The sequence below is a fragment of the Flavobacterium sp. WG21 genome (genome assembly GCF_000335775.1).
Lineage (GTDB): Bacteria > Bacteroidota > Bacteroidia > Flavobacteriales > Flavobacteriaceae > Flavobacterium > Flavobacterium tructae.
Window position 1 is genome coordinate 114991 of sequence record NZ_AMYW01000005.1, and the last position, 57671, is coordinate 172661.

The 57671-nt window shown below is 36.4% G+C and carries 40 protein-coding genes (2 of these 40 only partly in view); 21 read left to right on the plus strand and 19 right to left on the minus strand.

The window, feature by feature from the left end:
- The 6 genes from C245_RS0105920 to C245_RS0105945 form a co-directional block, all read right to left on the minus strand.
- A protein-coding gene (locus C245_RS0105920) for an FAD:protein FMN transferase (RefSeq protein WP_017495662.1) crosses the window boundary here: on the minus strand, window positions 1–482 show its 5' end (the start). The gene continues 532 nt to the left of window position 1, outside the view; 482 of the gene's 1014 nt are visible here — the first part of the coding sequence; the start codon lies at window positions 480–482; its stop codon lies beyond the left edge, outside the window.
- Window positions 483–528: 46 nt separating this feature from the next.
- Window positions 529–2721, minus strand: a complete 2193-nt coding sequence (locus C245_RS0105925) for a PepSY domain-containing protein (protein WP_017495663.1) — start codon at window positions 2719–2721, stop codon at window positions 529–531.
- 142 nt (window positions 2722–2863) lie between these two features.
- Complete coding sequence (locus C245_RS0105930) at window positions 2864–3343, minus strand: DUF2271 domain-containing protein (RefSeq protein WP_017495664.1); 480 nt, start codon at window positions 3341–3343, stop codon at window positions 2864–2866.
- 135 nt (window positions 3344–3478) lie between these two features.
- Window positions 3479–4972, minus strand: a complete 1494-nt coding sequence (locus C245_RS0105935; protein WP_017495665.1) for an ankyrin repeat domain-containing protein — start codon at window positions 4970–4972, stop codon at window positions 3479–3481.
- Between the two features lie 318 nt (window positions 4973–5290).
- On the minus strand, window positions 5291–6526 hold the full coding sequence (locus C245_RS0105940; RefSeq protein WP_017495666.1) for an MFS transporter: 1236 nt from the start codon (window positions 6524–6526) through the stop codon (window positions 5291–5293).
- Window positions 6527–6570: 44 nt separating this feature from the next.
- Window positions 6571–7296, minus strand: coding sequence for a FadR/GntR family transcriptional regulator (locus C245_RS0105945; protein WP_198288041.1), 726 nt, complete (start codon window positions 7294–7296; stop codon window positions 6571–6573).
- Between the two features lie 234 nt (window positions 7297–7530).
- Here C245_RS0105945 and C245_RS0105950 point away from each other — a divergent pair, with 234 nt between their 5' ends.
- The 5 genes from C245_RS0105950 (at window position 7531) to C245_RS0105970 (ending at window position 12789) form a co-directional block, all read left to right on the plus strand.
- Window positions 7531–8757, plus strand: a complete 1227-nt coding sequence (locus C245_RS0105950; RefSeq protein ID WP_017495668.1) for a PQQ-dependent sugar dehydrogenase — start codon at window positions 7531–7533, stop codon at window positions 8755–8757.
- A 445-nt stretch (window positions 8758–9202) separates the two neighbouring features.
- The gene (metN, locus tag C245_RS0105955) at window positions 9203–10234 is read left to right on the plus strand and encodes a methionine ABC transporter ATP-binding protein MetN (RefSeq protein WP_017495669.1); all 1032 of its coding nucleotides are present in this window, start codon (window positions 9203–9205) and stop codon (window positions 10232–10234) included.
- Complete coding sequence (metI, locus tag C245_RS0105960) at window positions 10227–10880, plus strand: methionine ABC transporter permease MetI (protein WP_017495670.1); 654 nt, start codon at window positions 10227–10229, stop codon at window positions 10878–10880. The genes metN and metI overlap by 8 nt, the downstream gene beginning before the upstream one ends.
- Before the next feature lie 101 nt (window positions 10881–10981).
- Window positions 10982–11800, plus strand: a complete 819-nt coding sequence (gene metQ, locus C245_RS0105965) for a methionine ABC transporter substrate-binding lipoprotein MetQ (RefSeq protein WP_017495671.1) — start codon at window positions 10982–10984, stop codon at window positions 11798–11800.
- A 272-nt stretch (window positions 11801–12072) separates the two neighbouring features.
- Window positions 12073–12789 carry a DUF3667 domain-containing protein gene (locus C245_RS0105970; protein WP_017495672.1) on the plus strand — a complete coding sequence of 239 codons (717 nt, stop codon included), beginning with the start codon at window positions 12073–12075 and terminating at the stop codon, window positions 12787–12789.
- 91 nt (window positions 12790–12880) lie between these two features.
- Here the strand turns inward: C245_RS0105970 and C245_RS0105975 are convergent, their stop codons facing one another.
- Together C245_RS0105975 and C245_RS0105980 are read right to left on the minus strand one after the other, a co-directional pair.
- Window positions 12881–14212, minus strand: a complete 1332-nt coding sequence (locus tag C245_RS0105975) for a PAS domain-containing sensor histidine kinase (RefSeq protein WP_026109900.1) — start codon at window positions 14210–14212, stop codon at window positions 12881–12883.
- Between the two features lies 1 nt (window position 14213).
- Window positions 14214–15563, minus strand: a complete 1350-nt coding sequence (locus tag C245_RS0105980) for a sigma-54 dependent transcriptional regulator (RefSeq protein ID WP_017495674.1) — start codon at window positions 15561–15563, stop codon at window positions 14214–14216.
- Window positions 15564–15843: 280 nt separating this feature from the next.
- Here C245_RS0105980 and C245_RS0105985 point away from each other — a divergent pair, with 280 nt between their 5' ends.
- From C245_RS0105985 to C245_RS0106045, 12 genes are all read left to right on the plus strand, one after another.
- A complete protein-coding gene (locus C245_RS0105985) occupies window positions 15844–16557 on the plus strand; it encodes an ABC transporter ATP-binding protein (RefSeq protein ID WP_017495675.1) in 714 nt (237 codons plus the stop codon).
- Between the two features lie 3 nt (window positions 16558–16560).
- Window positions 16561–18984 carry an ABC transporter permease gene (locus C245_RS0105990; protein WP_017495676.1) on the plus strand — a complete coding sequence of 808 codons (2424 nt, stop codon included), beginning with the start codon at window positions 16561–16563 and terminating at the stop codon, window positions 18982–18984.
- Window positions 18985–19170: 186 nt separating this feature from the next.
- Window positions 19171–19908: a polysaccharide deacetylase family protein gene (locus tag C245_RS0105995; protein WP_017495677.1), complete on the plus strand. Its 738-nt coding sequence runs from the start codon at window positions 19171–19173 to the stop codon at window positions 19906–19908.
- Window positions 19909–20819: 911 nt separating this feature from the next.
- The gene (locus C245_RS0106000) at window positions 20820–22415 is read left to right on the plus strand and encodes a HAMP domain-containing sensor histidine kinase (RefSeq protein ID WP_081603513.1); all 1596 of its coding nucleotides are present in this window, start codon (window positions 20820–20822) and stop codon (window positions 22413–22415) included.
- Window positions 22416–22505: 90 nt separating this feature from the next.
- The gene (locus tag C245_RS0106005) at window positions 22506–23156 is read left to right on the plus strand and encodes a response regulator transcription factor (RefSeq protein WP_026109902.1); all 651 of its coding nucleotides are present in this window, start codon (window positions 22506–22508) and stop codon (window positions 23154–23156) included.
- 445 nt (window positions 23157–23601) lie between these two features.
- Window positions 23602–25116, plus strand: a complete 1515-nt coding sequence (locus C245_RS0106010; protein ID WP_026109903.1) for a PAS domain-containing protein — start codon at window positions 23602–23604, stop codon at window positions 25114–25116.
- Between the two features lie 59 nt (window positions 25117–25175).
- Entirely contained in the window at window positions 25176–25535 is a 360-nt protein-coding gene (locus C245_RS0106015; RefSeq protein ID WP_017495681.1) for a YegP family protein, read from the plus strand.
- Window positions 25536–26162: 627 nt separating this feature from the next.
- Entirely contained in the window at window positions 26163–29039 is a 2877-nt protein-coding gene (locus C245_RS0106025; protein WP_017495683.1) for a TonB-dependent receptor, read from the plus strand.
- A 147-nt stretch (window positions 29040–29186) separates the two neighbouring features.
- Window positions 29187–30470 (plus strand): DUF5690 family protein, encoded by a 1284-nt coding sequence (locus tag C245_RS0106030; RefSeq protein ID WP_026109904.1) that lies wholly within the window; start codon window positions 29187–29189, stop codon window positions 30468–30470.
- A gap of 151 nt (window positions 30471–30621) precedes the next feature.
- Window positions 30622–31779, plus strand: a complete 1158-nt coding sequence (locus C245_RS0106035; protein WP_026109905.1) for a TIGR03364 family FAD-dependent oxidoreductase — start codon at window positions 30622–30624, stop codon at window positions 31777–31779.
- Window positions 31780–31938: 159 nt separating this feature from the next.
- Entirely contained in the window at window positions 31939–32619 is a 681-nt protein-coding gene (locus C245_RS0106040) for a phosphonatase-like hydrolase (protein WP_017495686.1), read from the plus strand.
- 150 nt (window positions 32620–32769) lie between these two features.
- Window positions 32770–34452 (plus strand): DUF4983 domain-containing protein, encoded by a 1683-nt coding sequence (locus tag C245_RS0106045; protein ID WP_017495687.1) that lies wholly within the window; start codon window positions 32770–32772, stop codon window positions 34450–34452.
- Between the two features lie 272 nt (window positions 34453–34724).
- Here C245_RS0106045 and C245_RS0106050 read toward each other — a convergent pair whose 3' ends face one another.
- From C245_RS0106050 to C245_RS0106060, 3 genes are all read right to left on the minus strand, one after another.
- Window positions 34725–35309: a helix-turn-helix domain-containing protein gene (locus tag C245_RS0106050; RefSeq protein WP_017495688.1), complete on the minus strand. Its 585-nt coding sequence runs from the start codon at window positions 35307–35309 to the stop codon at window positions 34725–34727.
- Window positions 35310–35631: 322 nt separating this feature from the next.
- On the minus strand, window positions 35632–36192 hold the full coding sequence (locus tag C245_RS0106055; RefSeq protein WP_017495689.1) for a hypothetical protein: 561 nt from the start codon (window positions 36190–36192) through the stop codon (window positions 35632–35634).
- 212 nt (window positions 36193–36404) lie between these two features.
- A complete protein-coding gene (locus tag C245_RS0106060) occupies window positions 36405–37511 on the minus strand; it encodes a PepSY domain-containing protein (protein WP_017495690.1) in 1107 nt (368 codons plus the stop codon).
- A gap of 456 nt (window positions 37512–37967) precedes the next feature.
- Between C245_RS0106060 and C245_RS24690 the strand changes: the two genes are divergently transcribed.
- Window positions 37968–40355 carry a TonB-dependent receptor domain-containing protein gene (locus C245_RS24690; protein ID WP_017495691.1) on the plus strand — a complete coding sequence of 796 codons (2388 nt, stop codon included), beginning with the start codon at window positions 37968–37970 and terminating at the stop codon, window positions 40353–40355.
- Between the two features lie 178 nt (window positions 40356–40533).
- On the opposite strand, the gene C245_RS0106070 is transcribed toward C245_RS24690, so the two are convergent.
- The 8 genes from C245_RS0106070 to C245_RS0106105 form a co-directional block, all read right to left on the minus strand.
- Window positions 40534–41922: an AMP-binding protein gene (locus tag C245_RS0106070; RefSeq protein ID WP_017495692.1), complete on the minus strand. Its 1389-nt coding sequence runs from the start codon at window positions 41920–41922 to the stop codon at window positions 40534–40536.
- Window positions 41923–41939: 17 nt separating this feature from the next.
- The gene (locus C245_RS0106075; protein WP_017495693.1) at window positions 41940–42182 is read right to left on the minus strand and encodes an acyl carrier protein; all 243 of its coding nucleotides are present in this window, start codon (window positions 42180–42182) and stop codon (window positions 41940–41942) included.
- 425 nt (window positions 42183–42607) lie between these two features.
- Window positions 42608–44014 (minus strand): MATE family efflux transporter, encoded by a 1407-nt coding sequence (locus C245_RS0106080; protein WP_017495694.1) that lies wholly within the window; start codon window positions 44012–44014, stop codon window positions 42608–42610.
- Entirely contained in the window at window positions 44014–45846 is a 1833-nt protein-coding gene (locus C245_RS0106085) for an IucA/IucC family siderophore biosynthesis protein (protein WP_017495695.1), read from the minus strand. Before C245_RS0106085 ends, C245_RS0106080 begins: the two co-directional genes overlap by 1 nt.
- 22 nt (window positions 45847–45868) lie before the next feature.
- Entirely contained in the window at window positions 45869–47221 is a 1353-nt protein-coding gene (locus C245_RS0106090; RefSeq protein WP_017495696.1) for a lysine N(6)-hydroxylase/L-ornithine N(5)-oxygenase family protein, read from the minus strand.
- 17 nt (window positions 47222–47238) lie between these two features.
- Window positions 47239–49680: a GNAT family N-acetyltransferase gene (locus C245_RS0106095; RefSeq protein WP_017495697.1), complete on the minus strand. Its 2442-nt coding sequence runs from the start codon at window positions 49678–49680 to the stop codon at window positions 47239–47241.
- A complete protein-coding gene (locus tag C245_RS0106100; protein ID WP_017495698.1) occupies window positions 49658–51178 on the minus strand; it encodes a decarboxylase in 1521 nt (506 codons plus the stop codon). The genes C245_RS0106095 and C245_RS0106100 overlap by 23 nt, the downstream gene beginning before the upstream one ends.
- A gap of 33 nt (window positions 51179–51211) precedes the next feature.
- A complete protein-coding gene (locus C245_RS0106105) occupies window positions 51212–51844 on the minus strand; it encodes a nitroreductase (protein WP_017495699.1) in 633 nt (210 codons plus the stop codon).
- A gap of 693 nt (window positions 51845–52537) precedes the next feature.
- Between C245_RS0106105 and C245_RS23610 the strand changes: the two genes are divergently transcribed.
- The 3 genes from C245_RS23610 to C245_RS0106120 form a co-directional block, all read left to right on the plus strand.
- A complete protein-coding gene (locus C245_RS23610) occupies window positions 52538–52915 on the plus strand; it encodes a hypothetical protein (RefSeq protein ID WP_017495700.1) in 378 nt (125 codons plus the stop codon).
- A gap of 83 nt (window positions 52916–52998) precedes the next feature.
- Entirely contained in the window at window positions 52999–57378 is a 4380-nt protein-coding gene (locus C245_RS0106115) for a CusA/CzcA family heavy metal efflux RND transporter (RefSeq protein WP_017495701.1), read from the plus strand.
- A 4-nt stretch (window positions 57379–57382) separates the two neighbouring features.
- Window positions 57383–57671: the beginning of an efflux RND transporter periplasmic adaptor subunit gene (locus C245_RS0106120; RefSeq protein WP_017495702.1), read on the plus strand. It continues 842 nt past the right edge of the window; 289 of the gene's 1131 nt are visible here — the first part of the coding sequence; the start codon lies at window positions 57383–57385; its stop codon lies beyond the right edge, outside the window.

The following is a 57671-nucleotide window of genomic DNA, read 5'->3' on the forward strand; positions in this document are numbered from 1 at the left end:
GTCGATTGAACACTGTCGAGGATAATATTTTTGTAACCTACTTTTTCTACAGATTTTTTGATGGCCTCGGCAGAAGGCATTTCTGTCATCGATCCGTCAAATTTCCAGATTCGATCCATTGCGGCAAAACTGATGTCGAAACCACCTTTGGTAGCTTCAGAAAATTGTAATGCTCTTCGGGTGAGTTCAAAAACTTCACGATCTACCTTTACAGGACGGATTCCCGCATTTTGATTGATCTCAGAGACTTGTGAATCAGATTTCCAGTCGGAGATCAGGTTTTCAATTCGTGTAATTTCAGCAATTACAATATCGATATTTTGTTCTGCGGTAAGGGAATCTTTTGCAACGATCGAAATGTCAAAACGTCCTCCCATGAGCAGTGTAGTTCTTTTTCGTAAAACTTGTGCATTACTGGTCAGACCACCTAGTATTAGCAGTAAAAACAGGTAAAAAGTAAAGACTGATTTTTTGATTGACATTGAAATTTATTTTACATTTTAAACGAAAATCAGGTGTAATAATTCATTAATAACAATCGCTCAAAAGCTGACCGTTTTTCTTGTATTCAGAAAGATTCTTGACATTTCTTTCGAGACACAATTGATCGAGAATTGCTTCGACATCCTGCTGCATGGCAAGTGAACCGCAAATCATAATAACACCGCCTTTTTGCAATAAGTTGATAAAGAAATCAGCATCACGTTTGATGAGATCCATCACATAAAAATGCTCGTTTTCGCGGGACAGAGCCAGATGAAAACTATGCAGTTTTTGTTTCTGAATCATTTCGGTAGTAAACTTTTTATAACCCGAAACCGTTTCCGTTTCCATACGGAATCCTGAATATAAATGTGTTTCTGTCTTGGCTTTATTTTGCTCAATCATTCCAAGAAAAGGAGCAATACCCGTTCCGTTTGAAATAAAGGCAGCCTGAGGTATTTTTTTAGGAAAATGGAACGCTTTATTGTTGATGATTCTGGCTTTTATCACATTTCCGGGTGCCAGAGCGTTTAGAAAACCTGAGCCTAATCCGTGTGGATGTAGTTTTACGACTAATTGTATGCTTCCGGAATGACTTCCGATCGAATAGAGACGTTCCCTGCTGTCGTTAGCCGGATAAATAGCCAATAAGTCACCAGAAGTAAATTTAGCCCTCATGTTGGCGCGCAAGGTGATCAGGAAAGTCTGCTCGGTTTCGGAAATAAGTGTTTTGTCCAAAACCATTAATTTTTGCAATCCTTTCGGAACATGATTGTAAAGCGAAGGAGTTGTCGACAATGGAATTTCCATCTTAGCACTCCACAATCTGATCCAGTTCACAAATTCAACTGCCGATTTATCATTTACTGTCTGAACTTCCAATAAACGTTCCGCCCAATTTTGATTTTCTAACTGTTTGTCGATTTCGAAAGCAAAACCGCAAAAATCAGGATAGGCATTTGAACCGAATCCTACTACAGAATAAGTGATTTTTTGCTGTTGCGGATATTTCTTTAAAAGGGATATAAATTTATTTCCATTCGAAGGCGCATCTCCTAATCCGTGTGTAGAGGAGAAGACAATCAGATGTTCTGCTTTTGGAAAAGCAGTGTAGCTGTTCAATTCGGTAATGAATGCTTTTTTGCCTTGATCGATCAATTGTTTGAGTACAGCATTGGCAAATCGTAAAGAACTTCCATTTTCTGAACCGACAAGCAATATAAATTCACTTTCATTGGCTTTGAATTTATTTTTGATTCGGCTAGATCTTCTTTTTAAAGTAATTGCAAAACCCGAATAGATAAAAAAGAGGATATTAATGCTGGCAATGGCAAGTATAAAAGCCCAAATTCCGTTGGCTCTTCCGGTATGAAGATCAAGGCTTAAGTCTGAAAACTGGGCTGTCATTGGAGAAAGTTTTTTTTCAACAATAGTTCCGGTTACCTGATTGACTTCGATTTCACGGTCCTTTAATTCGATGATGTAGTATTCTTCCGGATCATCTGTAAATGGAAATTCAATATGTTTGACGTCTGCCAAAAGAGTATGTTTGAAAACAGAAGTTTCTTTTTCTTCTTTGGAAACAGCAGCTTTTACCATTTTGACTTTTTCCTGATCTTTTTTATCCATGAAGAAATTGAATTTTTCCAGAGATAAATACGTTCCTGTAAGTGCAATAATTAAAATCGGAATTAGCGCCAGTCTTCCCAGAACTACATGGTAGTATTGTGCGAAATATTCTTTAACTACTTTAGAGAAAAAATTACGAATACCTCTTTGTCGGTTTAAAACCAATGCAAAACCCGATATTGCAATTAAAACGAGTAAAAAGGAAATAATGCCAACAAAAAATCGTCCCGTTTCATGAAGAAACAAAGAACGATGGAATCCGGTAACCCATTGAATAAAATCACTTTTTTTCAGGGGTGTTCCTAATTTTTTACCGGTTTTAGGATCAATATAAGCGTTAACGTCATTACCCTCTTCATCAATAGCCTGCAGGGTTACAAATTGATTGTGATCGACATTTATGGTAGTGATTTCAGAATAATTCTTTTTGAGTACGGTAAGGGCTTCTTCCAATGTGATCTTATCAAAATTCTCAGCCCGGTACGGAAGTGTTTTTTCCTGCATCGCATCAACAGCCAGTATAGTACCTGTTGCCGAAGCGAGGATTAAAAATAGAGAAGAGAATAAAGCAAGAGCCAGGTGCGCGTAACGCCAAAAAGAAAGAGTCATTGAATGTAATCTATAATGTAATCAAATGTAAGCGTTTTTTTGCCACAGATTAAAAGGATCTGATTTTGTTGAATCCTGTAGAATCTGTGGCTATTCTTTTTTTAAAGAAATTAATTGATAGTAAACCGTACGATGACTACAATTAAATTTTGTTTAATCTCACATATCTGATATAACCTTTTCCTTCTGTCTTGTCTGCCAATCCTTGAGTAGTAAGTGGAATTTCTAAATCACTTACGTAATATTTTTGATCTTCTACAGCCGATTCAAATCTTAGTTTATATCCTTTGTTTATTTTAGAATCTTCAATTTCAATGGTGGTAATGCTACGGTCTCCACCTGTAACAGAAGCTCCTGTTTTTGCACTGATGTCAGCAGGTTTTGAAGTTTGGAATTTATTCCATTCTTTCAATGATTTGTACCATTTTTTGTCGTCACCCATTACATAAAGTGTTTTCTCGTATTCTCCTTTTGGATTGATAAGTGAAACAACGATGTAAGCGCCTTCTCCCATATAATTAGCCATTTGAAGCATACATTTGTATTTGCTTTGTGCTGCAGACTGAAAAGAAATTAAGCAGATTAATGCTGCTGTAAGGGCTATTTTAAATATTGATTTCATTTTTTTAGATTGTTAGATCTTTAGATTTTTAGATTGTTGGATTGTCAGGTTTTTGAAACTTGAACTTAAAACTTGAACTTAAAACTTGAACATGAAACATGAAACATGAAACACGAAACATGCAGTTTTTAGCTATTACTTTAAAAAGTCAATAGAAACATTGTTTTTGGTTAACGATTCGTTTTCTTTTGCTAAAGCATAAGCACTTTCGTCAAATTCAGTGTTAATGTCTTTTTTAGCACCAATTGAAAGAAGGTATTTTAAGATAGAGTCGTCTTTGGCAACCATAGCCGCTTTGTGTAAAGCTGTCAAACCATCCTTGTTTTTAGCATTAACGTCAATGTTTAAAGGCGCTAATTTTTTTACCAGATTCAGGTCATTTTTAGCAATAGCAGAATGGTACAGTGAACTTCCGTCTTTTTGTACAGCTGCTAAGTTTAGTCCTTTTTCCTGAAGTAATTTTATTTTTGCTTCGAATGGATCCTGAGCAGCATTGGCCTCACGGCCCATCGGACGGTAAGATTGTACCAAATATACTCCCAGATTGTTTCCGTCTTTGTCTTTTACATTTACATCAGCACCTTTGCTTAATAAAGTTGCAACTGCTTCAGGTGCACCTGATCTTACGGCGAAAGTCAATGCCGATTCAGCTTTGGCGTTTTGCAGATTGATGTTTTTGGTAACCGGTAATAGTTTTTCTAATGCAGCAGTTTCTCTTGCTCCGGCAGCGATCATTAGTGGCGTATTTCCATCTTTGTCGATTTTGTTAGCATCAACACCTTTAGCCAAAAAGTAAGCAATTATCTCTCCCTGGTTGGGTTTGTTTGCCAATAAATGAAGTACATTTTCTCCGGACTTACTGGTCGCAGTAGCTTTTAATTTTACTTCTTCCACTAAATATTTATAAGTTTCAAGAGTATTGGTTTCTCTACGTGAACCTTGTGCTGCGATTAGAAGTGCATTGTCAGTTGGTTTTACTTTTCGGTCTAAAAGTTTTTTTAGAAGAGCAATATTACCTGTTCTTGCTGCATAATCGAAAGCAGTACTTCCATTAGCATCAACATCTTTTAAAGACAATCCTTTAGATACTAAATAATCCGTTAAAACAAGATCTTTGTCAGAGGCTACAGCCATTAGTAACAAATTTGCACCATCGGCATATTTTTTCTTTGGATCAATTCCGGCTTTGAAAAAAGCATCGTACAAAGCGGTATTGGTTTGACCGTTTGAAGCAGCAAAGGCGATTGGAGTAGTAGCGTGGCTGTCTTCAAGATTAATATCAGAACCTTTTGCAATAAGGTAATTTACCAGTTCAAGATTTCCTCTGTAAGCAGCCCAATGCAGGTAAATACGATTGTCGTGAGTTAATTTAGCGATGGTATTACCGGGCTGATCCAATAAGAATTTTATAGAAGCGATAGGAGCGTCATTATTAATCGCAACAACAGTCGCATCAAAAGCGTTAGCATTGGGTACTGTTGGACTGTTTCCTTTTGCAATTTCAGCTTTAACCGCATTTACATCCGGTGCTGTTTTCCAAAAAGACTGTTCTAATAATATGTTTTTTTGCTGAGCACTAACAAAAAAAGAAGCGGCTAATGCAAAAGAGAGAAAGAAATTCTTTTTCATATTGTAAGATTTACTATTTTTTTAAAATGAGTTAGTTTTGGTACACTACTGAAATAGCTTGAGAAGCTCAATCTATTTAGAATAGTTAAAAATAACGCAAATGTAAAAATTAATATTAGTAAATCAATGTATTTGCTGAAGAAACTCCAATTTTAATCTTTTTTTAAGGATTAAAGATTGAAATATTCAGAAAAGTAAAAGCCACAGCTTAAAAATTTTTCAGGATTGCTAAAAATCCATTGAATCATTATAATCTGTGGCTGAAAAGTTAACTGCAAGATCTCAGTTTTTTATTGATTTAATTTGCTGGAATACAAACTATTGTTTTCCTTTTTTTCCTTCGATGTTTGGCAAGAAAGTGGTCAGAACACCAATTAAAGGTAAGAAAGCGCAAATTTTAAAGACATATTCGATGCTGGTAGTGTCGGCTAGTTTTCCCAGTACAGCAGACCCTAATCCTCCCATACCAAAAGCCAAACCAAAGAAAAGACCGGCAATTAGGCCTACTTTTCCGGGAACCAGTTCTGTGGCGTAAACCAAAATTGCTGAGAAGGCAGAGGATATGATCAATCCTATAATTACCGATAAAATTCCGGTCCAGAAAAGCGAAACGTAAGGCAATAATAATGTAAACGGAGCAACGCCTAAAATAGAAATCCAAATGATATACTTTCGTCCAAAACGATCGCCTAATGCGCCACCAAATAATGTTCCGGCAGCTACCGCACCCAGAAAAGCGAAAAGATAAATCTGTGATTCCTGAACTGATAATTGAAACTTATCGATCAGGTAAAAAGTATAATAACTAGTCATACTGGCCATGTAGAAGTATTTTGAAAAGATCAGAACCAGTAAAATTCCCAAAGAAATGATTACTTTTTGCTTCGAAAGGGAGTGGTGCTTTTCTTCAGAAATAGCCGATTTGTTTTTTGCTTTCAGATTCAAATGTTCCTGATACCATTTGGCAATACCTGAAAGTATTACGATGCCAACAATAGCAGCTAAGCAGAACCATATAATGTTAAACTGTCCGTAAGGAACAACAATTATCGCTGCTAATAATGGTCCGATAGCGCTTCCAGCATTTCCTCCCAGTTGAAAAATAGATTGGGCCAGACCTCTTTTTCCTCCTGAAGCCAGATGGGCAACCCTTGACGATTCGGGATGAAATATAGACGAACCAATACCAATTAAACTTACCGCAAGTAAAATATTGATAAAGCTGGAAGCTACCGCAACCGCCGCAAGACCTACGAGGGTAAAACCCATACCTATTGCCAGCGAATACGGACGCGGCTTTTTATCGGTATAAAAGCCAATGAAAGGCTGTAGGATGGAGGCTGTTAGCTGATAGGTCAGGGTAATAAGCCCGACTTCAGTAAAGCTCAAACTAAATTTAGTTTTTAAAATGGGGTAAACGGCAGGAATTACAGCTTGTAACATATCATTAATGAAATGCGTAAAACTGATCGTGAACAAAATGGAGAAAACGGTTTGCTGAGCTAATTGCTTTGACTCTGTTAGGGTATTGGTAAAAGTAGTTTCTGTTTTCATAAGTAATAAAAAGATCAGATCATCTGATGAATATGGGTAAAAAATTAGTAATTGATATGTCCTATAATTTTTGCAACAGTATTCCAGGCTTTTTTAGGATCCTGTGCAATAATATTTTCTAAAAGTTGTTGGTGTACGGCCGATGTTTCCTGGAATATTTTGGTATCACCATAAAGATGAAGGAATCCTTTTTTAAGATGTACGGAAGCAGATTTGTAAAGATCAGCCAGAATTTCATTTTTTGAAGCTTTTGCAATCGCAATATGAAATTGTATATCCGCTTCTACACATTCCTCGAGATTTCCTTCTTTGGCAGCGATCATTCTGTTGAGTAAATGCTCTTTCATGGCAGCGATATCGTCATCAGTTCTGTTGATTGCAGCTTTTTCGGCAATTTTCATTTCGAGTATTTGTCGCACTTCGTCCAGGTCCTGAACATTGGCGCGCATGATACGCTGATCCATTGGTTCGCGTGTACTGGTTAATCGCTCAACAAAAGTACCTACACCTTGCTGAATACGTAAAAAACCGGAATTAGCAAGCAACTTCATCGCCTCACGTATAGAGGAACGACCCACTCCAAAACTTTTCATCAATTCAGCTTCTATGGGTAGTTTTTCATTAATTTTATAATGACCCAAAGTGATTTGCTCCTGTATTTTGGAAGCAACTTCTTCTGCAAGTGATTTTTTTTGGATTAGTGTTTTCATGCGTAGTATCACATCATCTGATGATCGCAAATGTAAAAGAATAATTGTAGTATCGACCATTATTAGGATATTTTTATGATTTTATTGATAAGGAAATTAGGAGGCAAATTGTTAATTTAAATTGTTAGGTTTTGTTTTATAGTAAGTTATGTTTGAATGTTCTTGCTGTTAATTGTTAATGGTATGATGTGAAATTGTATAACTTTTCGGGTGAATTATATAAAATTTTTCAATTTAAAATTTAGAAGTTTGATGTTGATACCCAAATATCATTTTTAACTAAATCTACTGTATATGAAAAATCTAAAACACATTGTGCTTCTTTCGGGCGTATTCTTTACTTTTCTGAGCTGTTCAAATGACAAAGAAACGCCGTCTAATCCCGGTACGATTACAAATCCTGTAGAAGGTAATCCTGCGAATACGACTTATAAACCTGCTTTTACAGGACAAACTCGTACTAATGGTGTGCAGACCAATACGGCATTTGAAGCTAAGGTTATTACGAGTGCGCTTACAAGCCCTTGGGGAGTTAAAAGTCTTCCGGATGGTCGTTTGTTAGTCACACAAAAAGCAGGTACTATGCGTATTGTTACAACTGCGGGAGTGGTAAGTGCTCCTATTACCGGTATTCCTGCTGTAAATGCAGGAGGGCAGGGTGGTTTGTTGGGCTTATGTCTGGACCCTGAGTTTGCATCCAACAGAATGATTTATTGGGTATTTTCAGAAGCTACCGGCGGAGGAAATAACACGGCAGTGGCCAAGGGAAAATTATCGGCTGATGAGAAAACAATAGAACGTGCGACAATTATTTACAGAGCAAAGCCTGCTAATGCGAGCACACTTCATTACGGAGGGCGTATTTTGTTTGATAAGACAGGTAATTTGGTGGTAAGCACCGGAGAACGTTCGGTTTTAGAAACAAGACCTTTGTCACAATCACTTACATCAGGTCTTGGTAAGGTGGTAAGAATTACAAAAGAAGGACAGCCGGCATCAGGAAATCCAACTTTTAGTCAGGCAGGAGCATTGCCTGAATTGTATAGCTACGGACACAGGAATCCTCAGGGATTGGCGCTTCACCCAGTTAGTGGTGAAATCTGGCTTTCGGAACATGGACCACGAGGAGGTGATGAAATCAATCGCTTAAAGGCTGGTGCAAATTACGGATGGCCTACCATTACTTACGGAATTGAATACAGCGGAGAAAAAATAGGGGCGGGAATTCAGCAGCAGGACGGTATGGAGCAGCCGATTTATTACTGGGATCCGGTAGTTTCGCCAAGTGGTATGACGTTTTACAGCGGTAATCGCGTTCCGGAATGGCAGAACAATCTTTTTATTGGGGCTTTAAGCGGAATGCATATTGTGCGTCTTGCTATAGATAATAATAAAGTTGTGGGTGAAGAGAGGCTTCTGGTGTCAGAGAATCAACGATTCAGAGATATTACTCAGGGAAATGACGGGGCTTTGTATGCGGTTACGGATGGTGGCAGGTTGTATAAAATTGATAAAAAGTAACGTTAGAGTTTTGAAAATAGGAATAAAAAATGGTGCTGAGAGGCGCCATTTTTTGTTGATGTAAAAGTTTTCTGTGAGGTTATTTTGAAAACTAAAGCCTAGCCCGGATAGCAGCGGTATCCTTTCCCTGCTTTCTTTAAGCAGGGAAAGATAGAAGCGGATAGCCGGAAATTGCTCCTGATTCTTATAATTAGTCTATTATTTTGATAGGTTAATAAAAGTTTTATTCGTTTTTGTCTTGAAATTAAAAATAACTCATTAAATTTGCCGCATCAATGAGAAAAAAGAACCAGAATAGAAGCTATTTTAACAGCAACATGATGATGTGCTGCGGCCCTGTTATGAGGTTAATTGATCTGGCTTACCTATAAAATAATAGTATTTATTTAAGAAGCCTTTCATGATTTTTTGAGAGGCTTTTTTGTTTTTAAACTTGAATTACGGAATGATTGAATTAAAAAATGTCACTAAGAATTTCCATCAGAAGGACCGAATAGTTTCCGCCTTATCGGATGTTTCGCTTAGGGTTCCGCCCGGGAAAATTTTTGGTGTAATAGGAACATCGGGAGCGGGAAAAAGTACCTTAATTCGATGTGTGAATTTGTTGGAAAGACCCACTTCGGGAGAAATTATTGTAGACGGAAAAGCATTAATGCAATTGTCTAATGCCCAACTGGCAGTAGAGAGAAGACAGATTGGAATGATTTTTCAGCACTTTAATTTGCTTTCGTCACGCACGGTTTTCGAAAATGTTGCTTTTCCACTGGAACTTGTTGGAGCTTCAAAATCAGAAATCAAAAGCCGTGTTTTGGAATTACTAGAACTAGTAGGTCTGAAAGAGAAAGCAAATGATTATCCGGCAAGTCTTTCGGGTGGTCAAAAGCAAAGGGTTGCCATTGCACGTACGTTGGCCAATAATCCGAAAGTACTTTTATGTGATGAAGCTACAAGTGCACTGGATCCTGCAACAACCAGATCGATTTTAAACTTACTGAAAGACATTAACCGTCGTTTGAACATTACCGTTCTTCTAATTACGCACCAAATGGAAGTCGTGAAATCGATCTGTGATGAAGTAGCGGTAATCAGTCACGGAAAATTAATAGAGCAGGGAAGTGTTGGAGAAATTTTTGCTGATCCGAAACATGAACTGACCAAAGAATTTATCGCTTCATCCTTGCATCTTGATGTTCCGCAGGTCTATCAGGAAAGATTGCAAAAGGAAGATGGTGAGGGATTGAATCCATTACTTAGACTTGAAATGACGGGTAAATCGGTTAACGAGCCTGTTATTTCAGAGGTTTCGCGTTTGTTTGATACCAATTTTAAGATTGTAAGCGCGCAAATGGATCAGGCAGGAGAGGTTAATTTTGGTGTGATGCTGATCGAATTGTCAGGTAAACGTGAAAATTATGATGCTGCAATCCAGTACTTTATTTCAAAACATATTAAAACAGAAATCATAGGTTATGTCTGAATCCATTATTGAATTATTATTAAAAGGTACCTGGGAAACCATAGTAATGACTTTTGTCTCTGGTTTTTTTGGTTTTCTGCTTGGACTACCAACGGGTGTTTTACTTTTTCTGACCCGAAAAAATCAAATTTTAGAACAGCCGGTTTTGAATCGGTTTTTATCGGTTTTGGTGAACGTTTTTCGTTCAATTCCGTTTATCATCTTAATTGTGTGGATGATTCCGTTTACACGATCGCTGGTAGGAACTTCCATTGGTGTAAGTGCAGCATTGGTACCGTTAAGTATTGGAGCAGCTCCTTTTATTGCCAGATTGGTAGAGAATAGTCTTTTGGGACTTCCGTCAGGTTTAATCGAAGCAGCACGTGCATTGGGAGCAACTCCTTTGCAAATCGTATTTAAAGTCTTGCTTCCGGAAGCTTTGCCTTCTTTAATCAATGCCGCATCGATTACGTTAATCACACTTGTAGGATATTCTGCGATGGGTGGAGCAGTTGGAGCAGGTGGTTTAGGACAGGTGGGGTACCAGTACGGTTATATAGGTTATGATGCTGTAACGATGAACTCGGTTTTGGCCTTACTGGTTGTTCTGGTATTCCTGATTCAGTTCGCAGGTGATGCATTGTCTAAACGATTTGACCATAGATAACGTTTAATTGAGTGCGGAGAAGAAAGAGTAAAGAATAAAGAGTAAAGAATAAAGAGTAAAGAATAAAGAGTAAAGAGTTAAAATTATAAATACGTAGAAGGATGAATAATAAACTAAATTTTTTAAAAATAGTTGGGATTGTGGCGCTATCAGTTGTGGTGTCCAATTGCGGAAAAAGTAAAAGTAACGACCCACATCATATTAAAGTTGGAGTAGCGGCCGGTCCGGAATATGTGGTGGCTCAGGCGGCTCAAAAAGTAGCCAAAGACAAATATGGTCTTGAGGTAGAATTGGTTTCTTTTAACGATTACGTGATTCCAAACGAAGCGTTGAGTCAGGGTGATATTGATGTTAATGCTTTTCAACACAAACCTTATTTAGACGAGCAATCAAAACAGCGCGGATATAAACTGGCGATTATTGCCAAGACCTTTATTTATCCAATTGCTGCTTATTCTAAAAAGATCAAAAACCTTTCAGAACTGAAAAACGAAAGCACAATCATTATTCCAAATGATCCTACAAATGGAGGGCGTTCTTTATTACTTTTAGAGAAAAACGGTTTGTTAAAACTTCGTCCAAATGTAGGTTTATTGCCTAAAGTAACGGATATCACAGAAAACCCTAAGAATCTTAAAATATTAGAATTAGAAGCGCCGCAATTGCCACGTGCTTTAGACGATCAGAATGTTGCAATTGCAATTATCAATAATACTTTTGCTTCGCAGGCAGGACTGGTTCCGGCTCGTGATGCTCTGTTTGTAGAGGACAAAGATTCACCTTACGTCAACTTAATTGTAAGTCGTGATGACAACAAAAAAGAAGAAAAAATAAAACAGTTTGTAGCAGCTTTTCAATCTGCCGAAGTAGAACAGGCTGCGGTTCGCGAGTTTAAAGGCGGAGCAGTAAAGGGCTGGTAATTTTTTTGGAAATATAGTAAGTTTTGGGTTGGGCTGTTAATCTTTTTTATCAGGTAAAATCTTTAAGTTATATAAAGTGCAATGATTAAAAATCATTGCACTTTTTTTGTATTTTAGCTCCGTTTAAAAAATAAAGACTGACATCAGTTGCTAAAAATCAGCCCTGTTAAGAGGTATTGATCATATTTTATAAGGGGGTATAAACAAGTTAGCGACAATTTTATCAAACTGACTACAAATAAAAAAATTGACCAAAATATTTGACCAAAAAAATGAACTGCCTAAACTGTAACACCGAAGTAAATTCTAATTTTTGTCCCGACTGTGGGCAGCCAAAAGTACTCAAAAGGATTAACGGACATTATATAGTTCACGAAATTGAACACGTTTTGCATTTTGAACGTGGAATATTTTATACAATTAAAGAACTTATAACAAGCCCAGGACAAAATATCAGAAATTATCTTACTGAAAACAGAAGCCGACTCGTTAAACCTATCATTTTTATTATTGTTAGTTCCTTAATTTATTCCATAAGCAATCATTTTTTTCATTTCCAGGATGGTTATATTAATTACCTTGACAGTCAAAAAACGTCAGCAAGTACTATCTCAAAATGGGTTCAGATGAATTTAGGTTATTCCAATATAATGATGGGGATATTTATTGCATTGTGGACAAAACTATTTTTCAGAAAACGAGATTATAACATATTTGAAATATTAATTCTTCTCTGTTTCGTAATGGGAATTGGGATGTTAATTTATGCCATTTTTGGACTTGTTTACGGACTGACACATTTAAATATAATGCAATTTGCCGGAATTGCGGCATTTATGTATGCAACTTGGGCCATTGGACAGTTTTATGACAAAGGAAAAGCATCTTCATATGTTAAAGCCTTTTTGGCCTACATTTTTGGGATGATGACATTTTCATTAGTCATTTTGCTTGTTGGAACATTAATTGACTTAGTAATAAAACATTAAAATTCCATTTGCCTTTGGCTTTCAATGGCAGGTTAGTAATCCATAATTGGTGATGATAGTTATAGACTTTCTGTTTTTAACTATTGAATTTTTATTCAAGCAAACAAATTTCAAAAGTGGTTTTGCCATTTTCATTTCTATGGGTGATATAGCCGCCATGTGCTTCAATGATATTTTTGGAGAGCGTTAAACCAATGCCGGCACCTTCTGTTCGGGTGGTGAAAAAAGGGAGAAATACTTTGTGTTCAATTTCTTTCTCGATTCCGTTTCCGGTGTCTGTGATTTTAATGAAAGCCCTATTTTCTTTAAATTCTGCCGACATCGTTACTATTTTTTCCGGCGCATCTTTTAAAGCATAAATACAATTGGTTAACAGGTTGATAAAAACCTGTTCGATTTGCTGAGAGTCGATATTAATCCAGTGTTTGGAAGTAATAGTGTTGACAACTTCAATACCTTTTTCCCTGAACAGGGGAGCCATAATCTGAAGACAATTGTGCATCAGTAGCTGTAAGTCAGTTTTCTCTTTTTTTGGTGTAGGTAACATGGCCAGTTTTCGATAACCTTCGACAAATTTTTGCAGATGATCGCTTCGTCTGAGCATGGTTTCAATGCTATTTTTGACATCTTCCAAATCTTCAGCCGACATAGTGTCCTGTTCTACCAAATCCTGTAGGTTCTGGCAAATAGAACGAATAGGAGTTATAGAATTTAAGAGTTCATGCGAAATCACTTTCATTAAATTCACCCAGGCATCTTTTTCTTTTTTTTCGACAACATTCTGAATCGAATCCAGTAAAACGATAAAATAATCTTTCCCAAAGATCTCAGTTCGAGAAGCCTGCAATACAAAGGTTTGCATGTTTTGTTCTTGTACCCGAATCTCTAAAGAGGTTTTGACTTCCTGAAAATCATCGGCTTCGATAACTTCACATAATGATGGCAATTGGTCTTTAAGATATTTCCATTTGGAGACCTTTGGAACATTAAAATGAGAAGAAAAATGATCGTTCATTAGGAAAATGTTCCATTCCGTTTCTTCTTTTTGCAGAATGATGATCCCGGATTCTATAGTGTTTAAAATCGAACGATAGACAATGTCCTTGGAGATCTGTTCGTTTTGTTTGCTTTTCAGAGTATCGTAAAGGAGAAATAATTCGTTGTAATTTTTATTGTATTGATGTTGTGAAAAATCGGAACTAAAATCATTTTGTAAGATCGAAGAGATGGTTTTGTTGTAAAGCAAAATAAAATTCCGAGTATAAAAGTACATTTCGCGAACAAGCAGGAATACAACAAAAAGGCCAAAGATTCCGGTAAAGAAAAGGTTTGTTTTAAAAAAATAAAAAGAGATTTCGATCATCAACACAATCAGAATCAATCGTAAAAACAGCAGTTTATAGGTTTGGAAGGTCTGAAACATATTAATTGATATTGATGTTGTATTTTTCTAAACGACGGTATAAAGAGCCTCTGGACAATCCTAGTTCTTCTGCCGTTTTACTGATATTATTGTTGTTTTTCAGCAAGGCTTTCTCAACTGCTGCCTTCTCTACAGAAGAAAGCTGAATGTCGTCCGGATTTTCTTCGTAGGGAGTTATGGTCTCTAAATCTAAATCGGAAGTGGTGATTTTATTGTTTTCGCACAGAATAACAGCACGTTCAATTTTATTTTCCATTTCTCTGATGTTACCATTCCAGGCATGTTTTTCAATTTGTTCCAGTACTTTTTTGTCAAATTGAATTGTATTTCGGTTGTATTTTGCAATCATTTTGTCGAGAAGGTATTCTGCCAGCGGAATTTTATCTTCGTGACGTTCCCGTAAAGGTGGCAGAACGATTTCCATGGTATTGATACGATAATAAAGGTCTTCCCTAAAGTTTTTATCGGTAACTTCTTGTTTAAGATTTAGGTTGGTTGCTGTAATGATGCGGACATTTAGCGGTCTTGGCTTTGTTTCACCTAGTCTGGTTACTGTTTTGGTTTGAATAACCTGCAGCAATTTCGATTGTAAATGCAGCGGTACATTCCCAATTTCATCCAAAAAGATAGTTCCGTTTTGCGCCATTTCGAAACGTCCGGGAGTATCGGTTTTAGCATCTGTAAAAGCACCTTTGGCATAACCGAACAGCTCACTTTCGAAAATATTTGAATTTAAGGCTCCCAAATCGACGGCTACAAATGGATGGTTTTTCCTTTCGGATTGGCTAAAGATATGATGTGCTAAAACAAATTTACCTGTTCCGTTTTCGCCCAAAATCAAAACGTTAGCATCCGTTTTCGCCACTTTATCAGCAAGGGAATAGGATTTTTTGATCATTTCTGAGGTACCAATAAAAAAGTCATTCTCAGGTTCGATATTCTTTATTTTCTTCTGTTCCTTTCGGGATTGATCTACAGCCTGTTTGACAGATTCAAGCAGTTTTTTATTTTCCCAAGGTTTTAAGATATAATCAAAAGCACCGGATTTTAAGCCTTCAACAGCTGTTTCAACTTTACCAAAAGCGGTCATTAAAATCACAACCGTTTTAGGAGATAGTGTTTTTATTTCTTTCAATAAATACAAACCTTCTCTTCCGTCTTCAAAACCTATCCTGTAATTCATGTCGAGCAAAACAACATCAATGCGTTTTTGCGACAATAATTCGACAACATTTTTCGGATTATTGAGCGTATAAATGTCTTCAAAATACTTTTTCAGGAACACTTTCGACGCAAAAAGGATGTCTTCCTGATCGTCTATGATTAATATTGCGGCATTTGTCTTTTTCATTTTTGTTCATTTTTGGACGAAAGCTGTCCATTATTGGACACTTTTAAATTCTTTTAGATACTAAAAAATTTAAAATAAGGTAGTTACGAATTTTAAATTTTTGGCACGAAAATCATATTACTATTAGCAAATCATCAAATAGGAGAATGATTATTGCCGGTAAATGTAACAAAAATAGATATTTATAGATTATGTTATCAATTATCTTAATTTAGGATCTGTTTTTTACTTCGGCAATAAAATTCTCAGAAAGAAAAACAAACATCAAAAACAAAGTAGTATGATCAAAATTAAAAAGCTTTCTAAAATTTTTAGAACCGAAGAAGTAGAAACAAAAGCTTTAAGTGAAATTTCATTAACCGTAAACGAAGGCGATTTTGTATCGATCATGGGGCCATCAGGAAGTGGAAAATCGACTTTATTGAATATTATCGGATTATTAGACAGTGCTTCGGGAGGAAGTTACGAACTGGTAGGACAGGAAATGATTGGTCTGAAGGAAAATTTAAAATCAAAAGCGAGAAAAGAAAATATCGGATTCATTTTTCAGAATTTTAATTTAATTGATGAACTATCGGTTTTTGATAATATTGAGTTACCGCTGATTTATAATAATGTGCCGTCATCTGAAAGAAAGAAAAAAGTACTGGAAATTGCTACGATCTTGGGTATTTCACATCGTTTGAAACATTATCCGCAACAGCTTTCAGGAGGGCAGCAGCAGCGTGTAGCCGTTGCCAGGGCTTTAATCAATGATCCGAAAATTATTCTTGCCGATGAACCTACAGGAAATCTGGACAGTAAAAATGGTAATGAGGTAATGGAATTGTTGACGGATCTTCATGCGGGAGGTGCAACAATTCTAATGGTTACACATTCGGATTATGATGCTTCGTTTTCGAAAAGAACTATTGTGATGAAAGATGGAGCTATTCTTTCGGAGAAAATGAATCATAGAAATGTAGATGTATTAGTAAACCATTCAACAAATTAAATCATGCTAAAGAATTGGATCAACATATTTATTTACCACATTAAAAACAATAAGGTTTTTACAGCTTTAAATGTTTTGGGTTTGAGTATTGGAATTGCAGGATTAATTTTTGCCATTTTGTACTGGAATGAGGAACAATCCTACGATCAATGGAACCCTAATAAAGACAAGATTTTTTTAGTAGCCAATAAAATGAATGCTACAACCTATTGGTCTTCAAGTTCGGCACCTGTAGGGGCAGCGCTAAAAGCTATAAGTCCTGAAGTCGAATCTTTTTGTTATTTGAACGGAGGTTATGATAATGACATTCTATATTTTAAAGACAAAAAAGTACAATCTGACAAGATTACCATTGCCCAGGGAAACTTCTTTGATTATTTTCCGTATGAATTTACTGAGGGCAGTCGAAAGGGGGCTTTACCGGATGTAAACAGTATTTGTTTATCGCAGGATTTGGCGTTTAAGCTTTTTGGAAATGAAACTGCTGTAGGTAAAAAAGTAGTTTTACAGAAGAAAGTTTTGATGGTACGAGGTGTTTATAAGTTAGATAAAAAATCAGCCTATAATCCTTCTTGTGTGGTTAATTTTATGGACCAGCGGATTAATTCAAACATTCAGTTTTGGGGAAACTTTCAGTATGTTTTATTGCTGAAACTGAAAAATCAGGAGGATGAGAAACCAGTAGCAAAGAATCTCCAAAAAGTATACTTTGAAAACTTAACAGTCCGATTTGCACAGGAGCAGGGAATTACTCCTCAAGAGCTAATTCGCAAATATGGTGAAGTAAAACCAATTTTAGAGTCTCTGGCTTCCGTTCGTCTTCATACCAAAACCGGTGGTATGGCAGAATCAAAAGGGAATTTTCAATTTTTACTTATTATGGTGGGGTTATCGGTTTTAATCCTGTTGTTATCGATTGTAAATTATGTTAATTCGGCTACGGCAAATGCGGTAAAAAGAGCTAAGGAGGTTGGAGTTCGGAAAATTATTGGTGCTTCAAAATATGGTATAATCCAACAGTTTGTTTTTGAAACGGCTCTCATTACGTTGTTTGCCATTTTGGTGTCATTGGTTATTGTCGAAATTTCGTTACCGTATTACAATGCTTTTTTAGAAAAATCACTGGTATTACAAAGCAGTCAGTTTTACCTGCAGCTGGTGGCTATATTTTTTATAACGGTTGTACTGGCGGGTATACTACCGGCGGTTTATGTTTCTAATTTTGAACCGCTAAAGGTTTTGAAAGGAAACTTTGGCCGAAGTAAAAACGGTATTTGGCTCCGTAACGGTATGTTGATTTTTCAGTTTAGTGTGGCCGCTTTTTTCATTATCGGATCTTATATTGTGTACCAGCAAATAGAACATATGAACTCTAAAGAGTTAGGTTTTAATGGAAAACAAATTCTGAACATTTCGTATAAGAACATCTATGGAGAAAAAATCAGCAATAAAGAGCGATTGGACCGATATAATAGCATCAGGAATCAGTTGCTTCATATCAAAGGGGTTAAAGAAGTTTCCGGTGGCGGTTTTGTCTTAGGATATGGCCCAAAATCGACCATCACTTATCAATATAAAGACAAAAGTATAGATGGAAATAATATACCAATTGACTTCGGATTATTGGAAATGTTGAAAATTAAAATAGTTAAAGGGCGCTATTTAGATCCCAAATTTGCTCAGGATACTGTTAGTTCAATGTTGATTAATGAGACTGCACTCAAGTTATTGAACGAAAAAGATCCGATAGGAAAAAAGGTAAACTGGAATGGTCAGGATGCCATTATTGTGGGAGTTGTAAAAGATTTTAATCTGATGGATCCGGGTCAGGCTATTCCTCCCATGTCCTTTTTTCATTTTAAGACAGTGCCTTGGTTTACTGAACTTTTGAATAATATTTATATTACTGCGGATGCTAAAAACATGCAGCAGACTTTGACTGATATTGAAAATCTTTGGGTAAAAAAAGTAGATACGGAATATCCATTCTCGTATGATTTTGTCGATAAAGGATACAAAAGATCCTATAGCAATTATGTAAGGCAAAAAAATCTATTTTCGTTATTAAATGTCATTGTCATTGTCATTGCACTTTTTGGATTGTTTGCACTGGCTTCGTACTCTATTGAACGACGCATGAAAGAAATCGCGATTCGAAAAACTCTGGGTGCCGAGACAAATGTTCTATTAAAAGAACTTTGCAAGCAGTATGTAGTATTCAGTATTATAGGCTTTTTAATGGCTTTATTTCCGGCTTATTATTTACTTAACAAATGGTTAGAAAATTTCTCGTATCGCATTACAATATCGGTTTATCCATTTTTAATTGGATTTATCGCCTTATTGCTGCTAACGTTAGCAGTAGTGCTTTCAAGAGCTTATCAGGCCACTAAAATAGATGTTTTGAAATATTTGAAATACGAATAAATCATAAAAAGTAAAGCCTTCAAAGTGAGAACATTTTGGAGGCTTTTTTAATGGCAGAAAACTGAAAAAAGAACTATATTTGAAATAACAAGATTCTATTGATTAAAAAAAGAGTGCGTTTTTAAATTTTTCAGGCTATATTTTATGAAGATGTTTTTCCTTAAATCGATACTGTTTATATTTTGTATGACTTTATTTTCCTGTGAAAGTAAAAAGCAAAATCCGGCCGTCAAAGCTTATGAAGCGGGTGTAATTTTATCTTTTGATGATGCCTATGTAGACGAATGGTCCGAAGCCGATCAGGCTTTGAGAAAATACTGCTGGAAAGCTACTTTTAATGTCTGCCGTATTGATTCGATTGGGAAACCGCAAATCGAAAAACTTCTTGAAATGCAAAAATACGGACATGAAATAGCCGGACATGGCTATCATCATTATAATGCCGTTAAATTTGTCAATAAAAATGGAATGGATGCTTACATTGATCAGGAAATTACCCCTATGATCGCTTCCATGAAAAAACATTCTTTTAAAATGACCAGCTTTGCTTATCCGTACGGATTAAGATCTGATGCATTGGATAAAGCGTTATCTCCCAAATTTAAAATTATAAGAGGAAGAGCCTTTGGAGGAGAACTTCCGGAAAAACAGGACAGCTATTTTAACAATTCTAAAATTGTATTTGCCTTTGATATCGACAATAGCCATATTCATTTCAGTATTCCGTATCTTCTCGAATTATTGCACTATGCAAAAAAAAACAACAAAATCCTGATTTTATGCGGTCATAAACCCGTTAGAAATGTTACCGAAAATTATCAGACGAAAATAGAAACTTTAGAATTTATCTGCAGGTATATGAAGTTAAACGATCTCAAGTTTTATACCTTATCGGACTTAGACGGTTTGCTCGAGCACAAATAAACGATTCTTTAACGTTAAATAACAATAATTTTTACTGAAACGGAAAGATTCGCATCGGATCTTTTTTCAGTAGGAATTACATGTTTTTCACTCAGATCAATCTTTAAAATGAAGAGAAGGTTTTTCACGAGAATTCCTGATTTTTTTTAGAAATGAGAAGGTGAATAATTAGAAATCAGTGCTTTGGTGTACGTGTTTGTGGTGTTCTACAAGCTCCCGATCAAACGATTTCGTAAATAATCCGGCATATTTTTCCAAAAACTGTATCTTTGCATCATGAAAATTGTAGAATTAATTATTAGTAAAAATGTAGAACAAGTTCTACAGGTTGTTATAAAATGTTCTACAGTCGATTTAATTTCAGCATACTATTTTTGCTACTTATTAAGAAAATAGAAACAATTATATATTTAAAAAATAGAATAAAGTAAGTTTTTTGTATGAAACACATTTATTCTAAAAAAAAGATCCCCCAAATCTCTTTTAAATATCTGTTGTGTTATGGTTACTATTGATAGAGAAGTACTCTGGCTTTGTTGTTTTTTAAACAAAGAAAGAGTAACTTAGAGGAATAAGATCTGTTATCAGTAGTAAAATTGAATTAGCGTTTGCTAATTTTAGCTATAGAACAATATTTATTCAAAATGTAGTACATCATTCAGGATGTTCTTTCGATACCTAATTAAAAAAGTGGCATGAGTTATTGATTTGATTCTTTGACTCATTATTTTATTTATCATTTTAAAATATAAATTTTGATTAGAAAACATTCCTTAAATAGTACTTTTAGTTTTTTTAAACTAAAGTTCAAACACAGAAAGATAATTCACTACACTTTAATAGCCTGTGTTATTCTTTTACAAATAATTGCAATAGTTATTTGGTACAACGAATCGTCTAATGAATCAGAAATGTCGAAGACTTTAAACTCGATGGATTCATTGAACAGAATAACGAATTTTACCAGCGGTATTAATAATTCATTTGTCAGTTCTCAAAAGAGTTTTAACAATTATACCTATTATAAAGACAAAGAATCGCTAAATAAGTACACCGCTTCCTTAAATGAGATCAGCCGATTGATTGACAGCTTAACCTTGATTACAAAAGACAATAAGGAGTTCATGAGGATTCTGAAAGAAAAGAATCAGTCTGAGAGTTCTGTCGAATCGATAAAATTAAGTATCGATTCTATTATCGAGTCACAAATCAATCCGGACAAGACTACTTTGTCTAAACCTTTTAAACTGAATAAATTCGCGTATAAGAAGATTTTAGACAGTATCAAAACTGACTCATATATAAAAGTAGATAGCGTGTCTAAAAAAGGGTTGTTTTCAAGATTGGGAGCTGCTTTGGCCGGAAAAGTGGATGTGCAGAAAGAGCAGTTGAAGATTACGGTTACAATGAAATATGATAATAAAGTAGTAACCGGAAGCATTGAAGAACAATTTGCGAACCTGTTTAATACGACTAATAAATTTTACGAAGAACAGTTTAAGAATCTAAAGAGATCATTTGCCAATTTAAAAGATCAGGATGCTAAACTAAAAGAGTTTAATAACGAATTACTGAACTTAGAGGCGGAGATTATGCCGAATTACAACAATTCGTTGAAATTGCTTCAGGATAATACTCAAAAGCAATTGCAAAAGCAATACGATTCAAATAAAATTGCGAGAAGTTATACCATTGCGATTTTGATCTTAATGATGTTTATCGTTTCGCTTGTACTTTTTGGTTTCACAAGACTGGCTTTTCAATATGAAAAAAGACTGACTATCGCTCAGATGCAGATCCGTGAAAACCTGAATTTTAAGAACAGAATTATGGGAATGATCAGCCATGAAATCAGATCCCCTTTAAGCATCATTTCAATTTATAGTAAAATGATAAGTGCATCTATAAAGGATGCTGAAATAAAAGATACTTTTAAATCAATTCAGTTTACTACAAACTCATTGCTTCTTTTGGCCAATCAGATTCTGGAGTATTCGAAAGATGGAAATTATGAGCCCAAATTGAACAATAAGAAATTCCTGCTTAAGGAAGAGATTCATCAGATTGTTAACTCGATGGCTTCCTTGGTTGAAAGTAAAGGAAATAAGATTGAAGTTAATTCTAATCTGATTTCAAATCTTGAAGTGAATTCTGATGCAGCAAAAATTCATCAGCTTTTTTATAACATTATTGGTAATGCGAATAAGTTTACCGAAAATGGATTGATAAAAATTGCGATGGATCTCGAGAAGACCTCTGATAAGCAAGTAAATTTAAAAATAGAAATTGAAGACAGTGGAATAGGAATTGCCAAGAATGACCTGAAAAACATATTCGAACTTTATTATCAGGGTACCGTTTCAGGAAAAGTAAATGATCTTGGAGTAGGTTTGGGGCTCAATTTGTGTAAAGAAATTGTAGAATTGTTTGGTGGGAAAATAGATGTTCAGAGTGAAGAAGGCAAAGGGACAACGATTATTTTCAACCTCTTCATAAGTTTAGTTTAAAATAAGACCAAATTAATATACTTTTTGTATATTGACAGTAAAAAGGCAATTAGTTAGAGAAAAGCGCTGAAACAACCCTAAATTAGGTAAATGAAAATGAAATCCCCATCCAATAACTATAGCTTTTTAGTAGCTGATGACCATAGTGTAGTTCGACAAGGCGTTTCTTTGATGATAAAAGAGTTATTTTCGAATGCTTTAATTCATAAAGCCGGAAATTTTAAGGATACCCTTACTATTTTAAAAGAACAGAGTATAGATTTATTAATCTTAGATGTGAATTTTCCTGATGGGAACAGTATCAGCATCATAACAGAGATTAAATCCATCCAGCCCGAAGTGAAAATACTGATCTTCTCCGCTTATGATGAGAATATCTATGCAATGCGTTATCTGAATGCAGGAGCATCCGGATATCTGAACAAAGAAACTTCGGAGGAAGAAATGAAAAACGCAATCAGTTCGATGATTTTGTCCGGAAAGTACATTACGCAGAATCTTAAAGACAGGATTCTGGACTCTTATATTTCAAAAAAACCAACAAACCCATTAGATGTATTGTCCAACAGAGAAATCGAAGTGGCACAGCTTTTAATTAAAGGCTACGGCAATCTCGAAATAATTGAGCATCTGAACATTAAGAAAACAACAGTAAGCACCTATAAAAACAGGATTTTTGAAAAGCTGGAAATTGATAATCTGGCCGATTTGATCAAAGTTTTTCAGCTGTATGCGGATTGATAAACAGTGTACTTCAAAACTATTTTAAAAAACAGGACTTTTTAAGTGCCTGTTTTTTTTGTGATTCATATTTTTTTTTGTTGATGTTTTTTCTGTAGAAATAATTCTACAACAAGGCGTTCCATGTTCTATAACGTATTGATTTTATTGCATGTATTTTTGTTTTGTCAGGAAGACGCAGTTGCTGGAACTTTATAAATAAGATGGATTTGTAGCAGAATGGATTATTTTTTTTCAGCATCTAGCTTCCTGTATTAAAAGACACTCTTTTGTTGTTACGGACGGCTTTTTTTGTTTTTGTTTTTTGGGTTATAAAAATCAGGTCAATTTTTATTTTTTTAGAAGATCGCCGTCTGATCAACAAATAGTGCTTTTATAATCTAATGCAATTTTAATGCTAAAGAAAACTACAGTTAATAGAAAGGGAATGTATAAAAGTAAGACTATGGAATTCGATTTTTATAATACAAAGAAGAAGGCAAATGTGAATGTTTTTAAATCTAAAGCATTTGATGAGGTTCATGACGCCCTTTTCGTATTTACGATTTCGGCGGATAACGATTATGAAATGCCATTTATAAATGACGCCACTTATGAAATGTTTGAAGTTTTATCCAATAAGATGTTTACTAATACCGTACTTTCTATATACGATCGAATTCATCAGGATGATAAAAAAAGAGTGAAAAACTCTTTATTCGACGCTATTAAAAAAAGAAGAAAATGGAGTGTTGTGTTCAGGGCAGAATTACCTTTCAACGGATTAAGTTGGTTTAAGGTGACCTCAAAAAGAATAGTCAATAAAGACGGAAGTACGGAATTTTATGGTCGTATAACAGATATTACCGAATTAAAGGAGCAGGAGTTGAAACTCAGAAGAACGGAAGAACGTTTTAGGTTTATGCTGATGACTTCAAATGAAGGTATTTGGGATTGGGATCTAACCATGGATCGAATTTATTATTCGCCGCAAGCCTTAAATATATTGGAATTGAAAGCTTCTGATATTTCTTATACTTGTGATGGATGGAAGAAAATGATACATCCGGAGGATGTTGAAGATTGTCAAAAGGCATTTAACTATCATTTTGATAACAGAACTCCTTTTTACGAAAATTTTCAACGTGTATTAACCTCAAATAAAAAATACAAATGGATTCTCAGTAAAGGAATGGTGACCGAGCGTGATCTTGAGGGAAAGCCATTAAAAGTAATAGGAACTTACAGCAATGTTTCTTTTCAAAAAGAGAAAGAGCTTGAGTTAAGAAGAGAAATGGAAGTGTATAAAGAAAAGAACAATAGATTGTTGAATTTTTCGCACATCGTTTCTCATAACCTAAACTCGCACGCAGGTAATTTTAAAGTTCTTTTGGACTTGATCGATTCAGAAGAAGGTTTTGATGAAAAAGTTGAAACATTAAAATACCTGCGTGCGGTTTCCGGAGATCTTAGTAAAACAATTGAAGATCTGTCGCAAATTGTAAATGTTCAAAACAATACCGAAATTAATATCGAGGCGCTGAATCTAAACAGTTATTTAAACAGGGTACTCAATATTGTTAATGCTTATAACAACAAGAATAATGTTACGATAATCAACAACGTTTCCCCTGAAGCAGTGGTTCATTTTAATCCGGCATATCTTGAAAGTGTATTGCAAAATCTAAGTAGCAATGCTATAAAATATGCAGACCCTAAAAAACCACTGATCGTTGAATTTAATTTTTTCAGAGAAAATGGAAGAAAAGTATTCACCATAAAAGACAATGGTTTAGGAATTGATCTTAAGAAACACGGAGATTTAATTTTTGGAATGTATAAAACATTTCACAAACACGAAAAAGCAAACGGTTTGGGCTTATACATTACAAAAAATCAGATCGAATCTATGAATGGAAACATTACAGTAGAAAGTCAGGTAGGAGAGGGGACAACTTTTAAAGTCTTTTTTAAAGATTAAAGGTGCTGTGTTCAGTATTATAAATAGAATTTCAGATTACATAAATAATTATTTTTAGAATGGAAAAATTTATCGTTATTAAAAAAGCCAATGGAGAATTTCAATTCGAATTTGTAAATAAAAATGGTGAAATTATTTTAAGCAGTGGCGATTATACCCGAAAATTCATGTGTATGAAAGGGATTGAATCAGTAAAAGTTAATTCACAGGACAACACAAAATTCTTCCGGAAAACAAATTCAAAAGATGAAAGATACTTTAATCTTAAAGCTTTTAACGGAAAGATTATCGGAACAAGTAAAATATTTAAAGACAGAGATTCCCGCGATGAAGGAATACTGGAATTTAGAAAATATGCACCACACGCTATTGTAGAAGATCACTCTAATACAGTATTGGCTGAGAGTGCAGCATTTTAGAGTTATTCAATAAAACCGTCTGCCATTCGGTTTGATTTTATAAAACAATGAACTTTTGTCGTTTTCCGGATTGTAATAACGGAATCGTTTTTTAGATAATTTAATTGGTATATTACACGCCTAAGACCGCTTTTGCGGTCTTTTTTGTTTTTAATAAACTCAAGCTGCAAGTTAAAAGCTTGAAAACGAATCAGTTGTAAAGTTGGCAATTAAACAAAAAGTTTAGATAATCTAACCAGGAAGAAATCTGGTTAGATTTGCTCTGAAAGAGCTTTAGCATTAGCATGGATTTTTAGTGCTTTTTTTTGTAAAAAAAGAGATTAATATTTTACAAATAGTAAAAAAAATGACTTTCCAGGGAACTTACGCTTAATCAAGACTTAACTTCGGCTACGTGCAGTATTTTATCTGTCACTTTCCTTGAATTTCCTCACTTTAAAGATGTAAATCAAGCACTATTCTGTCAATATTTCAAGGATTATAAAACTATTTTTTTACAAATACTTAACAAATTGAACCTCTCAATTTTCTTTTCTTTAACAATTAGATAATTTTTGATTATTTACTATTTATAAAATTAATTGTTTATTTGCTTGTATAAATTTAATATTTGTAAACAAATTAACCATGAAAACAATTTACAAGGCAATTTTAATTTTTTCGGTTGCACTTTTTACTCAAAACATGACCGCCCAAAAGGCAACAATAAGCGGAACGATTACCGATGCGCAGTCCCCACTTCCGGGCGCAACCATTGTACTGTCTAATAATCAAAAAGCAACAACTGATTTTAGTGGTTATTTTACAATTCAGGATGTAGGATCGGGCAGCTTTGAATTACAGATCTCCTATATAGGATATGAGGTAAAGAATATAAAAATTGATATTAAAGACAATCAACAGTTAAAGTTAGGAATCATTCAACTGCAAAGCAATTCCAAAGAACTGAATGAAGTTGTCGTGAGCGGAATGGCTCAAAGAAATAGTGAAGCGAGAGCGCTAAACATGCAAAAAAAATCGATGAGCATTGTAAACGTTATCGCGGCCGACGGGATAGGAAAACTACCGGATCGTAACGCTGCCGAAACTGTACAGCGTATGCCGGGAGTTTCGATAGAGCGTGATCAGGGTGAAGGACGTTTTGTATCGGTGAGAGGATTGCCGCCATTTTGGTCGTCAACTACCATTAACGGAAACAGAATTCCAACTGCCGAAGAAGAAACGACTTCGAGAGCTACCGCATTTGATTTTTTTCCTTCAGATCTTATCGCCTATGTTGAAGCTACTAAAGCGCTTACACCGGACATGGATGGTGATGCGATTGGCGGAAGTGTCAATTTTACTACACAAACCGCTCCAACGAAAAGAACAATTAAAGCAAGTGTTTTTAGTGGATACAATCAAAAATCGGATAAAGGAATTTATAGTGGATCACTTACAATAGGTGATAAAAGTAAAAATGGAAAGTTTGGATACATTATCAATGGTACGTATTGGGACAGAAACTGGGCTACCGATAATTACGAGGCGAGAAGACAAGGTGATCAGGGCGTTTACAGATTGGAGTTGAGAGATTATACCGGAGTTAGAAAAACCACAGGTTTAAATGGTGCAATGGAGTTTAATCCTTCATCAAGAGATAAAATTTTTCTGAAAGTAACTTATGGCGGACTTACAGATGAAGAAACACATTACAAACACCGTATCCGATTTGATAAATTCAACGGTACAACAAATGCGTTAACGGTGGAACAGCAAGATATTCACAACCAATTAATGACACAATTTTTAGGTCTTGATTTGGGAGGAAAACATCAGTTAGCGAACGGAAAATTAGACTGGAGTCTTGCTTCTTACCGAAACAGGTTTAAGTATGGCAACATCCCAAATGCAGAAGACAACAGTTATTTTTTAATTCAGTTCAACCAAACCGGAGTAGGTGTTAAACCCGAATATTTAAAAACAGTGCCACTTGCAAACGGTGGAGCAGGAGGTCCGAGAGCGTATTGGGCTGCTGATGGCGGAGTTATGGATCCAAACAATCCAAAGTCAATATTTGATTTTTATTCCGATCCAAATTTCAAAACAGATCCAACAAAAATGAAGTTCTCTACTTTAGAACTTTACAAAATCAATATTGTAGAAAGAGATAACATTATTGCTGCAGTCAACTACGAGCACAATTTTAATGAGAATCTTAAAATGAAGTTCGGAGCGAAAGTAACAGATAAAGATCGTATCGCCACTTTTAGAGACGAATACTACAGCTGGACAGGTTCTCCAACTCCCTATTTATCCAATTATACTTCTGATTTAATTCTTCAACCGGGAGGTACAGATTACTTAAGGAAAGAAACAGGTACTTTGATTGGAAATAGTTTCGGTCCGGTTTTATCAGCGGATGGAATGACAAAATTATTCAATACCTCAAAAGCAAATCTGGTTTTAAATCCTGCTGATTCACAGATTCCGGAACTGGGAAAAGGATTAGGAAGAAACTTTAATGTAGGGGAGACAACCTCTTCTGTTTATGCAATGTCAACCTATAATCTGTCTGATAAATGGACTGTTCTAGGAGGTCTGCGTGTAACCAATACCATCACACAGGTAACCGGTAAAACAGTAGAAAACAATGTGGTGGTAGATGCTGAGAATACTAAAACATATACGTCAGTGCTTCCAATGTTGCACGTAAAGTATACTCCGATTGAGAATTTGAACCTTCGTTTTGCCACAACCAGAACATTTGCGAGACCTAATTTTGGAGACATTTCACCGGCTGGTTCACTAAATACTATTGACGGAGAGTATGCAGGAGGAAATCCAAATTTGAACCCAACCTATTCCTGGAACTTTGATTTGTTAGGAGAGTATTTTCTTGACGAAGTGGGAATCATTAACGCCGGAGTATTCTACAAATCGATTACAGATCCAATTTTTGACGATACTTATCAGGGGACCATTAACGGAATTCCTGATATAGAAATCAGTTCACCTGCTAACGGAGGAAATGCGTGGATTGGCGGAGTTGAATTTGGAATTACCAAGAGATTTAGCTTCTTGCCGGGATTTCTGAAATATTTTGGAACTCAGATCAATGCAACTCTTATGGACTCTGAAATGACTTTAGGAAAAAATGCTAACAATCCTAACGGAAGAAAAGTATCAACACCTTATCAGGCAAAACAATTATACAATTTGCAATTGTTTTATGAGAGCGGTAAACTGAATGTGAGAGCTGCCTTTAACCACAAAGGAGCTTATGCCACAAGTTTTGATGCCAATGCTAAAAATACAGACATGAATGATATTTATTACGGTAAATACAACTCACTTGATTTTTCTGCTTCTTATAAAATTGGAGATCATTTTACCATTTTCAGTGATGTAAACAATGTACTGAACGAGCCTTTGATGTACCATTTTGGAGAAACACCAAACCGTCCAAAACAGGTAGAATATTACGGAATGAAGTTTAACCTTGGTTTAAAATATAATTTATAGACAACTATAAGTTAACCCGTTGGATGTGCGCAGATTTTATTTTTACAGTTTATTTTTTTTTTAATCTGCTGCAATCAACGGGTTTCTAAAACAACCGTACTTATTTCACATTGATCACAACCCCATCACGTTAAAACTTAAGAACTAATGTCTAAAAAAGCGTCTAATTTCAGGTTCATACTCAAAACGTCCATAGCGGCATTCGGCACTTATTTTTGTATGTATGCCTTCAGAAAACCTTTTACGGTCGCCACTTTCGATCAGTTGTCTTTTTGGGGAATAGATTATAAAATTCTGCTCATTTTAGCACAGGTTTTAGGCTATACTTTTTCTAAATTTTTAGGAATCAAAATCATATCCGAATTAAAGTCGGCCAGGAGAATTTTATATTTAATCAGTTTTATAGCCATTTCAGAACTGGCTTTGCTGGGTTTTGCTTTGGTACCGGCACCTTACAACATTCTGTTTTTATTCATCAATGGATTGCCTTTAGGAATGATTTGGGGAATCGTTTTCTCTTATATCGAAGGCCGAAAAACAACGGAATTACTGGGGGTAATTTTATGCTCGAGTTTTATCGTTTCCTCAGGAGCGGCAAAATCTGTCGGAGTATTTGTTCTGAAGGTTTTGGGGTGCAATGAGTTTTGGATGCCTTTTGTTTCGGGATTACTTTTTATTGTTCCGCTAATCGTATTTTCATTGTTTTTGGAAAAAATCCCAAATCCGGATGACGAAGATCTGGTCATGAAATCCAAACGCAGACCTTTAGATAAAAAAGAACGTGCATCATTATTCCGACAATTTGCTTTTCCGTTGACCATACTGATCATTTTTTATGCCATGTTAACGGCAATGCGTGAATTCAGAGATAATTTTGCAAGAGAATTATGGGATTCTTTGGGATATAAAGAGAGTATTTCGATTTATATGTACTCCGAAATTCCGATTGCGATATCAGTTTTGGTCATTTTAGGATTTTTAGGAAGTATGAAAAGCAACTACAAAGCCTTCAAAAATTATCATTTGGTATTGCTCGTGGGTTCTGTACTCATAGGAATTACAACCTTATTGTTTCAAAAGCACTTAATGTCGCCACTTCTGTGGATGATGATTTCCGGATTTGGAATGTACGTTTGCTACATTCCGTTCAACGGTTTGTTTTTTGACCGTATGATTGCCACCTATAAAATTGATGGAAATACCGGATTTTTAATTTACATCGCCGATGCTTTTGGTTATTTAGGAAGCGTACTGGTATTGTTTTTTAAAAATTTTGGCGACAAGAATATTTCCCTGTTAAGCTTTTTTACCACCTGTATTTATCTGCTCTCTTTTGTTGGGATCATCACTACCATCATGTCCTTTAACTATTTTAAAAGGAAGTTTAGAAAGACTGCTAAAATTCATGCGGCTATGAGTTATGAGATGTAAGATGTGAGATGTAAGATGTGAGATGCAAGATTTGAGGCGCCGTGGGAAACCTGAAACCTGAAACTTGAAACCTGAAATAACAAACCAAAAACCAAAAACCAAAAACCAAAAACAAATAAACAGTAAAACAAATAAAAACACAAACACAAACATGAAAGAGAAGTATGATTTAATAATTATCGGAGCAGGAGTTCTGGGCACATTTCACGCCTACCATGCCCTGAAAAAAGGAATGTCGGTTGCCATTCTGGAAAAAAACAGCAAGCCGGAAGGCGCGACCGTTAGAAATTTTGGACAGGTTGTACCGTCCGGAATGGATCGAAAATGGCAGAATTTTGGAAAAGAAAGTTTAAAGATTTATAAAGATATTCAATCGCAGTTTGAGATCAATCTCCGTCAGAACGGAACTGTTTATCTGGCTTCAAATGAAGAAGAATTACAATTGATTGAAGAACTCCATCAGATTAATATTTCGAATGATTACGAATCTAATTTGCTGACTAAGGAGCAATGCCTGAATAAATATGACGGTTTACGTGCTGACTATTGTAAAGGAGGATTGTTTTTTCCGCAGGAAGTTACCGTTGAACCTGATACAATGATTCATAAATTGCATCAGTTTATGACAGCCAATCTTGGACTTGATTTGTTTATGAATACTACGGTTGTAGAAACCCAGGACCTAAACGATGAAGTAATAGCAAGAACTGCGGAAGGTGTAGTACATAAAGCTTCAAAAATTATTATTTGTAACGGAAGTGATTTCAAAATATTATATCCTGAGATTTACAACAACAGCGATCTGATTGTTTCTAAACTACAGATGCTGCAGACGAAACCTCAGAATAACTACAGATTAGACGGCTCTATTTTAACGGGATTGACTATAAGAAGATATGAATCGTTTGAAGAATGTAAATCGTATCAGGCCATCAAAGCAAAAGAAAATCCGGATAGTTTTGAGAAAAAGTACGGCGTTCATATCCTGTTCAAGCAAGCCCTTGACGGTTCGGTGATTTTAGGAGATTCTCATGAGTATGCTCCCGCAAAAGAAATTGATTCTTTAGGATTTGATCTGAATATGGACATCGATCATTTTATGATTGAAGAAGCCAAAAAGATAATCGATTTGCCTACTTATGAAATACAGAACAGATGGTTTGGAATGTACTCGCAATGTAAGACCAAAGATATTTTCGAATACACCGTTGACCAGAATATTCACATCATAACCGGAATAGGAGGAAAGGGCATGACGGGAAGTGCAGGATTTGCCAAACATAATATTGATACAATTTTTAATGCATAGGGATTGTAAGTTTTGAGTTATGAGTTATATGGGAAATTATTCATCATAGTTTATAATCTACATTTATAGTGCTTTCTAGAGCAATAAACAATAGATTTTAGACCATCAACCATTAACCACCAACCAAAAACTATAAATTTTTTAAAATAAATACACAAAATGAAAATTAATGAAATTGAAATGGTTGTTTTTGATATGGCAGGAACAACAATAAATGAGCAAAATATAGTTTACAAAACATTGCATAAATCCATCAACAACTTCGGGATCGAGGTTTCTTTGGAATCGGTACTGTCATTAGGAGCGGGAAAAGAAAAACATCAGGCGATCCGGGATATTTTAGAATACAATAACATCACAGACAAGAATAAATCAGATGTAATATTCGAATATTTTAAAGAAACACTGGACAATGAATATCTTTCAGCTTCCGTTTTACCTATTGAAGGCGTTGAAAATGTTTTTGAAAATTTAAAAAAGGACGGTGTAAAAGTGGTACTAAACACGGGTTACAGCAGTCACGTTGCGAATACCTTATTAGAAAAGTTAAACTGGAAGGAAGGAAACCAATACGATGCCTTAATCACCGCCGATGATGTAGTGCTGGGACGTCCATTTCCGGATATGATATACAAAGCCATGCAATTATTTGCGATTACTGACGCTTCAAAAGTACTAAAAGCTGGAGATTCTGCGATAGATATTGAAGAAGGTAAAAATGCTAAATGCGGTGTAACAATAGGCGTTTTATCCGGCGCACAAACCAGACAGCAGCTTGAAGCAGCCCAGCCCGATTACATATTAAATTCGCTGGCATCACTTTATAGTGTTATGAAGTGAGGTGTTTGATGTGAATAATGTTAGAAGCAAGAAGAAAGAAGTAACAATTAACAATTAACAATTGACAATTATCAATTAGTAAAAACAATATCCCTGCAGGAAAAGTTTCAAACAAGTAAATAAATAGTAACCATAAAACAATTCAACCCAATGAAAAAGATTTTTAGATTAAGTTACATTACAATTCTTGCAAGTGTGCTTTTAGTCACTTCCTGTACCAACGATTCAGCGCTTGCGAAAGACGAACAGGTAGTAAATGCTAAAACAAACACTAAAACCGGCAAATCTGCTTTAAGCAGTGGTACCAGAAAATTATTGATTATAGGAATCGACGGCTGTCGTGGCGATGCCCTAATGGGAGCCAATACTCCTAATGTTCATGCTTTATTACCCAATTCGGTTTACAGTTTAGATGCATTGACCGAAGCACCTACGTGGAGCGGAAACGGCTGGTCGACGATGCTTACCGGTGTGACCCATTTAAAACATGGCGTAACCGATAATTCATTTTCGAGTCCGAATTTTACCTCGTATCCTAGTTTTTTGAAAAGACTTGAAACGTATAATTCTGCTTTAAAAACCATGTCGATTGTGCATTGGGCACCCATCAATACCTATATTGTGGATGGCATTGATGTAGAGAAAACGCTCACCACCGATTTGGCCGTTAAAAATGAAGTGGTTGCCGCACTTACAAACGACAATCCGGATGCCTTGTTTTTGCACTTTGATGACGTGGATCATGCAGGACACAGTTATGGATTTTCGCTTAATGTGCCACAATACAAATCTTCAATCGAAACCACAGACGGTTACATAGGTGAAATCTTAACGGCTTTAAAGAACAGACCTAATTATGCCAATGAAGACTGGCTGGTTGTGGTAGCGCCGGATCACGGAGGGATTGTTACAGGTTCTAGCGGATCTCATGGCGGAAGTTCTTACGAAGAACGAAACATCTTTACTATTTTCAACAATAAAAACTTTACTTCAACTAAAATCGAAAAACCGGTTGATCCCACTACAACGATAACGGGTAAGTTTGTCAATTTTAATTCCAATTCTATTTATGCTTCAACATCCAATGCACTTTACAATTTCGGAACTTCGAGTTTTACAGTGGAATGCCGAGTAAAAACATCAGGATATAGCAGTGATCCTTCGCTGGTTTCGAATAAAAACTGGGTGAGTGGTAAAAACCGAGGTTTTGTTATCTGTGCCAATACCGGAGGAACATGGAAGGTAAATATTGGGGACACTCAAAGTCGTGTGGATATTTCCGGTGGGACAATCAATGATGGGAAATGGCATCACTTGACACTTGTAGTAGACCGTACAGCCAAATTGGTTAAAACGTATCAGGACGGTGCTTTTGTGGGGCAGGCTGCTATTGGCGCCAGTTTTGGAAGTCTGACTTCCGGACTGCCTTTTGCGATAGGACAAGACGGAACGCTCACCTATGGTGCCAATGTAAACGGAAATATTGCTGAGGTACGCGTATGGAACAAAGCCTTATCGGAAGCTTCGATTTTAAATTATACCTGTTCTTCAGTTACCGCTTCACATCCGGATTACTCCAATCTTATTGGATATTGGAAAGGAGATAACGGATCAGGAAATAGTTTTACCGATTCAAGCGTTCAGCAGGTAAACCTTGCTTTTCCAAATACTCCAACATGGATAAGCAGTACAGCTACCTTAAAATGTGGTACCGCAACAGGAGCAGTTCCAAAGATGGTAGATATCGCCTATTCTTCATTGCAATGGTTTGGTGTACCCATCAATACAAGCTGGTCTTTAGACGGCCGTTCATGGCTTCCGACAGCGAACTAAAAAATTTGTGTTTTTTGTTTTTTAAAGGGTTATCTTCATTTTTGAAGGTAGCCTTTTTGATTTGATTCTGGCTTGGAGTTTAACCGCAAAGAGCGCAAAGATGTTACGCAAGGTTCGCAAAGTTTTTTAATGTAAAGAGATGGTTTAACCGCAAAGAGCGCAAAGATGTTATGCAAGATTCGCGAAGTTTTATTTACAAAGCTTTGCGAACTTTGTTTTTTAAAAGGTTTGACCTGTAAAAATAACTTAGCGTTCTTTGCGGTTAAAAAAAACTAACTATTACTCTCAGAATAAAAATAAAGTACCAGCATCACACAGTTTTCTGTTGTTCGGTTTTGAGGCACGTGCGGATGCCTTCCGTTGAAACATAGTGAATCACCTTCATTGACAACCACTTCTGCATCATCTATAATATAAGTCACACTTCCTTTAATGATGTATTTGAACTCCCAGGCATCTGTAATTACTTTTTCGCGTTTACAGTTAGGTTCCACGTCAAGAATTACAGCTTCAAAACCAATAGAGTTAATGCTTTTACTGAAAATATGATAATAGTTAAAACCGGTAGTTTCAGCACGGTCCTCTTTTTCTATTTTTTGATAATCTTCTTTTTTAATATGAATGTATTTCGCATTCTTGGTATTTTCAACGCCTTCAAAAAAATAACTCACATCCGTATTTAAGGATTGGATCAATTCAATCAAAACGGGTAAGGAAGGAATTGTTCTTCCGTTTTCAATTCTGGAAATCAAACCGTTGCTAACTCCGGCTCTGTTGGCTACTTCGTGTATGGTTAATGCATTTTTCTTCCTGATCTCTTTTAATCTCTTTCCAATACCAATTAAAAAATCTTCCATAATAAAAACTTCAGTTTAGTATGGTAAATATAACACAATTAGCGGGTGAGTTGCAAAAGAAGGTAAGTCTTAGTGTGAACTTTTGTATTTTTTATAGTTAGGATCATGGCACACGGATGACACGGATTCGCTAGGCGAAGACGCGGATCTGCACGGATTTTTTTATTTTATCCGGGATAGGATTATTCTATTATGGTAGCGCATTTTATTCTTCTAAAAATCCGTTTTCATCAGCGTTTTCGTGAAACGAATCCGCCTCATCCTTATACTTTTTTTAGTGCACTTTAAAACAAAAAAGAAGCTTTATAAAATAGAACAGAAATCAATTCACCGTTACATTTCTACCCTTTGCTTTTTTAATGAGGTTGAGAGAATCCCTGATTAACGATTTTATTTCTAACGATGGAGCTTTGCGAATTTCATGTCTGTTTTGAATTGGGCCCTCTATATCCATTTTAGCAGCCTGTAAATGGGCTTCGAACGCTCTGAGCACCTGATTTTCGATAGTTGAATGTTTCTTGTAGTAATAGATTGCATTGTGCAAATCCTCTATATGGCCTGTAAAATCTAAGATTGCTCTTTTGGATACCGCCCGACTGTAGTAAATAGAAAACTCTAAAGGATCAGTTTCAATGGCTTTGTCAAAATCCTCAATAGCATTATAATGGTAATCCAGTTTTTGAAGACAAGTTCCTCTTAAGGCATAAACCCCCTGATCAAATCCGGAATTGATCGCACAGTTTAAATGCAGCAGGGCATCCTGAAACCGATTCGACAAATAAAACTGTCTGCCCTTTTCCAGATGAAGAGAACCATCATTAGAAACGGGTTTCGAAAGTCTTTCCGTAAACTTTTTTATTACTAAAGTGTTGAACCATTTCATGTTTTTGAGATTTTAGCCAACAGATTAAACAAGTCCTAAAAAGATTTATTAGAAATGGGGGGATTAAATTTAGTTAAATTTTTGAAATATAGCAACTTACGATTGTTTTTATTTCGAAAAACAGAGCAAAAGGATTCTAATTACCCAACAGGTAAGAAAATTTTTCCAAAGAAATACAACAACTGAATAAGGCGATTTGTTTCGTCAAAAAACTACTTTTTCTTTCTGCCGAGCCAAATGATTAGTCCCGTAATTGGTAATGTCGCAGCAAAAAGGCAAACCAAAAAAGCAATTATTTTGGTGGTTAATCCATAAACACTTCCGGTATGAATAGGATACATCAAACGTTTCAGTTTGTCACCGTTTGAATAGGATTTATAAGGTCTGTTTTCAATATTTTCCGCCGTATACTTATCAAAATAAGCCGAGCTGGATTGATGTGGAATGATTCTTTCGAGATCTTCCTTCAGAACGGTAATACTATTAATTGTATCCACCGGCATTCTAATTTGGATATTTCCGGTATAAGGAAAAATACTGTCGGTCTTATTGTAAATACTTTGATAAAAAGCGGTATTATTGAGCTTAGGATCTATTTTTGTTGGATTCTCTACTTTTAAAGACAGTTTTTTACTGGTAGTTCCATCAGCCAGAAAGTAAAGACCATTTTGAAACCAGTCGAAGGCAAAGGAAAGACCGGTTAGCGAAATAATAAGTAAAGCTAAAAAGCTGTAAAAGCCAAAAGTAGAATGAAAATCCCAATTGATTCTTTTGAAGGAACCGCTCCATTTTACCTTTAGTCGTTGTTTTAAATTTTTAATTTTTTTCGGCCACCATAACACCATACCTGTGATCAGCATCAGAACAAAAATAATACAGGAAGATCCCATAATAAGCTGACCTGCATCACCCATTAGCAATTGTCTGTGGAGTGAAAGTACGACCACAAAAAATCGACTTTCCTGAGGTGTTGTGGCGAGCACTTTTCCGGTATAAGGATCAATAGAAAAAAATTGTGCCTTTTTATCAGCATCCTTTGCCAGAATTTGGAAGGTACGCGAAGGATCATTGAAGGTAGAAATTCGGGTGATTTTTTTGATGTCGTATTGTTTCTGAAGAACGTCTGTACAATAATCAATCGTTTTTTTGGTAGTCCCTACAGATGAAACCTTATAGTATTGAGGATGTAAGAATGAGTCAATTTCTTTTTCAAAAACCAAAATACTGCCGGTTAAGGCCGCAATAAAAACGATTAAACCTGAGCCAAGCCCCAGCCATAAATGTATTTGTCTGATCGTTTTTTTTATTCCTTTCTTCATTTAGTAGCTTATTTGGTTTTATTGGCACTCTGGTTCACACCCTAATAGTATCATTTTCGGTTAGAATTAAACTTGAATCCACAGAAAATGCGTCGCAAATTTATACTTATTTAGACTAAATCTTTATTTTTTGAATAAAAAAAAGAGCCGTAAAACCTCAAAAATGCTCATTTATTAACTTTTGAATGGAGTAGTCTTAAACTTTGAGAAGAGAAAACTTACAGATTCATTTTGAATCGTTTTGTGGCATTCGTACAATTTTTTAAGCTGCTGCTCCTGTAATATTGCTTTTTTATCAAGAAACTGATTTATTTTCTGACAAAGGCGCATGAATTATTAAATATTCTATAGAATAAATCGAAATAATACTTGTTAAACAATTATTAATCTTTATTTTTGCGCTGTTTTTATTAATTCTAAATAAGAATAAAATCACTAACCAAAAAATTAAAATCAATGAAATATCTTAGTTTAAGAACATCAAAGTTTTTATTTATTATCAGCCTCTTATTTTCGGTCTTTTCTTCTTTTGCACAACAAAATGGTGGAAAAATTAAAGGACAAATCACAACCTCTGACGGAAAATCGGCTTCGGGAGTTATTATTACACTTAAAAATTCAAAATATAAAACCATTTCAAATAGCGACGGCAGCTTTAGACTGAATAAAATTGCAGAGAATATTTATACACTGCAAGCGTCATTATCGGGTTACGAAACGATTGAACAGGAAGTTACGGTTGCCAACAATGAAACGACCAATGTGACTTTGCAATTGAAATTTAATGGTAAAGAAACCAGAGCTTCTGAAGACAATGGTGACCAACTCGATGAAATTATAGTTTCAGCGAGCAGAAAAGTAGAAACCTTATCAAAAACACCTTCTTCGGTAACCGTAATCAACGCTAAGGATATTGAAGACTTATCAATTGTAAGTTCAAATATTGCCAATACTGTGGCATTTGCAGTTCCGGGCTTAGGATCGGGTACAAACAATACAGGGAATTACGGTCAGACTCTTCGCGGTAGAAATCCCTTAGTTTTGATTGATGGAATTCCGCAATCAACGCCATTGAAATCTGCAGGACGTGAACTGCGTTCTATAGATCCTTCGGTAATTGAACGTATCGAAGTCATTAAGGGAGCAACTGCCATTTATGGGAATGGTGCTGACGGAGGTTTGATTAATTACATTACAAAATCAGGTAAAACTCAGAAGAAATTTGCCGGATACAGTGAGGCAGGAACTAACGGAAATATAAAAGGTGACAGTACATTAGGATACCGATTCAATCAGCAGTTTTACGGAAAAATCAGTAAGTTCAACTATATGGTAGGCGGAACTTATGAAAAAACGGGTGTTTTTCGTGATGGAGGAGGGAAGGTTATTTCTCCTGAATACGGATTAGGGGAAACTAAAACGTATAATGTGTTTACCAAAGTAGGTTACGATTTAACCGCTAAGCAAAGAATTGACTTCATGTACAATTACTTCAGTTCGAATCAGGATTCGGATTTTATCCTTAAAAATGGAGTATACGGTGTAAGCCCGGCAATTGGAGTATTGGGTAACAGGCCTGGTGTAGACGAAGGAAATCGTTACAATCACAACGCTAATCTTCAATATGTAAACAGAGGGATTTTTGGAAGCACTTCACTTACAGCTAACTTGTATTTTCAGGATTTCCTGACGGCATTTTCTAACTCTACTTTTTTCTACGGAAGTGGACAATCACAAACAGCATCTACCAAAAAAGGGCTAAGAGTATATTTGAATTCTCCTTTTGTAATTTCGTCAAACTTCACGGGTGATGTGACTTATGGATTCGATTTACTGAACGATAAAACGAATCAAAAACTGGTTGACGGACGTGTTTGGGTTCCGAACATCGATATGGTCAATCTGGCACCATATGCACAATTATCGACACAGCTGTTTGGCGACTGGAATGTAAAAGCAGGTTTGCGTGCAGAAAATATTAAAATTAATATCGACGATTATAATACTCTTGCTACCGGTGCAAATGGGGCGGGAAGTATTGCTGTAAAAGGTGGAGAACTTAATTATGATGCTTTTGTTTTTAATACAGGTATTCGATATTCAAGATTTAAATTCTTCAATCCGTTTGTGAGTTTTTCTCAGGCTTTTTCTGTATTTGATTTAGGAAGGGTTTTAACCAATGCAAAACAGGATGCCATCTCTAAGTTAGAGACAGAACCAATTATTGTCAACAACTATGAAGGAGGTTTTAGCAGTCAGTTAGGGAAATTCAATTTAAGTGCTTCTTATTATTTGAGTACATCAAAATTAGGAACCAATTTGATTCAGGTAGACGGATTTTTAGTAGCAGAACGTTTGCCGGAAAGAGTTTGGGGATATGAAGTTCAGGCCGATTACCAAATTCTTAAGGAATTGACAGTAGGGGGTAACTATGCAAATGTACAGGGAAGAGGGGATAAAGATTCTGACGGAAACTTTTACGGACCAAACGATATTTATTTGAAATCAAACCGAATCCCTCCGGTTAAAATTACAGGTTACGCAAAGTATGGCGGTAAAAGATTAAATGTTGAATTGTACTGGATGTACGTTGGTGATCGTGATGTTTTCAAACCAAATGCCAAAGGAGCTTATGCCATTGGTGAAGGACCAATTCATTCTTTCAATTTATGGAATCTGGCATCTGCTTATAAAGTAACAGATAGCATCCGTGTTAAACTTGGAATTGAAAACATATTCAATACAGATTATTATCCAACGACTTCTCAATTTTATGGTACAAATGCCAATTATACAAGAGGAAACGGTACCAGATTTAATTTAGCACTGGGGTATAGCTTCTAAGAGATAGCTTTTCAAATAGTATTATTTTGTTTTTTTATTTAAAAGGTTCCTGACGCGGTTTTGTCAGGAGCCTTTTTTTGTTTTGAAGGATATAAAAAAGTCACAGTTTACAGTTTACAGTGTCAGTAATCACTGAAACTTGGTAATACGACTGTAAACTGCGACTGTGACTGAAAACCTATAAAGCTCCTTCTAATTCCAGTGACTCCTTAAGTAAAGGATAGTTTACTTTTCCGTTTGGTGTAAGCGGAACGTCTTCTATGTGCATCACTTTTAAAGAACTGGCATGGAGATTTAGTTTGGCTTTTAGCACTTTCAGAATCAATTCTTTGTTCAGATTTTCGTCGGTGTACATTACGGCCAGATGCTTATCGTTTATTCCGATACAGATAAACGTTTGTCCGCCCAATGCATCTTTCAGTAATAATTCTGTTTCGTCAAGATTGAGACGTACTCCGAACAATTTCACGATTCGTTTGATTCGGCCTACAATATAGTAGTAACCTTCTTCGTCTTGTCTGGCCTTGTCTCCGGTGTGGAGTCTTTCCTGTTCCTCATAAAACTGAAGATCAGCTCTCACATTGGCATAACCGCCGTATACATTTGGACCAATATAAATCAGTTCCTCTGTTTCGTTATCAATCTCAAAACGTCCATTTTTAACTGGTAAACCAATAGAAGTTCCTTTTCGTAGCAGATCTTTTGGAGGCAGATAAGCCATACGACCGGAAGCTTCTGTTTGTCCATACTGCGCAAAGAATTGTTTGCCGAATTTCTCACTAAAATCTGAAATTGCCTCAATTAGTTTGTGGTTCAGCATTCCGCCCGTATGAGTCAGGTAGCGTAAAGACGGATGATCTTTCTTGAAGAATCCGATACTGTACAACATCTCATAGAAGTACGGAACTCCACCTAAGGTAGAGTATCCGTAGTTTTTGAAATCGGCCCAGAATTCTTTTTGAAAAGCATCTTTATCTGTACAAACAATCTGACTGGCTTTGATACAATTGGTGGTGAAAATCGACAAGCCATACACAAAATTAATAGGTACATTTAAAGGCACTACATCATCTGACCGGATAGGCATATACTCCATAATCGATTTTGCATTGTGCACCAGGTTTTCATCAGAAAGCCTAACAAATTTAGGCGATCCTGTAGTACCGGAAGTACTTAGCAAAAGTTTTATTTTGGCATGTATCGGGTAAATTAAATTTACATTTCGTTTAAACAATACTATCGTTTCTGAGGCATTTACAGCCGTATAACCTTCTATTTCAGTTCGCGTAGGGTCGTAGATATAATAAGGAGTATATTTCTGTTCCAGATTTTCCTTAAAATTTTCTAGTAAACCCATTCCCAACAAAGCAATCGTAAACCTGCTCTGGTAAAAATTTAAAAGCGTTTCAATAGCCGGTAACTGATTGTCATTGTAAATAAAAACAACTGAACGGATGTTTTCGATTTCCAGTGACTGATCCATTTCTGCAATAGTTTTTGAAACTCCGGTACTGGCGTCGGTAAAAGTCAGCTTTTCATTTTTTCTGATTAAATCGTATAGTTCCATAAGTTTAGTGGTCTATTCTAATTGATTTCAAATCCGTATTTTTTAAGAATGTCTTTAATCTTTGCTACACTTCCCATCTCCAGAATGTCTTCCATTTCGATTGAGATTTTGTAAGTACTTTCAAGTTCTTCTACTAATACCAAATGACTCATCGAATCCCATTCGGCTATAGCCTGATATTCCAGTCCGTCGTTTACTGATTCAACAGGAATTTCAAAAGCTCTTGCAAATACTCCGTGTAATTGTTCTATTGTACTCATTGTTTTATTATTTAATATTAAATTGATATTTTTTATTTGTTGTTTAATGTTTTTTGATGCAACTCATATGCAATAGATATGACGCCCTCCGGAGCTTTTGCAAAAAATACGTTATAAATGCTATAAATATGATGCTCCTTTGGAGCTTTTACAAATGCTATCTCATTGGAACGTAATTCTATAGATATGTCGCTCCTTTGGAGCTTTTACAAATGTTATCTCATTGGAACGTAATTCTATAAATATGACGCTCCTTTGGAGCTTTTATAAATGTTATCCCATTGGAACGTAATTCTACAGATATAGCGCTCCTTTTTGGAGCTTTTTATAAATGTTAAGCCCCATCGGGGCAAAATATTTATAGAAATTGGTAAAATCGTTTCAATAAACCCCAACGGGGTGACATATTTTGAACCGGTTTAGTTTTAAACCTTTGTATGTTTCCATTTTCCTTTTCGGAAGACGACAATACAAGCCACGGCCAATATAATTTCTGAAATAAGGATGGCGGTAAAAACACCATTTGATCCCAGGTCAAAAGAAATTCCCAGAGCATAGGCAAGCGGAATCTGTATGACATAGAACATCAGGATGTATAGCCAGGTCACCACTTTTACTTCACCGGCAGCATTAAGGGCTCTTGAAATCACCATCGTATAACCTAATAAGATGTAGGCTATCGAAATTAGATGAATGTACATGGTACTAAAAGAAATCACCTCAGGAATATCAGTAAAGATTTTTATGACCGGAACAGCAAGGAATATCCAGGAAATTCCAATTAAAACCAGAAATCCCATGTTTAACATTCCCGCTCTCCAAACTGATTTTTCGGCGCGTTCGGGCTGTTTCGCTCCCAGATTTTGTCCGGTTAAGATTCCTGCAGCATTTCCAAGACCCCAGGCTGGCATCGTAGCAATCGAAGTGACTCTTTGCGCCAGAATGTATCCGGCAAGAGCACTTTCGCCAAAATGCGACATGATTTTGATCATGAACACCCAGCTTGATGCCGGAATGATGAATTGTACGGTACCGCCAAAAGCCAGTTTTAGTACTCTTTTGAAAATAGCAAGATTAAAGACCATTTGTGCCAGACCAATTTTTAACATGGTTTTTGCTCTTATCAGATACCAGGCCTGATACAGCACTCCAATTACTCTTGCAATTAAAGTGGCCAGCCCAACTCCCAATAAACCGTATGCCGGAACAGGACCCCAGCCATAAATAAATACGGGGCACAGTATAATGTTCAACGCATTGGAAAGCCAAAGTATTCTCATAGCAGTCGAGGCGTCTCCAACACCTCGGAAGATTCCATTTACGACGATTCGAAGAATCAAAAATCCGCTGGAAGCAAACATGACGATGCCGTAAGTTCTTCCTTCCTCAACCATAGCAGCCGAAAGTCCCATGGCACTCATAATATCGGTGGTCCAGATGGTGCACACAATACTAATCAGGACGGCAATAGGCACTGTAGCATAAATCACCTGCATGGTGGTCTGACCTGCCGCTTTGAATTTTTTCTCGCCAATTCTTCTGGAAATCATCGCTGAAGCCGCTATCCCCAAACCAATGGAAACCGAATAACAAAAAGTGATGAAAGTAGTGGTCGCTCCCGCAATTGAAATAGCATTCGTACCCAATCGGCTAACAAAGAAGAGATTGGAACATACAAATAGTGATTCCATCAGAAGCTCAACCACCATTGGAACTGACAGTAAAAGAATGGTTTTGTTAATACTGCCCGAAGTGAAGTTTTTTTCACTTCCGGCAAGAGAACGCCTTAATAAACCAAAGAAGGAGCGTGTTTTTAAAAGGGCTTCTTTCATTAGTTTTCTTTTGCTGTTACTATTTCTTCATGGATTAGCTGATGTAACGGATTCGGTACAAAACCACTTTTCTTCATGTGTGGAAATCCGGCTGTTTCTTCATAACCATTATACAAACGTCGGCTATTGAAAATAAGACGTTTGAATTCAGGTATAAACATATTGTACTTGTCGAAGATTTCCTGAAGCTCAGGATGTTCTGCCTGATATTCGATGATAATATCGTAAACACAATTCCAGAATTCCTTCTCTGTATAGTTAGCGTTTGTAATCATAACGTGACTCAGGTATCTGAAGAAGGCATCAAAAATGGCGATAAGTATCGTTAACGGTGCATTTTCCGGATTTGGAGAGGCATTAAACAAGTTATCAATAAATTCCTGTGGCAATTTTTTCTTTGCTTCTTCATTAATTAAAATATCTCCCACAAAGTCCTGCAAGGCAATACGTGTTGGTACATAATCTTTTAGAATCAGAATCACATTTTGTCCATGTGGATCGATAGATAACGAATGCTGGTAATAAATCTGAAGCACTGGTTTAAGATACGCAGTCATATAAGCTTTGAGCCATTGTTCTGTAGAAAGACCTGATTTTTCTATAAGTTCTTGTACAAGACTTTTTCCGGTGTTGTCTACATATAATAATGCCGCCATCGTCATTAAATTCTCTCCTTCTCTAAGGGAATTTATAGGGCTTTCGCGCCACATAGCACCCAGATATTCATTGTACTGGTAAGGAGGATTGTCAATTTTACTATAACTTGGGTGGGCGTAGGTAACCGAAACGACTTCGCCTAAAAGTACAACTCCCATTTTTTGCAAGTGCTCGTCTTTTTTAAGAACATTTTTCAGATACTCTGTCAAACGTGGCGCTATCAATAATTGTTTAGGAGACAAACCTCTGACATGACTGGTGTTTAAAATAGACATTGATGTTTTTACATAATGTTTATGAGGTGCACTTTCGTTGAAAAAAGTACGGATGCTTTGTTGAGGACTGTAAATGTCTTCGGTTAATTCTAATGGGATAAGATGTTTGGAAGCAATATCATTAGAAAATTGCATCACAAGTTTATTTTGCCATTGCCATACATGCACCGGAATAAAAACATAATCATACGGATTTACATTCAATGCCGCTAACTTGTTTCTAAAGGCATCCAGTTTTTCTTTGCCAATTTCATTTTCATAAAAATCCTGATCGTCCACATCGGTCTGTAAGCGTAGATTAGCTCTGTTTTTATGAGCAGCAATCCAAATTAAACGTGTTCTTTGATCAGACTCGGGATTGTATTTCGTATAATCTTCCGAGTCAAAACCAATACGGCCTTTGTTTACAATTACCCACGGGTGGCCATCGAGACTGTGTTCGATCGTTTGAAAATCAGCATCGGCTAGTTCCGCGGCAGGCACACGACGGTTTGACTGAATGTAAGCATCAGCGTATAAGGTATGCAGTAACTCTTCGATATAATGGGCCAGGGTAAAAGAGTTGATACCAAAAGTTTCCTGAAGTTCGATAAAGAAATTAGGGACATCGATATGCTCTAATTTTACTTCATGCTCCACTTTACAAAGGCTGTCTTTAACGATATGCCAATAGTTAAGAAACCTTGGATAAGCTGAAAAAGTATAGTAAATACTCGCTGTGTCGGTTTCTAATCTAAAATGAGTAAGACCATCCTCATCTTTAGCAGTTATTTGTGGGTTTGCGACGTCTTCACGCATCAATTCCGAAATACTTTTGGCGAGTAAGTTTCGATTGACCTGATTCCAAATATCGGCGTTGAGGTGCTGAGCGTCTTTAAAGGTATTTTCTGGGGTTATCATCTGAGTTGATTTTTAGTATGATCTAATGGTTGACTTGTTCGTTTACTAATTCCAAAACATTCGCTGATGAAAATTCAGGAGTTGCTCTTTGTACTCCGAATTGTTGAAAAGCAATACGTTTTTCAACTTTGTAAACTTCACGATTAGCGATTTGGTTAATGATGTACGAATTTCGATAAGCACCCATTCCCAAGTCCGGAGTCGAAAGTCCATGCGTATGTAATTCAGCATTCTGAACAAAAATATCCGTACCGTTTTTGTCAATAGTATAATTGCGATGCACTTTGAATAAGCCATTTTCCAGTCGGCCAATTTTGTCCTGAATTCCTGAAAGAATAGCAGGTTCTTTGTATTTGTAACCCGTTGCCAGAATCACATAATCGGTTTGATCCTCGAAAGGCTGCTCCAGTTCTGTTTGTACAAAATCAAGTAAATGCGAACCATCGATATCTTCTTTTACCGAAGTCAGACGCATGTTCGAACGCAATTCTACATTTAGTGGAGTGTCTTCTAAGCTCATCTCGTACAAGCTGTCGAAAATCTCGTTAATCAATTCGTGATCAATCCCTTTGTATAATCCATGCTGACTGTCTAAAAGCTGTTTTCTTTTTTGTGCCGAAAGACTGTGAAAATGATCTACATATTCCGGAGAAGTCAACTCCAAAGTCAGTTTGGATTTATTGTCAAGCGGGAAGAAGTGTGACGAACGGGTGAACCACTTCAATTGCAATCCGTCTTCCGTATCCGGTAAAAGATCACGGAATACCTCGGCAGCACTTTGTCCTGAACCAATGATTGTTACCGACGCATTTTTCTGAATCTGAGGTTTGAAATACAAATATTGAGAGGCATGAATCACATTTGGAAGAGCTTCGGTGTCAATAAAATCAGGTACATGTGGTGAAGTTCCCGTACCTAAAACTATTTTATGCGTATAATAAACAGTCGTAACACACGTCTGAGTATGGATCACCGTAACTTTGTACACATCATCAACAGGGTCAATTGAAATCACCTTGTGTGAAAATTTAAGGTTACTTAACTGAGCCGCCGCCCATTTGCAATATTCATTGTACTCTCTTCTGTAGATAAAGAAATTTTCACGGATGTAAAATTTATAAGCACGTCCGCTTTGTTTGATGTAATTTAAGAAGCTGTATTTATTCGTAGGATCGGCCATTGTAACCAAATCGGCTAAAAACGGAACCTGTAAAGTGGCATTGTTTAACATTAAACCCGGGTGCCAGTCAAAGCCTTCCGATTGATCAAAAAACAGTGCTGATAAATCTTCAATGGGTTCGATAAGTGCTGCAAGTCCAAGGTTGAAAGGACCAATTCCAATTCCGATTACCGAATATATTTTTTCTGTATTCATTGTGGTTATTTTATGAATTAAACTTGTGAGGCTGAAACGATATTTTTTTGAAACTCTTCAGCAGCCGGGAATTTAGCCCAGTACCATTCTCTGTAACAGAAGTTCAGGTTGGCTTTTTTATGAGGCATTTCGATTACTTTTTGAATTTTAAATCCAACGTGAGCTTTGTTCATCATCGAAGCGATAGAATCTACAGAACCTTCACCTACCATTTTGCCTACTTTTGATTCGCTCAATACAAAATCCATCATAGACTGAGTTGCCGGAGAACCGTATTTTAGCTTCGGATCTGTTGGCGCGATAAACTGATGCGTTCCATAATCAGACGGAAGTACGTCATAGTATTCTCCCACAATGTCACGGCTTGCCCAATACACTTCGATATTAAAAGTAGGAACACCATTAGCTTCTCCAATGTAACTGTGCGAGTGACCACCCGGAAGCAACGTGCGATAAAACACCTCTAAATCGCGAATGGGCCAGTTCATCTGCCAGATTTTCAAAGCATGTTCGCGGTGAAACCACTCGTGAAGCATCTCCAAATCTTTGTCTACATCTACCGGACGCAAGGTGATTGTTACATTTTCTTTCTCAAAATAACGACTGAAAACAGTAGTGTTTGCTTGTGGCTGAATTAATTTTTTAGAAAAAAAGTGTCTGTTTAAAGGATTTGGGAAAGTTTTGTACACCGCCGGATTGGTTCTTGGTGCACTGGCCTCATCCATATTGTTTAAACTGGTTAGTAAATTTCCTTTTACGATTAATTTGACACTTTCGGTAAAATGAGAAACTAAACCGGTAACATCTGATTCTCCCTCTTTTTTGATCGCTTCGTAAATCAGGTTAAGCAGTGTATCTTCGTCGGCAAGTTTGTTCTTACCCAAAGCGCTCACAATTCCAAGCAAGTGATTGATTAAGAAATAATACCCCCAGAAATCAATGATTCTTTTTTCAGCAATAAAAGAACGGCTGTCTTTACCAAATTCCGGAATCAAACGTTCTAGTTCTTCTACCTGTCCCTGACGGAAAAAGTATCCTTGATTGTCTCTGAAATAGAATTTTGACGGGAAAAGATTTTCATCGAATTCAACCATAACATTCTGTTGGTGAAATTCTGAACCAAATCCGTATTTGTTGAAAATACCAATTAAAGGCGTTAGACTGATATTCAGATATTGTTTGAACCAGGCAATAGCAGTGTCTGCTACTGTTAAGTCTTGTCTTTTGGCCGATTCTTCAATCAGAGTTACGATTCTTGGCAGTTCAGTCAAAATGTTATCCTGCGTCAAAGAAGCTACCAGTGTCACATTTTTATTAGCGTTGGCTCCATGAAAAGGATTTTGACGAATACTGGTACTGAAACCGTCAATAATTTTATCCTCATAAACCACTGTAATGAACGCAGGATCAGTAACAAGCTGAATTTGAGGGTAATCTTTCTGGATTCCTTTTCCCCAATCTGTTTTCATCAACTGCGCAGCATCATAACCACGATTTAATTCGTGTAGGTAATTGACACGGAAGGAATTAGTGATTTTTACATGCAGAGAGAATTTATACATCCATTCACTGTCGGCATTGTAAACGGTACGCACAGATGAGGTCGCTGCATAAGAAGGTCCAAATTGCCCCAAACTGAAAAGAAGCTGTTTAGACTGCATTTCTTTAACCTCTTTTTGCTCCAATAAATAAGTTGCTTCCCAAGGGTGAACCGGTACTATTTTGTATTGCGAATAGAAATCCAGTAATTCTTTGGCATTTTTATCAGCAAATTGCGAAACTTCTTTTCTCAGATAATCGGTAATCAAATAGTCTTCGGCACTTTTTTCGGCTACATTTTCCGGGTGAATCAGGAAATAGTGGAGTGGGAATTGTCCTTGGGTTTCAGGAGAATATTGAACCAATTCGTCTTTTGTAAATCCTTCTCTGCTTTTTGGCAACGGATGCACGGTATGTCCCAGGATCAAAGATTGTTCAGAAGCTATAAAGGACTGTTCCGGATTGTTGGCTGTACGATCACTGTTTTTGTAATGTTCCAGATAAAGTGCCAGATTCTCGATGCTGTTTTGCATGCGTTTTTGCGTAGGAACAGGATCAATATCAGGGTTTTCTGTTTTAGAATAAGCCGCAACAAGTTCCGTAAATTCGATCGGATTTATTTCTCGGAATGCATCTGTTGCAATAGTTCGTGACACTACGGGAAATCCGAAAGCATGTACGCCACTTTCAGAAAAATAAACCAAGGGAGCAAAAACTTCCTGACCAATAGCAGTGAAATCAAATTTAAGAAAAGAGCTATGGTCGATAGTTTTCATAAATTCGGCCAAAGCAGGGTCGTATTTCGGAACACCTTCGTATTGGATCCAATTGCTAAATTCTCTGCAATAGCAGTTGAGCAGGGATTTGTAGTTTACTTGTTCTGCCAGTTGGTAAAAATTAGTTGAGTCTGTGGTATTCATCTCCGTTTTGTTTTATGAGGTTAAGAATGTTTTTAATATCATTTAGGGTGGTAAGAGGATTTAAAATGGTGAACTTCAAGTAGAATTCTCCATTTACTTTGGTGCTGGCGACCAGTACTTCTCCGCCATAGAAAAGCTTCTCTTTGATGTATTTGTTGACGTCGCAAGAGTTTGATTCAACGGGTCCGTCCAGATAGCGGAACAATAAAATACCAATATCAGAGTGGCATAACAGTTCAAAATTCGGATCGGCTTCAATGTAGGCAGCGGTTTGTTGAGTGATTTCGATTAGGGCTTCAGTAAATTGTCCAAGTTTTTTCTTGCCCATATAACGTAGTGTAAACCAAAGTTTCAAAGCATCAAAACGGCGTGTAGTCTGAACAATCGATTTATTAACCTGAGCCGGAAGCACATCGTAATTTTGTTCTTTTGGATTCAAATAATCAGCATGATGCTTGATAATGTTGAGCTGAAGTTTGTCTTTTACAATAAAAGCACTACTGCTCACCGGCTGGAAGAACGATTTGTGGTAATCGATGGTTACAGAATCGGCAAGTTCGATACCGTTTAATAAATGCCTTTGTTTTTCTGTCAGTAATAATCCACATCCATAAGCTGCATCTACGTGAAGCCATAAATTATAGCGGTTGGCAATATCAGCAATGGTTTTTAGAGGATCAACATTACCGAAATCGGTCGTACCTGCTGTTGCGGTAATAGCAATTGGAATGTTTCCTCTCCTAATTTCGTCAGCAATTGCTTTTTCCAGTTTTTCAGGATCCATACGGTATCTTTGATCCACTCCGACGTTTACGATTGCCTGTTCTCCAAGACCTAAAACCCAGGTAGTTTTATGATTGCTGAAATGCGCCTTGTCCGAAACAAAAATTCTGTATTTGTGTGCATCCGGAGGAAGACCTTCCAATTTGATATTCCATTTCTGATACTGCAAAGCATAGTAATCTCTCGCCAATAGCAGCCCCATTAAATTACTTTGAGAGCCTCCCGCTGTAAAAACACCATCGCCCTGAGTATAGCCGATCTGCTCGCTTGTCCAGTCAATCAGTTTTCTTTCGATAAAAGTTCCACCGGCACTTTGGTCGTAAGTATCTTGTGAGGAGTTGATGGCGCTGATCAGAATTTCGGCAGCTAGTGCGGGAATAACAACGGGACAGTTTAAGTGGGCAATATATTCCGGAAGGTGAAAGGCAGTAGCGTGGTTCACATAAAGCTCGTCTACTTCGTTCAGCAGACTTTCGTAATCGGGTAGTGGAGTGTCAAAATCTATCTCTTCAACTTTGGCTCTGATTTCCTCAGGTTTGATTCCGCTGAAAGGTTTTTTATTGTTTTTTAGGAAATTCGAAACGCGTTCCTGTGCTAATTTCATGGCCTGAGCGTATTCTGTTCCGGAGTTTTGATGAAAAATGTCTTTATAAAAATCCTGGTCCGGCTGGACTCCTTTTTCGGTGACTTCTGTACGAATCAATGTGGTATTCATAAAATAGTTGTTTTAAGGGGTTAAAGTTATTTTTCAGTCGAGGTAGACGACTTTTTTAGATAAAGGGGTTCTCTTTTTTTTGGAAGGTTTTAAGGCTTCGGGATAATATCCCAGATAAAGAAGCCCTAGTGATTTTTCATTTTCTGAGAGACCAAATTTTGCCACATAATCGATAGCTACTCCTTTGGTACTCCAGTAACTGCCCATTTTATGAGCATGGCAGGTAAGCGCAATATTTTGTACAGCAGAAGAGACTGCAGCAATTTCTTCCCATTCAGGCAGGTCAATTTTGGTGTTTTTCACCATGACTACTCCAATCATGCAGGCTGCATTGAGCGGATAATTTTCGAGATAAGAAAGCTTGTCTTTTTGATCTTCGGGAGATAATTCAGTATAAAAATCTTTGTAATAGTGAGCCATATATTCGCCGTACTTCTTCAAATATTTGCCCCTAAAAACGATAAACCTCCAGGGTTCTGTCATTTTGTGAGTAGGAGCCCAGGTGGCATTCGTCAAAATTTCTTCAAGCAATTGATCCGGTAATTCTCCCTTGATAAACTGATTGGCATAGACGCTTCTCCTGTTACGGATGTTCTTCGAAATTTTGTTTAATTTATAAGAAGAGTCTGATAGCTTGATTTTGCTGGGGTTGTTCTTAATTTTCATTTATTTTGGAAATTTTTCTAAGAAAATTCTTTTTTATTTTGGCCAAATAAAAATAAATTTGTAAGTAATTCTTATTTAGAATGAATAAGAATAGTTCGAAACAAAAGTATAAATTAATCTGACAGAAAAAAAGTTTTTTTTAAAATTTATACGAATGAACGTACACTTGTCTTTAAATATTTATAATTTTTATTATTTAATGTGTTGATTTTAAGCAACTTGTATTTATGTGTTTAAAGTCTTTTTGCAGCCATTATTAAATTGTAAAAAAGAAGTTACGTGTAATTTTTACAGATAAAAAGAGAGATGAAAACACTTATTTTATTTGTGATTCTTACAATAAGTTAAATGAGGAGAGCAAACCAGCAGGGAAGTAGCATTTAGCCTGGTTTTAGGAACTTTTTAGCAAATTTTTTATGGAATTATTCTCGTCCATTTTGAAATAGAAAAGGGGGCGTAATTTTAGAATTTTGAAGCTCTTTTTGAGTAAAAACACTTTAGGATGGATTATTTTAATTTTGAATTGAGAATAGTTGCTTTGAATTAACTTTTGAAATAGGTAAAATTCTTTAATTTTTAGCTTTTAATGTGATAATTGTAATTTTTGTTGCTGTAAACAAGTAAAGTCATAAAAGTTAGTGGCTTCTTGTTATAAGTGTAAAATTATTTTGTGACATCGTTTAAATTTGTGAGGTGCGAAAAATCATTATATATCTCTTCATCTTTTTAATTGTATCCAATATTGGGTTCTTTCAGCAGTTTTATAAATTGCCGATATTGCTGGAGCATTTTAAGGAACATCAGCAAAGACATGATATCAGTTTTTTTGATTTTTTAGAAATGCATTACTGGGGAGAAGATTTAAAAGACAATGATTCTGATCGTGATATGCAGCTTCCGTTTAAGAACATATCCGGACCTTACGTACAGCTGGTGTTTGTTCCGCAGGACAAACCGGTATTTTATATTCCTTTTACCGTTGGATTTTCACCATCGGGTAAAATTCCTTATACCTCAGATTTGTATTCAAATCCTTCCTTGTTTTCGGTATTTCGACCTCCTGTAGCCTAATTTGATTTTATAGAATTTTTATTGTGGTTAAGACATTTTTGATGTTTTAGCCCTGGCATTACTATATTCAAATAAATTAAATTATGCTTAATAAGATCATAGAGTTCTCCGTTAAAAATAAACTGGTAATTGGGATCTTCACGTTGCTATGGATTATCTATGGCGTGTTTGAAGTAACCCGTTTACCTATTGATGCGGTTCCTGACATCACCAACAATCAGGTACAAATTATTACAACTGCTCCGTCTTTGGGTGCAGAAGATGTAGAGCGTTTAATTACATTTCCAATCGAACAGGCGATTAGTAATATACCACAGCTGAAAGAAAGCCGCAGTATTTCGCGTTTTGGACTTTCGCTGGTTACGATTGTTTTTGCAGACGATACAGACGTGTATTGGGCACGTCAGCAGGTGGCCGAACGATTGCAAAAAGTAGAAATTGCAGAGAACGCGAGTATTCCTGAAATGGCACCTGCAACTACAGGTCTGGGCGAAATTTATCAGTATGTTTTGAAACCGCAACCAGGATATGAAACGAAGTATTCTCTGGAAGACCTGCGCACTATTCAGGACTGGACAATAAGAAGACAGCTTCTGGGAACTCCCGGAATTGCCGATGTCGCTACTTTTGGAGGGAAACTAAAACAATATGAGGTTGCCGTTAATCCGTCGCGGCTTAAAGCGCAGAACCTGACTATTAAAGAAGTTTTTACAGCACTGAACAGTAATAACGAAAACACGGGTGGAGCTTATATTGAAAAAGGGCCAACGGTACTTTACATTCGAAGCGTTGGACTGACCCGCAATATAAAAGACATTCAGAATATTATTGTCAAAAATACACAGGCCGGAACTCCAATTCTGATTAAAGATATTGCAGAGGTAAAAATGTCTTCTGCGATACGCTACGGAGCATTAACGACAGATGATATTGGCGAGTCGGTTGGTGGAATTGTAATGATGCTTAAAGGAGAGAACGCCAATAATGTTATCGTAAAGGTTAAAAAACGGGTTGCTGAAATTGAGAAAATCTTACCCAAAGGTTTAAAAATAGAACCTTTTTTAGATCGCACTAAAATGGTAGATAATGCTATTGGAACGGTAGAGAAGAATCTTATAGAAGGCGCTCTGATTGTAGTATTGGTACTGGTACTTTTTTTAGGGAACTTGCGAGCAGGTTTTATTGTAGCCTCGGTAATTCCTTTGGCCATGCTGTTTGCCATTATCATGATGAATACGTTTGGTGTGAGTGGGAATTTAATGAGTCTGGGTGCGCTTGATTTTGGTTTGATAGTCGATGGTGCCGTAATTATTGTCGAAGCCATTTTGCATCATATTCATTCCGCCAAAAAATACAAAGAAATCGATTCTATTTCACAAGAAGAGATGGACAAGGAAGTGACGGGATCAGCAGGACGCATGATGAACGCTGCAGTATTTGGACAGATTATTATTCTGATTGTATACCTTCCGATATTATCACTGGAAGGCATTGAAGGAAAGATGTTCAAGCCAATGGCACAAACGGTGGCCTTTGCTATTTTGGGTGCTTTCATATTATCTCTTACTTATGTTCCAATGGTGAGCGCCTTGTTCATTAGCAAAAAAATAAATCATAAACCGAATTTATCGGATCGAATAATGACAAATCTGGAGTTTTATTATGAAAGAGTTTTGTCACGAGCATTACAAGTTAGAAAAGGGATTGTGATTTCAGCTTTCGTTTTGTTTGGTATCGCCTTGTTGCTTTTTAGCCGAATGGGCGGTGAGTTTATCCCACAACTGGAAGAAGGCGATTTTGCCGTAGAAACTCGTTTATTACTGGGGACAAATTTGTCAACTACGACAGCAACCATTGAGAAAATTTCGACTGCATTAAAAAATACCTATCCGGAAGTGGAAAAAGTCGTTTCCAGAATTGGTAGTGCCGAGATTCCAACAGATCCTATGCCTATAGAAGGAGGTGATATGATTATTGTCCTGAAGGATAAATCAGAATGGACCAGTGCTTCTTCGTTTCCTGAATTAGCAGATCAAATGACCCAAACCGTTAAAGAGGTTGCACCGGGAGTTACGACTGGTTTTCAGTTTCCGGTTCAGATGCGTTTTAACGAATTAATGACAGGAGCAAAGCAGGATTTGGTTTGTAAAATTTATGGCGAAGATCTCGATAAACTGGCAAAATATGCCGAGCAGTTGGGGGCTATTAGTAATACTGTAGAAGGCGCTACAGATCTTTATGTGGAGAAAGTTACCGGAATGCCACAAATTGTTATTGACTATGACTGGGCAGAAATGGCAAAATACGGTATTTATGTTTCAGACATCAATCAAACCGTAAATGCCGCTTTTGCAGGAGCTGTAGCAGGAAGCATTTATGAAGGAGAAAAAAAGTTTGATATGGTGGTACGCGTGGAAGCTAATGGACGGAAAGATATTGAGGATGTTCGAAATTTACTGATTGCAACCCGTTCCGGAATGCAGATTCCGTTGTATCAGGTCGCTTCGGTAAAAGAAGTGGAAGGCCCGAACCAGATTCAGCGGGAAGATGCCAAGAGGAGAATTATTGTTGGTTTTAATGTAAGAGGACGGGATGTTGAATCTATTGTTGAAGAATTGCAAAAGAAAGTAAACAGTCAGATCAAATTTGCTCCCGGATATTACATTACCTATGGAGGGACTTTTGAAAATCTGCAACAGGCAAAATCGCGCCTTGGAATTGCAGTCCCTGCAGCTTTATTTATGATTATGGCGCTGTTGTATTTTGCTTTCCGATCTTTTAAAGAAGGCATTATCATTTTTACTGCCATTCCGTTATCGGCAATTGGCGGTGTGTTTGGACTGGCGTTGCGGGATATGCCGTTTAGTATTTCGGCCGGTGTTGGTTTTATTGCACTGTTTGGCGTAGCCGTTTTAAATGGAATTGTTTTAATCTCCGAGTTCAATCGGATACAAAAACACGGCGAAATTACCGATCCGCTTCAAATTATCATTAACGGAACCAAAAACAGGTTGCGTCCTGTATTGATGACAGCTGCTGTTGCTTCTTTAGGATTTTTACCTATGGCTTTGAGCAATGGCGCAGGAGCAGAAGTACAGCGTCCGCTGGCCACGGTCGTTATCGGCGGACTGATTACGGCTACTTTGCTTACGCTCTTTGTACTTCCTGCGATTTATTTAATGACGTATCATACCAAAGTTTTTTCTAAGAAACATAAAAAAAATAAAATGGATAAGTTGACTTTGTTACTGGTGGCTTTGTTTCTTACGGCTTCGTTACAGGCACAAGATGCATCTATTTCGCTTGAAGAATCTTTATCAATAGCGATGCAGCACAACAGAAGAATTAAATCTTCTCAATTGAATGAGAGATCAAAAGAACAATTAGAAAAAGCTGCTTTTGATATTCCTAAAACAGCTTTCACTGCCGATTATGGTCAGTTTAATAGCGCTGTAAACGACAACCGTTTTGGGATTAGTCAGACTTTTGCTTTTCCAACAGTATATACAAATCAGAAAAAAGTATTGAGAGAGCATCACAATGCCGCAAAAGCAGAATCGCAGTTAACAGTGCAACAAGTTAAGTCGAATGTGAGGAACTTATTTTATGATTACATCTGGCTCAACAGTAAAAAAGAATTGCTGACTTATGCCGATTCGATTTACAGATTAATGGAGCAGAAATCAGAGCTGCGCTACAAAACAGGAGAAACTAATGTTCTGGAAAAAACCGCTTCTCAATCCGCACGGCAGTTTTATATGAACCAGCTTGCAATGGTAAATAAAGATATCTCCATCACACTTAAAACGTTTAATACGGTTCTTCAGGACAGTATGGTTCATGTGCCCATTTCACAGACTGTAAAAAATGATTTTATGGTTTCATTACATCAAAATAAAGATACTGCAGAGCTTCCTCAGGTACAACTTTCAATGTACGAAGCAGAAGCGGCAAAATGGAGATGGAGAACGGAACAGTCCAAAATACTACCTGATATTACCATTGGCTATAATAATTTAAGCATCATTGGAACACAAACAAGCACTGTAGGTCAGGAAGTTTATTACAATGGAAGTCAGAGGTTTAATTATGTCAATTTCGGTTTGTCAGTCCCTCTTTTTTTTGGCAGTCAGTCCGCGCGTAATAAAGCAGCCAAAGTAGATTATGAAGCGTACAAAATGCAGGCAGAAACGACAAAGATTGAATTGAAGACAGAGATTGTCAATGCGGTAAATGAAATCGAAAAATACAAAGAAAGCCTTTCCTATTATGAAAATGAAGGATTAAAAAATGCGACAATAATTATCGATACAGCCAACAGTCAATTGGAAAATGGAGATATCGATTACCTGCAATGGGTTTTAGTGGTCAATCAGGCGATCACCATAAAAAATGAATATTTAGACCGAATTAATGATTACAACAAAGCTGTAATTAATTGGCAAACCCTTAATAATTTATAAAATAATGAAAATATATAGCAGTATCATTTTTGTTTTTCTATGCCTGGTTTCCTGCCAGAGCGACAAAAAAGAACCACAAAGTAAAAAAGTACTAACACCCGAAAACAGTATTCAATTAAGCGATGCACAGATCCAAAATGCAAAATTGATTGTTGGTTATCCTGAAGAAAGAACAGTAAAAGGAATATTACAGCTTCAGGGGACCGTAACGGTGCCTCCAAAGAGTGTGGTTACAGTAAGTATTCCTTTAGGAGGTTACATCAAAAAAACGGATTTAATGGCAGGTATGCATG

Excerpts from the sequence above, each read along its gene's own strand:
- C245_RS0105995 (WP_017495677.1), top strand. The coding sequence starts at position 19,171 with ATGACTTTATTTTCCTGTGAAAGTAAAAAGCAAAATCCGGCCGTCAAA.
- C245_RS0105925 (WP_017495663.1), bottom strand. The coding sequence starts at position 2,721 with ATGACTCTTTCTTTTTGGCGTTACGCGCACCTGGCTCTTGCTTTATTC.
- C245_RS0105935 (WP_017495665.1), bottom strand. The coding sequence starts at position 4,972 with ATGAAAAAGAATTTCTTTCTCTCTTTTGCATTAGCCGCTTCTTTTTTT.
- C245_RS0106000 (WP_081603513.1), top strand. The coding sequence starts at position 20,820 with ATGTCGAAGACTTTAAACTCGATGGATTCATTGAACAGAATAACGAAT.
- C245_RS0105975 (WP_026109900.1), bottom strand. The coding sequence starts at position 14,212 with ATGTTTCAGACCTTCCAAACCTATAAACTGCTGTTTTTACGATTGATT.
- C245_RS0106035 (WP_026109905.1), top strand. The coding sequence starts at position 30,622 with ATGAAAGAGAAGTATGATTTAATAATTATCGGAGCAGGAGTTCTGGGC.
- C245_RS0105945 (WP_198288041.1), bottom strand. The coding sequence starts at position 7,296 with ATGGTCGATACTACAATTATTCTTTTACATTTGCGATCATCAGATGAT.
- C245_RS0106115 (WP_017495701.1), top strand. The coding sequence starts at position 52,999 with ATGCTTAATAAGATCATAGAGTTCTCCGTTAAAAATAAACTGGTAATT.
- C245_RS0106010 (WP_026109903.1), top strand. The coding sequence starts at position 23,602 with ATGGAATTCGATTTTTATAATACAAAGAAGAAGGCAAATGTGAATGTT.
- C245_RS0106075 (WP_017495693.1), bottom strand. The coding sequence starts at position 42,182 with ATGAGTACAATAGAACAATTACACGGAGTATTTGCAAGAGCTTTTGAA.
- metQ (WP_017495671.1), top strand. The coding sequence starts at position 10,982 with ATGAATAATAAACTAAATTTTTTAAAAATAGTTGGGATTGTGGCGCTA.
- C245_RS0105985 (WP_017495675.1), top strand. The coding sequence starts at position 15,844 with ATGATCAAAATTAAAAAGCTTTCTAAAATTTTTAGAACCGAAGAAGTA.
- C245_RS0105970 (WP_017495672.1), top strand. The coding sequence starts at position 12,073 with ATGAACTGCCTAAACTGTAACACCGAAGTAAATTCTAATTTTTGTCCC.
- C245_RS0106005 (WP_026109902.1), top strand. The coding sequence starts at position 22,506 with ATGAAAATGAAATCCCCATCCAATAACTATAGCTTTTTAGTAGCTGAT.
- C245_RS0106105 (WP_017495699.1), bottom strand. The coding sequence starts at position 51,844 with ATGAAAATTAAGAACAACCCCAGCAAAATCAAGCTATCAGACTCTTCT.
- metN (WP_017495669.1), top strand. The coding sequence starts at position 9,203 with ATGATTGAATTAAAAAATGTCACTAAGAATTTCCATCAGAAGGACCGA.
- C245_RS0106095 (WP_017495697.1), bottom strand. The coding sequence starts at position 49,680 with ATGAATACCACAGACTCAACTAATTTTTACCAACTGGCAGAACAAGTA.
- C245_RS0106025 (WP_017495683.1), top strand. The coding sequence starts at position 26,163 with ATGAAAACAATTTACAAGGCAATTTTAATTTTTTCGGTTGCACTTTTT.
- C245_RS0105930 (WP_017495664.1), bottom strand. The coding sequence starts at position 3,343 with ATGAAATCAATATTTAAAATAGCCCTTACAGCAGCATTAATCTGCTTA.
- C245_RS0106030 (WP_026109904.1), top strand. The coding sequence starts at position 29,187 with ATGTCTAAAAAAGCGTCTAATTTCAGGTTCATACTCAAAACGTCCATA.
- C245_RS0106070 (WP_017495692.1), bottom strand. The coding sequence starts at position 41,922 with ATGGAACTATACGATTTAATCAGAAAAAATGAAAAGCTGACTTTTACC.
- metI (WP_017495670.1), top strand. The coding sequence starts at position 10,227 with ATGTCTGAATCCATTATTGAATTATTATTAAAAGGTACCTGGGAAACC.
- C245_RS0106085 (WP_017495695.1), bottom strand. The coding sequence starts at position 45,846 with ATGATAACCCCAGAAAATACCTTTAAAGACGCTCAGCACCTCAACGCC.
- C245_RS0106060 (WP_017495690.1), bottom strand. The coding sequence starts at position 37,511 with ATGAAGAAAGGAATAAAAAAAACGATCAGACAAATACATTTATGGCTG.
- C245_RS0106045 (WP_017495687.1), top strand. The coding sequence starts at position 32,770 with ATGAAAAAGATTTTTAGATTAAGTTACATTACAATTCTTGCAAGTGTG.
- C245_RS0106015 (WP_017495681.1), top strand. The coding sequence starts at position 25,176 with ATGGAAAAATTTATCGTTATTAAAAAAGCCAATGGAGAATTTCAATTC.
- C245_RS0105940 (WP_017495666.1), bottom strand. The coding sequence starts at position 6,526 with ATGAAAACAGAAACTACTTTTACCAATACCCTAACAGAGTCAAAGCAA.
- C245_RS0105980 (WP_017495674.1), bottom strand. The coding sequence starts at position 15,563 with ATGAAAAAGACAAATGCCGCAATATTAATCATAGACGATCAGGAAGAC.
- C245_RS0106050 (WP_017495688.1), bottom strand. The coding sequence starts at position 35,309 with ATGGAAGATTTTTTAATTGGTATTGGAAAGAGATTAAAAGAGATCAGG.
- C245_RS0106090 (WP_017495696.1), bottom strand. The coding sequence starts at position 47,221 with ATGAATACAGAAAAAATATATTCGGTAATCGGAATTGGAATTGGTCCT.
- C245_RS0106055 (WP_017495689.1), bottom strand. The coding sequence starts at position 36,192 with ATGAAATGGTTCAACACTTTAGTAATAAAAAAGTTTACGGAAAGACTT.
- C245_RS0106080 (WP_017495694.1), bottom strand. The coding sequence starts at position 44,014 with ATGAAAGAAGCCCTTTTAAAAACACGCTCCTTCTTTGGTTTATTAAGG.
- C245_RS0105990 (WP_017495676.1), top strand. The coding sequence starts at position 16,561 with ATGCTAAAGAATTGGATCAACATATTTATTTACCACATTAAAAACAAT.
- C245_RS0105950 (WP_017495668.1), top strand. The coding sequence starts at position 7,531 with ATGAAAAATCTAAAACACATTGTGCTTCTTTCGGGCGTATTCTTTACT.
- C245_RS0106040 (WP_017495686.1), top strand. The coding sequence starts at position 31,939 with ATGAAAATTAATGAAATTGAAATGGTTGTTTTTGATATGGCAGGAACA.
- C245_RS24690 (WP_017495691.1), top strand. The coding sequence starts at position 37,968 with ATGAAATATCTTAGTTTAAGAACATCAAAGTTTTTATTTATTATCAGC.
- C245_RS0106100 (WP_017495698.1), bottom strand. The coding sequence starts at position 51,178 with ATGAATACCACATTGATTCGTACAGAAGTCACCGAAAAAGGAGTCCAG.